48 protein-coding genes and 2 pseudogenes (1 of these 50 running past the window's edge) are annotated in these 57,671 nt (G+C 66.5%); 35 read left to right on the top strand and 15 right to left on the bottom strand.

All coding sequences use genetic code 11. From position 1 onward, the window contains the following. Positions 1-3,081: the 3' end of a polymorphic toxin-type HINT domain-containing protein gene (locus tag LXN57_RS44380; protein ID WP_251804336.1), read on the top strand. The gene continues 3,930 nt to the left of window position 1, outside the view; the window shows 3,081 of its 7,011 coding nt (coding positions 3,931-7,011); its start codon lies off the left edge, out of view; the stop codon is at positions 3,079-3,081. After that, a complete protein-coding gene (locus LXN57_RS44375) occupies positions 3,003-3,932 on the top strand; it encodes a DUF5984 family protein (protein WP_251804335.1) in 930 nt (309 codons plus the stop codon). Before LXN57_RS44380 ends, LXN57_RS44375 begins: the two co-directional genes overlap by 79 nt. A gap of 464 nt (positions 3,933-4,396) precedes the next feature. Here the strand turns inward: LXN57_RS44375 and LXN57_RS44370 are convergent, their stop codons facing one another. Beyond that, positions 4,397-4,960 (bottom strand): winged helix-turn-helix domain-containing protein, encoded by a 564-nt coding sequence (locus LXN57_RS44370; RefSeq protein WP_251804334.1) that lies wholly within the window; start codon positions 4,958-4,960, stop codon positions 4,397-4,399. Positions 4,961-5,118: 158 nt separating this feature from the next. On the opposite strand from LXN57_RS44370, the gene LXN57_RS44365 reads away from it, so the two are divergent. From LXN57_RS44365 to LXN57_RS44350, 4 genes and pseudogenes are all read left to right on the top strand, one after another. Then, positions 5,119-5,442 carry a hypothetical protein gene (locus LXN57_RS44365; protein ID WP_251804333.1) on the top strand — a complete coding sequence of 108 codons (324 nt, stop codon included), beginning with the start codon at positions 5,119-5,121 and terminating at the stop codon, positions 5,440-5,442. Between the two features lie 137 nt (positions 5,443-5,579). Further along, a complete protein-coding gene (locus LXN57_RS44360) occupies positions 5,580-5,918 on the top strand; it encodes an Imm32 family immunity protein (RefSeq protein WP_251804332.1) in 339 nt (112 codons plus the stop codon). A gap of 241 nt (positions 5,919-6,159) precedes the next feature. After that, positions 6,160-6,324 (top strand): annotated as a pseudogene (locus tag LXN57_RS44355) (transposase); the annotation flags it as partial. Positions 6,325-6,459: 135 nt separating this feature from the next. Next, positions 6,460-6,897, top strand: a pseudogene (locus tag LXN57_RS44350) (helix-turn-helix domain-containing protein); the annotation flags it as partial. Between the two features lie 349 nt (positions 6,898-7,246). On the opposite strand, the gene LXN57_RS44345 reads toward LXN57_RS44350, so the two are convergent. After that, positions 7,247-13,237 carry a LamG-like jellyroll fold domain-containing protein gene (locus LXN57_RS44345; protein WP_251804331.1) on the bottom strand — a complete coding sequence of 1,997 codons (5,991 nt, stop codon included), beginning with the start codon at positions 13,235-13,237 and terminating at the stop codon, positions 7,247-7,249. Positions 13,238-13,431: 194 nt separating this feature from the next. Between LXN57_RS44345 and LXN57_RS44340 the strand changes: the two genes are divergently transcribed. Beyond that, a complete protein-coding gene (locus LXN57_RS44340) occupies positions 13,432-13,737 on the top strand; it encodes an MmyB family transcriptional regulator (protein WP_251804330.1) in 306 nt (101 codons plus the stop codon). Positions 13,738-13,775: 38 nt separating this feature from the next. Here the strand turns inward: LXN57_RS44340 and LXN57_RS44335 are convergent, their stop codons facing one another. From LXN57_RS44335 to LXN57_RS44320, 4 genes are all read right to left on the bottom strand, one after another. Next, positions 13,776-14,105, bottom strand: a complete 330-nt coding sequence (locus LXN57_RS44335) for a hypothetical protein (RefSeq protein ID WP_251804329.1) — start codon at positions 14,103-14,105, stop codon at positions 13,776-13,778. 6 nt (positions 14,106-14,111) lie between these two features. Continuing rightward, a complete protein-coding gene (locus tag LXN57_RS44330; RefSeq protein WP_251804328.1) occupies positions 14,112-15,818 on the bottom strand; it encodes a hypothetical protein in 1,707 nt (568 codons plus the stop codon). 30 nt (positions 15,819-15,848) lie between these two features. Next, positions 15,849-16,253, bottom strand: coding sequence for a hypothetical protein (locus LXN57_RS44325; RefSeq protein WP_251804327.1), 405 nt, complete (start codon positions 16,251-16,253; stop codon positions 15,849-15,851). A 300-nt stretch (positions 16,254-16,553) separates the two neighbouring features. Then, complete coding sequence (locus tag LXN57_RS44320) at positions 16,554-17,159, bottom strand: hypothetical protein (RefSeq protein WP_251804326.1); 606 nt, start codon at positions 17,157-17,159, stop codon at positions 16,554-16,556. On the opposite strand from LXN57_RS44320, the gene LXN57_RS48725 reads away from it, so the two are divergent. Further along, positions 17,139-17,279: a VapC50 family PIN domain-containing toxin gene (locus tag LXN57_RS48725; protein WP_507185058.1), complete on the top strand. Its 141-nt coding sequence runs from the start codon at positions 17,139-17,141 to the stop codon at positions 17,277-17,279. The genes LXN57_RS44320 and LXN57_RS48725 overlap by 21 nt on opposite strands. Positions 17,280-17,576: 297 nt before the next feature. Here LXN57_RS48725 and LXN57_RS44315 read toward each other — a convergent pair whose 3' ends face one another. Together LXN57_RS44315 and LXN57_RS44310 are read right to left on the bottom strand one after the other, a co-directional pair. Further along, positions 17,577-20,087, bottom strand: coding sequence for a hypothetical protein (locus LXN57_RS44315; protein ID WP_251804325.1), 2,511 nt, complete (start codon positions 20,085-20,087; stop codon positions 17,577-17,579). After that, complete coding sequence (locus LXN57_RS44310) at positions 20,084-20,755, bottom strand: ABC transporter ATP-binding protein (protein ID WP_251804324.1); 672 nt, start codon at positions 20,753-20,755, stop codon at positions 20,084-20,086. Before LXN57_RS44310 ends, LXN57_RS44315 begins: the two co-directional genes overlap by 4 nt. Before the next feature lie 113 nt (positions 20,756-20,868). Here LXN57_RS44310 and LXN57_RS44305 point away from each other — a divergent pair, with 113 nt between their 5' ends. From LXN57_RS44305 to LXN57_RS44290, 4 genes are all read left to right on the top strand, one after another. Beyond that, complete coding sequence (locus LXN57_RS44305; RefSeq protein WP_251804323.1) at positions 20,869-22,170, top strand: IS256 family transposase; 1,302 nt, start codon at positions 20,869-20,871, stop codon at positions 22,168-22,170. 576 nt (positions 22,171-22,746) lie between these two features. Beyond that, complete coding sequence (locus LXN57_RS44300) at positions 22,747-24,210, top strand: AAA family ATPase (protein WP_251804322.1); 1,464 nt, start codon at positions 22,747-22,749, stop codon at positions 24,208-24,210. A 347-nt stretch (positions 24,211-24,557) separates the two neighbouring features. Beyond that, positions 24,558-25,100 carry a hypothetical protein gene (locus tag LXN57_RS44295; RefSeq protein ID WP_251804321.1) on the top strand — a complete coding sequence of 181 codons (543 nt, stop codon included), beginning with the start codon at positions 24,558-24,560 and terminating at the stop codon, positions 25,098-25,100. 148 nt (positions 25,101-25,248) lie between these two features. Next, positions 25,249-25,851 carry an AAA family ATPase gene (locus LXN57_RS44290; protein WP_251804320.1) on the top strand — a complete coding sequence of 201 codons (603 nt, stop codon included), beginning with the start codon at positions 25,249-25,251 and terminating at the stop codon, positions 25,849-25,851. A 214-nt stretch (positions 25,852-26,065) separates the two neighbouring features. Here LXN57_RS44290 and LXN57_RS44285 read toward each other — a convergent pair whose 3' ends face one another. Beyond that, on the bottom strand, positions 26,066-26,710 hold the full coding sequence (locus LXN57_RS44285) for a DUF7711 family protein (protein ID WP_251804319.1): 645 nt from the start codon (positions 26,708-26,710) through the stop codon (positions 26,066-26,068). Between the two features lie 176 nt (positions 26,711-26,886). Between LXN57_RS44285 and LXN57_RS44280 the strand changes: the two genes are divergently transcribed. The 5 genes from LXN57_RS44280 to LXN57_RS44260 all read left to right on the top strand — a co-directional run bounded on the left by LXN57_RS44280 (position 26,887) and on the right by LXN57_RS44260 (position 33,329). Next, complete coding sequence (locus LXN57_RS44280) at positions 26,887-28,530, top strand: plasmid pRiA4b ORF-3 family protein (RefSeq protein ID WP_251804318.1); 1,644 nt, start codon at positions 26,887-26,889, stop codon at positions 28,528-28,530. Positions 28,531-28,682: 152 nt separating this feature from the next. Then, the gene (locus LXN57_RS44275) at positions 28,683-29,939 is read left to right on the top strand and encodes an ATP-binding protein (RefSeq protein WP_251804317.1); all 1,257 of its coding nucleotides are present in this window, start codon (positions 28,683-28,685) and stop codon (positions 29,937-29,939) included. A 687-nt stretch (positions 29,940-30,626) separates the two neighbouring features. Beyond that, entirely contained in the window at positions 30,627-31,511 is an 885-nt protein-coding gene (locus tag LXN57_RS44270; protein WP_251804316.1) for a replication-relaxation family protein, read from the top strand. Positions 31,512-31,912: 401 nt separating this feature from the next. Further along, positions 31,913-32,668, top strand: a complete 756-nt coding sequence (locus LXN57_RS44265; protein WP_251804315.1) for a DUF2637 domain-containing protein — start codon at positions 31,913-31,915, stop codon at positions 32,666-32,668. Positions 32,669-32,885: 217 nt separating this feature from the next. Further along, the gene (locus tag LXN57_RS44260; RefSeq protein ID WP_251804314.1) at positions 32,886-33,329 is read left to right on the top strand and encodes a hypothetical protein; all 444 of its coding nucleotides are present in this window, start codon (positions 32,886-32,888) and stop codon (positions 33,327-33,329) included. Here LXN57_RS44260 and LXN57_RS44255 read toward each other — a convergent pair. Then, entirely contained in the window at positions 33,316-34,035 is a 720-nt protein-coding gene (locus LXN57_RS44255) for an AfsR/SARP family transcriptional regulator (RefSeq protein ID WP_251804313.1), read from the bottom strand. The two genes, LXN57_RS44260 and LXN57_RS44255, sit on opposite strands and share 14 nt — an antisense overlap. An 82-nt stretch (positions 34,036-34,117) precedes the next feature. On the opposite strand from LXN57_RS44255, the gene LXN57_RS44250 reads away from it, so the two are divergent. Then, a complete protein-coding gene (locus LXN57_RS44250) occupies positions 34,118-34,405 on the top strand; it encodes a helix-turn-helix domain-containing protein (protein WP_251804312.1) in 288 nt (95 codons plus the stop codon). Between the two features lie 107 nt (positions 34,406-34,512). Further along, positions 34,513-35,982 carry a tyrosine-type recombinase/integrase gene (locus tag LXN57_RS44245; protein ID WP_251804311.1) on the top strand — a complete coding sequence of 490 codons (1,470 nt, stop codon included), beginning with the start codon at positions 34,513-34,515 and terminating at the stop codon, positions 35,980-35,982. 768 nt (positions 35,983-36,750) lie between these two features. Here the strand turns inward: LXN57_RS44245 and LXN57_RS44240 are convergent. Genes LXN57_RS44240 through LXN57_RS44220 form a run of 5 tightly spaced genes read right to left on the bottom strand, consistent with a single transcriptional unit; the run spans position 36,751 to position 40,974 of the window. Further along, a complete protein-coding gene (locus LXN57_RS44240) occupies positions 36,751-37,221 on the bottom strand; it encodes a PPC domain-containing DNA-binding protein (RefSeq protein ID WP_251804310.1) in 471 nt (156 codons plus the stop codon). Further along, positions 37,214-38,281: an asparaginase gene (locus LXN57_RS44235; RefSeq protein ID WP_251804309.1), complete on the bottom strand. Its 1,068-nt coding sequence runs from the start codon at positions 38,279-38,281 to the stop codon at positions 37,214-37,216. Before LXN57_RS44235 ends, LXN57_RS44240 begins: the two co-directional genes overlap by 8 nt. Positions 38,282-38,332: 51 nt before the next feature. Beyond that, positions 38,333-39,841, bottom strand: coding sequence for an XRE family transcriptional regulator (locus LXN57_RS44230; protein ID WP_251804308.1), 1,509 nt, complete (start codon positions 39,839-39,841; stop codon positions 38,333-38,335). A 54-nt stretch (positions 39,842-39,895) separates the two neighbouring features. After that, positions 39,896-40,096 carry a DUF397 domain-containing protein gene (locus LXN57_RS44225; protein ID WP_203819967.1) on the bottom strand — a complete coding sequence of 67 codons (201 nt, stop codon included), beginning with the start codon at positions 40,094-40,096 and terminating at the stop codon, positions 39,896-39,898. Beyond that, complete coding sequence (locus LXN57_RS44220; RefSeq protein WP_251804307.1) at positions 40,093-40,974, bottom strand: helix-turn-helix domain-containing protein; 882 nt, start codon at positions 40,972-40,974, stop codon at positions 40,093-40,095. The genes LXN57_RS44225 and LXN57_RS44220 overlap by 4 nt, the downstream gene beginning before the upstream one ends. 634 nt (positions 40,975-41,608) lie before the next feature. Here LXN57_RS44220 and LXN57_RS44215 point away from each other — a divergent pair. The 16 genes from LXN57_RS44215 (at position 41,609) to LXN57_RS44140 (ending at position 57,605) form a co-directional block, all read left to right on the top strand. Next, entirely contained in the window at positions 41,609-41,941 is a 333-nt protein-coding gene (locus LXN57_RS44215) for a hypothetical protein (protein ID WP_251804306.1), read from the top strand. A gap of 153 nt (positions 41,942-42,094) precedes the next feature. After that, positions 42,095-43,507 carry an APC family permease gene (locus LXN57_RS44210; protein WP_251804305.1) on the top strand — a complete coding sequence of 471 codons (1,413 nt, stop codon included), beginning with the start codon at positions 42,095-42,097 and terminating at the stop codon, positions 43,505-43,507. Beyond that, positions 43,504-44,532, top strand: a complete 1,029-nt coding sequence (locus LXN57_RS44205; RefSeq protein WP_438872984.1) for an acetamidase/formamidase family protein — start codon at positions 43,504-43,506, stop codon at positions 44,530-44,532. Before LXN57_RS44210 ends, LXN57_RS44205 begins: the two co-directional genes overlap by 4 nt. 32 nt (positions 44,533-44,564) lie before the next feature. After that, complete coding sequence (locus LXN57_RS44200; protein ID WP_251804303.1) at positions 44,565-45,317, top strand: GOLPH3/VPS74 family protein; 753 nt, start codon at positions 44,565-44,567, stop codon at positions 45,315-45,317. Positions 45,318-45,409: 92 nt separating this feature from the next. Continuing rightward, positions 45,410-46,258 (top strand): SAM-dependent methyltransferase, encoded by an 849-nt coding sequence (locus LXN57_RS44195; protein WP_251804302.1) that lies wholly within the window; start codon positions 45,410-45,412, stop codon positions 46,256-46,258. 166 nt (positions 46,259-46,424) lie between these two features. Next, complete coding sequence (locus LXN57_RS44190) at positions 46,425-47,549, top strand: hypothetical protein (RefSeq protein WP_251804301.1); 1,125 nt, start codon at positions 46,425-46,427, stop codon at positions 47,547-47,549. After that, positions 47,546-49,594: a phosphoketolase family protein gene (locus tag LXN57_RS44185; protein ID WP_251804300.1), complete on the top strand. Its 2,049-nt coding sequence runs from the start codon at positions 47,546-47,548 to the stop codon at positions 49,592-49,594. The genes LXN57_RS44190 and LXN57_RS44185 overlap by 4 nt, the downstream gene beginning before the upstream one ends. After that, entirely contained in the window at positions 49,591-50,637 is a 1,047-nt protein-coding gene (locus LXN57_RS44180) for an enolase C-terminal domain-like protein (RefSeq protein WP_251804299.1), read from the top strand. The genes LXN57_RS44185 and LXN57_RS44180 overlap by 4 nt, the downstream gene beginning before the upstream one ends. Continuing rightward, on the top strand, positions 50,637-51,773 hold the full coding sequence (locus LXN57_RS44175) for an HAD family hydrolase (protein WP_251804298.1): 1,137 nt from the start codon (positions 50,637-50,639) through the stop codon (positions 51,771-51,773). Before LXN57_RS44180 ends, LXN57_RS44175 begins: the two co-directional genes overlap by 1 nt. Beyond that, entirely contained in the window at positions 51,770-52,561 is a 792-nt protein-coding gene (locus LXN57_RS44170; RefSeq protein ID WP_251804297.1) for a class I SAM-dependent methyltransferase, read from the top strand. Before LXN57_RS44175 ends, LXN57_RS44170 begins: the two co-directional genes overlap by 4 nt. After that, positions 52,558-53,343, top strand: coding sequence for a creatininase family protein (locus tag LXN57_RS44165; RefSeq protein WP_251804296.1), 786 nt, complete (start codon positions 52,558-52,560; stop codon positions 53,341-53,343). The genes LXN57_RS44170 and LXN57_RS44165 overlap by 4 nt, the downstream gene beginning before the upstream one ends. Before the next feature lie 21 nt (positions 53,344-53,364). Then, positions 53,365-54,120, top strand: coding sequence for a phytanoyl-CoA dioxygenase family protein (locus LXN57_RS44160; protein ID WP_251804295.1), 756 nt, complete (start codon positions 53,365-53,367; stop codon positions 54,118-54,120). Between the two features lie 7 nt (positions 54,121-54,127). Then, the gene (locus tag LXN57_RS44155) at positions 54,128-55,369 is read left to right on the top strand and encodes a hypothetical protein (RefSeq protein ID WP_251804294.1); all 1,242 of its coding nucleotides are present in this window, start codon (positions 54,128-54,130) and stop codon (positions 55,367-55,369) included. Further along, positions 55,369-56,025, top strand: coding sequence for an L-threonylcarbamoyladenylate synthase (locus LXN57_RS44150; RefSeq protein WP_251804293.1), 657 nt, complete (start codon positions 55,369-55,371; stop codon positions 56,023-56,025). The genes LXN57_RS44155 and LXN57_RS44150 overlap by 1 nt, the downstream gene beginning before the upstream one ends. 279 nt (positions 56,026-56,304) lie before the next feature. Further along, a complete protein-coding gene (locus tag LXN57_RS44145) occupies positions 56,305-56,904 on the top strand; it encodes a hypothetical protein (RefSeq protein WP_203819982.1) in 600 nt (199 codons plus the stop codon). Continuing rightward, positions 56,901-57,605 (top strand): hypothetical protein, encoded by a 705-nt coding sequence (locus LXN57_RS44140; RefSeq protein WP_251804292.1) that lies wholly within the window; start codon positions 56,901-56,903, stop codon positions 57,603-57,605. Before LXN57_RS44145 ends, LXN57_RS44140 begins: the two co-directional genes overlap by 4 nt. Positions 57,606-57,671 lie beyond the last annotated feature (66 nt).

The raw sequence follows: 57,671 nt of genomic DNA, 5'->3' as shown, positions 1-57,671 counted from the left end.
GCGTCCGGCGGCGCCTCGAACAGCGTGAAGTACGAGTACACCGACGCCGGGCTCCCGACCAAGACCATCGGACCCGACCAGTCGACCTGGGTCGACACGTACGATCTGCTCGGCCGCAAGACCAAGCACGTCGACCCGGACACCGGCACCAGCCTCACCCAGTACGACGACGCCGGCAACGCGACCCTCAGCAGGGACGGCCGCGGGGTACAGCTGAGCTACACGTACGACCTGCTCGGCCGTCGGCTCACCGGCACCAAGGTCAGCACCAAGTTCCAATTCGCCTCGTGGACGTACGACACGCTTCGGATCGGATCACCGACCTCGTCGACACGCAAGGTCTCCGGCGTCGAGGGCGGCTACACCGTCGAAGTCGCCGGCTACTCCAAGCTGGGCCGGCCGATGGGGCAGAAGATCTCACTGCCGTCGGCCGAGGCTCCGCTGCCGGTGTCGTACGAGACGTCGTTCGCGTACACCCCGAACAACGAGTTGCTCGCCCGCCAGACCGACCCGGCTGTCGCCGGCCTGCCCGAAGAGACGATCACCTACGGGCGCGGGCTGCTCGGCGCGGCGACCAGCACCAAGGGCATCGAGGCGTACGTCTCCGACACGATCTACACCGAGTTCGGTCAGCCCAGCAAGGTCACTCTGGGCCCGTCGACCAAGCAGGCCGAGGTCATGTACGGGTACGACGAGTACACCCTTCGGCGAAGCAGCCGTACAGTCTCGCGGGCCGAAGGCATCGGGCCGGTGGTCGACGAGGCGAACTACACGTACGACGACGCCGGCAACCCGCTGTCGGTGACCAACAAGCAGACCGAGAACGGCAACCCGGTCACCGACACGCAGTGCTACCGCTACGACTCGCTGGCCCGGCTGGCCGACGCGTGGACGGCGTCGGGGGCCTGCCCGGCCGCGAACGTCCTGAAGCCGGCGGCCGGTGGGGTGGCGACCGGGACCGGCGCGTACTGGCAGTCGCTCACCTACGACGCTATCGGAGGCCGCAAGCAGCTGGTGGACCACTCCACCAGCGGCGGCCCGGACGTCACCACGGCGTACACGCTCGGCTGCTCCACGGCCTGCAACGGCACCGGGGCCCAGCCGCACACGCTCACCGAGACCAAGGGCAACGCCGACCCGACGAAGTTCGTCTACGACGTCGGTGGCAACCTGCTCACCCGCACCGCCACCAGTGGCAAGAACCAGACGCTCAAGTGGGACGACGAGGGTCGCCTGGCCGAGGTCGCCACGAGCAACGGCACCACCAAGTTCGTCTACGACGCCGACGGCAACCAGCTGATCCGGCGGGACCCCAAGCGCACCAGCCTGTTCGCCGGCGACACCGAGGTCGTCATCGATACCTCGGTGCCGGCCAAGCCGGTGACCCTGGGCGCGGTCCGCACGTACAGCCACGGCGGCGCAGGACCGGTGGCGATCCGCTCCACACTGCCCGGTGGCGGCGCCCACTACCTGATCAGCGACTCGCACAACAACGCCACCCTGACCATGGACACGACCACTCAGGCCGTGGCCCGCCAGCAGTTCAAGCCGTACGGCGAGGATCGGGCCAACGCGAACCCCACTGCCTGGCCCGACATGACACGTGGCTACCTGGGCGCAGCGAAGAACATCGACACCGGCTACACCGACGTCGGAGCCCGTAAGTACGACCCGGTTCTGGGCCGCTTCATCAGCCCCGACCCGATCCTGGAGGTCACCGACCCGAGCCAGCTGGGCGGCTACACGTACGCCGGCGACAACCCCATCACCCACTCCGACCCGTCCGGTCTCCGCATCGACCCGACCGAGACCGGCTGTGCGGAGGGCAACGGCGGCGCCTGCGGTGGCCAGGAGTCATCCAAGAGAATCGACGTGGTCGAGGACGGCAACGGCGGCGGCACAGTTGGCGGCGTCAGGGTGACCAACGCCCAAGTCAAGGGCAACGTCTACCACTTCGCCAAGGAACTCGACTACGCGTACGACCAGTACCAGCGCGCTTGGGGAAGCAGCTGGGACGCCATGGACGACGACAAAAAGATGCTGTACATGATGAACTCCGCCTGTGATGGGGCGGCGGGATACGGCTCGGCTTGCTCGGCCATCTACACCAAGGATGTCGACACCGCGCTCAACGCGCGCACGATCGGCACCGTTTTCCCCAGCCTCGACTCCGAGGGGCTCAAGGCCGCAGTCGAGGCGGAAATGGGCGGCGGCGGCGCATCGCGTTTGCTCTCCGAAGGCAAGGTCATCAGGCCAAAATCGAAGATCATGGCTGACGAGGCCCTGGCGGACCTGGAGGCCATGAGTATGGGTGGACGCCTGGCCAAGCTATGCGACAGTTTCGCCCCGGACACCGAAGTCCTCATGGCCGACGGTTCGACAAAGCCAATCTCCGAGATCCGGGTGGGCGACGAAGTCGTCGCCACCGACCCGACGACAGGAGAGACGGCCGCGCGGGAGGTGACCAGGCTTCATGTCAACACTGATGTCGAGTTGGCCGACCTCACGGTTGAACTTGCGGACGGTCGGCAGGCGACTCTCAGTACGACTCAGCATCATCCATTCTGGAGCCCTGACCGCAATGAATGGATCGATGCGGGCGAGCTGAGGCGCACCGATGAATTGCGGACCCTCGCTCCTCTGGCACAGCCGGATGTTCAGGCAGTGCGCCTCTTCGTCGGTCGCCGGACCATGTACAACCTCACCGTTGCTGACATCCACACGTACTATGTGCTCGCCGGCACCACCCCGGTCCTGGTTCATAACACCAATTGCGATGTTCCCTTCGGTCCTCGCATGAATTACGAGGCAAACCCAAAGCATGCTGGCGGAAGAGCCGGCGGCTATGTTTCTGGGGAGCCCACGAATGCTCAGGCGATGCTCGACCGTTCTCGCTTGGTTAATTCCACCAGCGGGCGGCGTGTCGCATATGATCGGGATGCGAACGAAATCGTAATGTTTGCGCGACACAATGGTGCCAACTATCATGGCTATGTCTCGACGTGGAGAGATTTGCCGAGAGAGGCGCAGAACGTGCTGATCAAAGAGAAGATCTTCAAGCCCAATGGGAAGCTTCGGTAGCGGGAGCTTCGGTGCAGGTTTGCGCGTGCCGCGGCGGTAGTTCTGATGAGATTGCCGATCGTATATACGTTTCTGAATGGGTGCGCACAATGAAGATACGCACGCTTCGATTCCGGTTTGAGCTCACTGGTCTTGACGGGGTTGAGCCGTGGGGCAAGTCGCAGCGATTGCACTGGTTTGGCCTGACTGAAGGAAGGTACTGGATCGAGTTCGATGAAGGCGGAGGTTCGGATCGCTTGTCGGCGGCGGCGCGGAGTCAAGAAGCCGAGCTTGCCTGCAGGGCTGGCAAGGGCGTTGATTATTATGTTGGCCGGTTCTGGGAAGACCTTATTCAACTGACGGCAGGTGTCCTTGAACCCGTACCTGGCGCGTTGAGTCAGTTCATCGCGAGTTTTCCCGAAGATTGGCGTCCTGTTGAGAGCGAAGAGGCTTGGGAAGCTGTGGTCTGGCATGGCAGACACGTTCTGGATTTGAGTTATCTCGCTCAACCAGCATATGTATGCGCTTGGCGTACAATCACCGGCGATGTGGATGAGGTTACTCTGACATGGCGCCACTCGTTGGATGGAAATATGCGAATTATTGAGGGGGCCCGCGGCTGTGTGAAGATGCCAACAACCTGCTTCGTTGATGCGGTGCGGCAGATGGATGCCGAGTTTATGGATTCGATGAACGGGCGCTTAGCGGAAGTTGGTTCGTCTGTGGTTGGCTATTCAGGGGGCGGAGTTGATATGCGCGAGTTGCGCCAAGAACAACTATCCCGGTCTGCATGGCTCACGCAACGGCTTGAAGCTGAACCGGGCACAGATTGGAATACAGTAACACTCGGGGCCAGGCAACTCCTACGGTAAATAGACTCTTGTGTAATTTAAGGTAGAATTTCACCGCATCGAAATATAGCGTCAGTCCGTGGTTGTGTGCCTCTGGATGCGGGAATCCGCTCTCGTTGCTGTCGCGGCTGATGTCAGATGACCATGTAGATCGATGCACTTAGATGTCCGATTCTGGAGGCATCGTCCCGCATAGCGCGAATCGTGAGTCTTTTGCCAGTAGGCGCGTTGATGGCGTCGGTTACGCGATGCGACGTCGATCGTGTGTTGCGGTCGTCGACGGAGGCGCAACCATCCTCGGGACGCTGGGATCATCTGATGTCGGCATAGACAGCGGCTCGGTGTTGGTCGGCGTGCGCGTGGGGCCGTAGGCCATAGCGCGTGCGCGCGGCCCGGCTTCGGCCGGGCCGCTTCTTGATCCTGTATAGCTTTTCTTAGCCAGTCGGCCGTTGCGGGCGTCCCTGATGGCGCTCTGGCTCCTGCGGCTACTTGGCCGGCTTGCGGGCGCGGCGCGGCTTCGCCGGCTCGGGCACTGCTGGTGCGGCGTCGACGGGGTCGATGCCGGCGTTGGCCTTGTACTTCGCGATGTCCTCGGCGAGGTCTTGGTGTGCCGTGTTGAGGTCGGCGAGTTCCTGAGCGGCGACGTTCATGCCGTGGACGTCTTTGGCCATCATGGCGTCGACGACGCGGCCGGCGATCTCGTTCTGTTTCAGCAGGAACTGGGCCACGCGCCGGTTGAGGTCCGGGTCGTCGGCCATGGTGGCGGTACCGCTGCGCGCCGGGTCGGGTTGTCCGTCGGTGCCGATGCGCTGGGTGGCGAGTGGGTGGACGAAGGTGCCTTTGCCGACGACGGCGTAGGTGAGTCCGAGGTTTTGCAGCTCGCGCAGCGCGCGTTGGGCGGTCATCGACGCGACTCCGTAACTCTCGGCCATCTTTCGCGCGGTGGGCAGCGCGTCCCCGCAGTGCAGGGCGCCGGTGCGGATCTGGTCGACGATGTCGTCGACGACTCGCTGAAACAGGGAGCGTTTGTCGTCGGCAGGGTGCGTCATGGCCTGATCGTAACCATCTTGTCCTGGTTGGGCTACACGTGCATCCCAAGATTCTTCACCATAAGCTCTTGACTTGATCACGATTGTCACGTGAAGCTTAGGCAACTTAGGAACCATGCCGTTGGGGTGTGGTTCCGCCGAGTCAAGGAGTTTCAACCATGTTGGTGCTGCCGATCGATGGCAGTCGGGCGATGCTGGTGTTGGCGACGCCCGTACCGCAGTACAAGGACAGGTCCGCCGGGATTGTGGCGACGGACCGGGTCACTGGTGCCCCGTTGGTGGAGGTGCCGGTGGCGCTCACCGTGGATGGTGGGCAACCGCAGGTGTTGCGGATCTCGCTGCCCGAGCCGGGTGTGCCCAAGGGCCTGGCGGTGGGGCAGGTGGTCCGCGCGTCGGAGTTGGTGTTCGTGTCGGGGGAGAAGAACGGCCGGACGTGGCAGATCTTTAGGGCCGCGTCGTTGACGGCGGTGAAGCCCGGATGACCACTGTTCCCGATCCCCGTCTGACCATGCTGGTCCCCCAGACGCGAGGGCGGGCCGGACCGGCAACCGTCCCGACGCGCCAGGCCGATAGGAGAAGAGTGCACGTTCACCGACAAGACGCCACCCGGGAAACGGAATTGAGCGGCACCATCGCAGAGTTGGAGGTGCTGGCAAGGCTGTTGACCCTCGGCGGGGGTTCCGTGACCCTCGACCGTTCGGCAGACCCCTCGCCGTATGACCGATCCCTGTCACGGATTGACATCGTCGGCGGGTCCGGCCCGATCGTCGCACGGTGCCTTCCGGAATCGGATGTTCTATGGATCCAGGGCGGACGCGCTCAACTCGGGCTGCTGGCCGAGATCTTGCGGGACTTCGCGGTGGCAGGTGACGTCACGAGCCACTTGCACATCGAGTATTTCCCCGGCCACGACTACCTGGACGAATCCGCAGACCCACTGGTCGTTGCGCTCAGGTAGCCGGCAGGCTCGAGGTCTGAGGACCAGATGAGTCCGACCTGGCGACTCACCGACTCCGGGATCGAGACAACGTTGCTGACCGCACAGCGTCAGATCTTACGGCTGAACGCGGGCCCGATCCTGATGGGTCTTCTATTGATACCGGAAGGTTTTTTCGCCGGATTCGGAAACGATTCCGAAGCGGGTGTAGACAGCGGCGCCGCGTTTGATGCGGCTGTCGCGCAGTTGATGCTGAAGCGGAACGGCTGCGATCGCGTTAACCGCTTGGTCACACCACGGCCGAGTCCGCAGCGAAGCCGCTTTCGCCGCGCTCGCCGGCGTCAGCCCCATCCCGGCCAGTTCTGGACGAACCAGCCGCCACCGACTCAATCGCGGCGGCGACCGGACCCTCATCGCCGCCATCCACACCCATCGCCAGATCCCGCCAGCGATGCCATTGTCGGTGTGCGGTCCCAGGACATGCTTGACGGTTCGTTATCGGGACATGCTTGACGGTCATGCCTGACGGTTGATCTTCTACTCGGCGTCCATTTCGGTTAGCTCAGATCGGTCGAGGCGTCCGCGGAACAGTCCGAGCCGATTGCTGCCGGCGGTTGAGTCGTTGATCTGCGAGCTGCGTCAGCAGCATCCGCGGTGGGGCGCGCGGCGCATCGTCTACGAGATCGCCACCCAGCAGCTGCTCGAGGCGGTGCCGGCCCGGGCGACGGTGCACCGGGTGCTGGTGCGCAACGGGCTGGTCGCCGCGGAGGAGCAGCAACACCCGCGTAAATACCGGCGCTGGCAGCGCGAGGCGCCGATGCACCTATGGCAGCTCGATCTGGTCGGCGGGATTCCGCTTGCGGACGACCGGGAATGCAAGATGGTCACCGGAATCGATGACCACTCCCGGTTCGTCGCGGTCGTCGCGGTCCCGTCCGGCCGGGCGGTTTGCACCGCCTTCACCGCGGCCATGCACCGATACGGCGTGCCGTTCGAGGTGCAACCGGCGATGCTGATGGCGTCGGGTTCCCGAGGTGGCGCGCGAGTACATCGAGCAAGTGACGTTCGCGACGGCAGATGACACCGTAGCGATGTTGCGGGAGGTCACGACTCGGAGACGCCGTACGGCGCGTTCGAAGCATGCACCCCCCTTCGCGTGTGAGCCGGGGCACCCGTCTTTCCGAATGCCGGACTTCTGTACCGACCCTGTTCATCGGTGACGAAGTGAGGTCCGTGCTCGGTGAGGCCGGCGTGGTCGGGCCGGAGCACCGGCCCATCCTCGTGGTCGACTGACCGCTGTTCGGTAAGCATCTGGTGGTGGCCGGGGTGCCGGCCACCACCAGATCGGGTTACGGTTCCTGGCTCAGTTCGGTGATCAGTTCGGGTGCGGCCACGCCCTGGTAGGCGCGGACGCTGTCGACGTCACCGGGGAACCAGCCGGAAGGCTGGCCCGCGGAGCGGGTGCGGCCGGCCACGAAGGTACCGGTCGCGTTCCACGGGGTGGCCGTGAGCGGCGCGGTCGCCGCCTCGGCGCCGTTGATGTAGAGCCTCAGCACGTTCGCCCCAGCGTCGTACACGCCGGCCAGGTGGGTCCAGACGCCGGCCTCGACCCCGGCCGGGCCGTTGACCCTGGTGGCTGCCGGGGTCGCCGTGTCGGTGTCGTTGATGGCGAAGCTCCAGCACGTGCAGGATTGCGCGTACTGGAGCCTGAAACGGCCCGCCTGCGTGCCGTCCTGGCCGACCACGGTGTAGTCGCCGCCCGCAGTTGTCAGCCGGGCCCACGCCGCCACCGTGAAGGACTGGTCGGTTCGTAGTAATGCCGGGGAGGTGACCTCGCCGTCGGTGCCGTTCAGGTTGGCGCTCACCATGTTCCAGTCGCTGCGGCCGGGGGCCGAGATGACTCCGGCCGACATGGTGCCGTTGTGGCCCAGGCCGGTGCTGTCCACGGCCACCCCGGGGGTGGACTCGTCCTCGAACTCCCAGTCGACCAGCGGCACCGCGTCGGCCGCCTCGTCGATCTCGTCGGGGTTGACCGGTCGGGCCCACACCTTGAGGTCGGCGATGTCGCCCTGGAAGAACGTGCTGCCGCTGCGGCCGATCCAGGTCGCCCCGTCCGCGTCGTTGAACGGCTTGACCTCCTCGACGGACGTCTCGGCGACCCCGTTCACGTACAGCGTCAGGGAGTTGAGCTCCGAGTCGTAGACGGCGGCCAGGTGTGTCCAGACGTCCTCCTGGGCCGGTTCGACCGACAGGGCGTCGTTCCAGACGACCGTGTCTCCCGCGGGGGCGGACGGGATCTGGGCCAGCCAGCGGTCGGTCGATTTCTGGTAGAACAGCACGAGCGGCGCGTAGCCGGCCGCGTTGCGGGTGAACACCGCGCGGTCGGCCGACTTGTCGGTGAGCCGTACCCAGGCCGAGACCGAGAAACTCTTCGTGGTGTTCGGCTTCAGGTCGGTCTGGCCGTAGCTGCTGGTGCCGTTGAACGTGCCCGCGACCTGCCCCACCATGCGGCCGGAGCCCCAGTTCACCTGGTTCAGCCAGGCGTCGTGGGTCTCCCGGTCGGGACCAGTGCCGTAGCCGACATCCTTGGCGTTGTCGCCGGTCCCGTCGTCGAGTCGCCACACCGCGATCGCCGCCGCGCTGGGGTCGGTGCCGCCGGTCTGCGAGTCGTCGGCCCGGTCACCGAACGGCGAATCGTCTAGGTATTGCTGCGCCAGAGCCTGGTAGTACAGGTCGTTCGGTGCCGAGTCGGTCAGATAGTCGGCCAGCACGGTGTCCGAGGTCGCCGAGCTCTCGGTGGAAACCGCGGACGCGAAGTCGATCGCCTCGTCCGCGTAGCCGCTCAGGACCGTGCTGTCGTCGGTGCCCAGGATGAAGGCGTTGACGGCTTCCCGCGCGGCTTCCTGGGCTGCGGTGTGGGTCGCTGTGAACGGCGGCAATGTCGCCACGTACACCTTCGGCGCGCCCACCTTGGCCGGCAGCACCACCGTGTCGTCGGCCCGGTACTCCTGCACCTGAGTGGCCAGTGCGACCAGCTTGTCCTGCACCTGGGTGGCGCAGGCGTCGGCGGTGCCGGTGCAGGCGAGCAGGTCGCCCGTCCCGGTGGAGATCAGCACCGTACGCAGGTCGGTCTGGCTCAGAATCTGCCGATCCACCTGCCCGCCCGCGTTCCCGGCGATGCGATCGGCCGCTGCCGGTAGCGGAGCTCGTCCGGTTCCCTGGTTGAGTACGCCGAACGGAACCACGCGGTCGCCGTCGGGCGCCGCGGCCAGCGCTGTCGCCAGGCGGCTGTCGAGCTGGCTGGCCCCGTCGGCGGTGGCGGTGTCCGCGTTGACCGTCTGGTCCCCGAAGAGCACGAGCGCCCCGGCCGGCTTGGTGGCCGAGGTGGTGACGTCGACGCCGGAGACGAACGGCAGGCCGGCGATGGTGGACTTGGTGAAGCCCGTCGCGGCCTGTTCCTTGGTGTGGTCGGCGCCGTCGGTGGCGCTCGTGTAGATCGGCGTGCGGCCGTCGCGGTGCCCGGCCAGAGCCGTGAGGGTTCCCTGGACCTTGAGGCTGACCAGGACCGTGGTCAGTTCCGGCACGGTCAGGGCAACCGGGTCGCTGACGACGTCGGCCCCGGCCGGCACGGTGACGCTCGACGCGCCGCCGAAGGTCAGCGCCACCGGGGTGGCCGCCGCGGCCGCACCACCCGCGCTGTCCTGAATCGCGAACGAAGCCGCCCCGAACGTGACCGGTGTTTTGCCGGTGGCGTTGGACAGGTGGACCCGTACCTTGTGGGCGTCGCCGCCGGTGGCCAGGGTCAGCCGGACCGGGATGCGGACGGTCTGCCCGTTGAGGCCGGCCGCCGTGCCGGCGGTGGTGAGCACGGCCGCGGTGTCGGGGGCGGTCGACCAGCTGCCGGCCCAGTGCGCTGAGCCGGTGATCGAGGTCGGGCGGATGCCCAGACCGAAGAAGTGCAGGGTGGCTGCTCCGGCCTGGGCCACGGTCGACACCACGGGCAGCGTGATGCTCTCCACGACGGCGCCGGGGCATTGCAACGGAACGCTGACGGCGAAGACGCCGACCGGCGCGGTCACCTGCGTGGCGTTGCTCTTGTTGTAGCGCGGGAACCCGAGCACGGCATCGCCGGCCGGGATCCTGGTCCAGTCGGCGGTCGAGTCCAGCGTGTAGGCCTGGCTCTTGATGCCGCAGCTCTCCTGCGCGTACGTGATGGTGCCGGTCGCTCCAAGCACGGGCCCGTGGGTGGCGAAGCCGGCGAAGACCACCGCGTTGCCCGTGTTGACAACGCCGCTCGTCGGCACAGTGACGATCTGGCCGGAAGCGAGCATATTGTCGTTCGCCCCGGCGCCATACGCCGCCGGAAGCTTGATGGCGGCTCCGTTGACGGTGACCGTGCTGCCCGGGTTCCAACCGGCCGCCTTGAGGTCGGCGGCCTCGAAGCTGGCCCCCGCGCCGTCGGCGTCGGCGGTCGTGACGGCGGGCTTGGTCCCGGCCGTGAAGGTGCTGACCGCGGTGTTGTTGAGGCAAGCCGTCGTGTTGTTGATCGGGCAGGTCAACGTCGGCGCCAGCCGCACCAGATCGATGCCCGACTGGTAGCCGGCCGAATCCGTGTGCTTGCCCGTCATGGTGAACGTGATGGTGTGCATGCCCTGGGCGAGCGATATCGCCTTGCCCGAGCTGTCCTTCAGAACACCGAAATTGACGAACCGGGTCTCGCCCGTGGTGGCGTAGGTGTCGTAGCCGGTCAGTAGGGTCTTGGCGGTCGACTTGCCCTTGTCGAAGACGAGGTCGTAGACGCCGTTGGCAGTGCCGGTCGTCAGATGGACGCCGACTTCCCACAACCCGGTTGCGGGCACGTTGAACGAGTACGTCACCGTGTCGTTCTTCGCCACCTTGGCCGTGCCGTTGTTGGCCAGCACCGCCTGGAAGCCGTCGCCGTAGTAGGCACCGGCCGGCGCGGCCTGGGTTACGACCTTGCCGGTGGTGGTGGCCGAGGCCGGCGGGACCGTCGTGGTCGTACCGTCGGTGTTGGTTGCGGTGCCGCCGTTGACCAGCTTGGTCGCGGTGGCGTAGGTCGGCGTGCTGCGGCCGGCGTAGAAGACGTACGCGGTCTGCGGTGAGGTCGAGCCGGCCTGGTCGACCGCCTTGACGGTCAGCTTGTGCGCGCCCGACGTGCCGGGCGTGAACTGTGGGCCGGCGGCGCCGTTGAGGACGGCGGTGCCGGTGCCGGCCGCGTTGTCCGCGCTCGCGTAGTAGATCTTGCCTGGAACCGGGGTGGTGATGCTGGTCGACCAGGTGATCCGCTGGTTGGCCGGCAGCGCCTTGTAGGTGACGTTGGTCAGGTCACCGTCGAGCGAGAACAAGTAGCCGGTGATGTTGTCCTTGTGGCCGCCGGTCTTGTCCGGGGTGATCTGGAAGGTGCCCTTGTCGGAGAACGCGCCGCCCAGTTGCTTGGACGGGAACTGCGTGGACTTCACCTTGGGCGCCCACGGCGCGACCGTGTCGATGGTCAGGTTCTGCCAGGCGGTCCACTTCTTGCCCCACAGCTTGGACTGGTTCTGTGGCATGGCGCGCCACCGGTAGTCACCGTCCTGCAACCGGGGAATCGTCCAGGACTGGCCGTACTGGCTGTAGCCGGTGTTCTTGCTGACGATCAGCTGGCTGCCGCGGTAGAACTCGTACCGCATCAGGACGTTCTCCTGGCTGCCGTTGTGCACCCCGTTGGTGCCCTTGGCGGTCAGCGTCGGCGTGCTCGTCGTGGTGAGGTAACGGCCCATGTCGTAGATCGAGGGGTTGACCGTCGGCAGGCCGGTGTTCTTGTACAGGTACGGGCGGTAGCTGTACTCGATCGAGAGGCGGGCGCCACCTCCGTAGCCGAGCTGCTTCCAATGGTATTTGTCGTTCATGTTCGCCGCTTCGACCAGGAAGGTCGCCCGGGGCGCCCCGCTCAGAGCATTCGGTTTGATGTAGCTGAGCACGTTGAACTCGAACGAGGCCGGCGTGACCCGGACGTCCTTGGTGCCGCAGTCGGTCTCGCGGCCGTTCAACGTCGACAGGATTCCGGTCTTCTTCTTGGGTTCGTGCCCCCAGGAGAGCCCAGCGGCGTTCCACGAGCTCGGTGAGGCCGTCCCGTACACCACCGCGGCGGTGTTGTAGCAGGACGCGGCCCACCGTTGCACGACGTACAGCGTGGCCTTCGAGACCTCAGCCCCGGCGACCCCGGACATATCCATCTGGTAGTACGTCCGGGCGCGCTCACCGGCGCCGCCGTCCCAGTCGTCGAGGCCGATGCGCGCGCTGACGGCGCCGGTCTTCGCCGTGGAGTTGTAGACGTTCCACCCGTTGCTGGAGATGCGGGCCCAGTTCTGCTGGCTCTTCCTCCCGGTCCAGGCGGGGTCGATGAAGACCGGGAACTTCGTCGTCTTCGCGGTCAGCAGGGCCCGGTCGGGGGTCAGCGTCTGCTTGCCGCCGCCGACGGCGAGTTTCACCTGGGCGCGACGGCCCCCGAGCTTGCCGGGACCGGGTCGCTCGTCCCGGAGGAGGCCGGAGCGCCCGGTCTCCTTCTTGGTGGTGGCCGCCGCGTCCTCGGCCGGGCTGCTGTCCCACATCAGGGCGGTGTTCGTGTGGAAGACGGTCTCGCCGGTTCGCGTGTCGGCGGCCTCCGCGCCGCCGTCGCGCGTTCCGGAGATCTTGACGCCGGTGCCGGAGAGTCCGAAATCGATCTTCCGGAGGGCCGGGTTGGTCGCGGCTTTCGCGTTCTTCACCACCAGCATCGACGAGTAGCCGCTGGCGTCCGCCGTGACCTGCAGATCCACGTCGGGCAGGACGTTCGCGTAGGTCGCCGTGTCACCCGAGATGATCGGGGCGGGCAGCTTGCTCGGCCAGCTGAAGCGCAGCGAGGAGCGGCCGTCCTTGAGCGCGACGAGGGCGGTGCTGCCCCCGGCGCCGAAGGACACGTCGGTGGTCGCCGCCTTCGGCGCGTAACTACCGTCGGCCTGCTTGACTAGCGTGGTGTCGATAGGCACCCACTCGCCGTCGCGCCGTACGCGTTCCGGGCTTGACGAGTATGTGGTGGTGAGCTTGCCGTCGGGCGCGGCTGACGTCGTCGACGACTCGCTGGTCAACGACGGGACGGGGGCGGATTCCCCGGTTCGGCGGGCCCGCGCGACGGCGGCGGCCACGGAGTCGGAATCCTCGGCGGTGGCGGGGGACGGGTTGGGAGCTGCGGGGGTTTGCGCCTGGGCTGTCCCGGGCACCCCCATCGCGCCGACGGTGAGCAGCGCTGCGACTGTCGAGGTCACCGACAGTCGGCGCCGCAGCGACGAGCGTGACGACATGGAGCGTGACTACCCTTCTCTGGGGATGCACGATCTTGGTCGTGCCCCGCCATTGTGGACGGGTAGCCGTCAATTCATCGACCCTGACCACTCTGTGTCGGCTGAATGTGACGCGTCCGGCATCGATTTACTGACATGCGCAAGATTTGACTGCACGGCGCCGAGTGGTGATAAGCGGGGTGTTGCGGGCTCAGATGTTCGCCTCGGGACTGCGCAAGATCGCCACGTTGCGCGGGCCGAACTCGCGTGCCGCCCAGATCAAGCAGCTCCTGCTCGACACGAACGAGGAGTTCCGGCGGGTGTGGAACGGGCACGAGGTCGGCGTCCGCTACCACGAGACCAAGTGGTTCGTGCACCGCGAACTGGGCGACCTCGACCTGACCTGCCAGGTCATGGTCGACCCCGAACAGGGGCACTCGATCCTGGTCTACACGGCCATCCCCGGAACGGAGAGCTACGAGAAGCTGCAACTGCTGAACGTCATCGCCGCTCCGGTCTAGGTCCCGAGCACCGACCCGGTCGTGTTGGCTCCGCGCGGCTAGTCCTCGTCGCGACGCCACTCGCTCGAGCCAGGCTCGTCCACGTCCGACTCGAGCGAGGCGTCGGACATGATGGTGTCGCCGTCCACCTCGTACGTCGTCTCGTCAGCATCCGGCTCGTCGTCGGGAGCATCGTCCATCGTCGTCACCTCTCGTCGGGTCAGGCCCTGCTTGATCGCATAGCTTGCCGCCTGGATGCCGCCCCCGCTCAATATCGCCGAACGCGTTGCCGATGTGTGTCCCGCCCGCGGCCCGGCTACGAAGAGGGCGGCCGCGATCTCACCGTTGGTGCGTCCCCAGGTGATCTGGCCCAGCACCTCGGCGTTCATCAATGTCTATTTCCGAGCCGGGCAGACCACGAGTTCCTTCGGGGCCGGGATGCGCGCGGGCAGGGAACAGTCGAACCGGTCGTTCAGTACCGTGCGGACCTCGGCGCTCGACTTCGTCTGGGAGAACCACTTGGGCTGCCACACGAGATACTGCGCCTGCTGGTCATCGGTAAGGCAACGGAAGTTGTCGGCATAACTTCGGGTCGAGCGCACCGGCCGTACGTAGGTGCCGCGTTGCAGCCATTGGGGTGAGGGATAGCGGCACTGTGTCGGGTTGCCGAGCAGGTAGTTGATCGAGCCGAAGGACAGGTAGATCACGGGAGTGTCGGGTCCGATGCGCTCACGGAGTGCGGTGTAGCCGGTGCCGTCCGGGCGCTCGTTGCCGAGGGCGTAGTTGTAGCCGCTGAAGGCCAGTGGGGCATGCGGGAGAACGGCCAGCACCGTCGCCGCCACCAAAGCGAGAGCACCGGCGGCGGTCGGGGCCGGGCGGGCCGCCCGCCCATGGTTCCGCCACGTCACGATGGCCGTGACGACAGCCAACGCGGCGAAGGTGAGAGTTACCGCTGTGACGTTGTCGTGCCGCCATTCCGGCGGGCGGCGGAGCAGGACGAAGCTGGCTGCCGCGACCACCACCGTGCTCACCAGCAGTGGTGTCCGGGCCGCCGGGCCGAGCGCGAACGCGGCGGCCCACACGCCGGCCGCGAGCACAGGTACGGCGGCGAAGTGGTACATGAAGAACTCGCCCTGACCGTATGCGGAGGCCAGGACCAGGCCTGCCGCCACCACCGCGATCGCCGTGGCGATCCACCGCGGACGGCCCGGTGCGACCCGGCGGACGAGTGCCGCCGCAGCGGCCGGGGCGACGGCCACGATGGGACTCAGCAGGGTGACGTCGCCCAGGCCGACGAGCAGCCGGTGAATGTCGTGCCAGCGGATGCCGTGGTGGATCGGCGAGTTCGCGACCAGGTTGGCCTGGTCGGCCAGCCAGAGGGTCTCCCAGGGCAGAAAGTGCTTGGTCGCGGCGTACCAGATCACGGTCAGGCCGAGCATCGCGGCCCCGGCCCAGGCGGCCCGGCGGCGGTCGAGTACGCCTACCAGCAGCAGCGCCAGCACGGCGAGGGGAAAGGTGGCCAGCTTCACGGCGATGGCCAGGAACGCGGCGAAGCCACCGAGAACTGCGCCGAGCCAGAGTCGGCGCGGAGCGAGCGCGGCCCCGACGGCGAGTACGGCGAGCAGAGCGGCGACCCAGTCCGGCTCGAGGAAGTGCCAAGGCGGCGACACGATCAGGGCCAGGCCGGTGGCCGCGGCCACCAGGGCACCCGCCCGCGCGTTCAGGCTGCGCCGCAGGCCGAGGAACAAAACGACGGCGACCCCGGCGACCAGCAGATCGCCGCCGAGGTGGGTGATCAGGTGAGCCGTGGAAAGGGACGCGCCGTCGGGTACCAGCGCGCCGAGCAGGGCCATCAGCAACCGGTAGGCGACCGGGCGGGCGATGAAGACGTCCCACACGCTCACCCCGCCCCGGCCGGCCGTTTCGATGCCGCCCAACGCGTACGTTACGTCGTTGTTGAGGGCGGGCCACAGGCTCATGCCGACAGCGACGATTGCGGCCAGGGCGGCGGCGATCAGGCCGGACAGCCGCAGCCGGGAGCGGCTCGGGCCGGACCCCGGACGAGTAGTTACGTGATCAAGAACGTGAATCTGGGTAGTCATCGATCGCGCATTATGTCACCCGCGTCGATGTCATTGGGATCGGCGTTGGAGACCGCAGACCGGCCGATCTGGACGAACCCGTTCTGCCTGCCCTATGTGCGTGCCCAGAACAACTCGTAACTCCGTCAGGCAACCGTCATGCGGTTGCGGGCGAGCCTGAGGGGAGTGTGGCGTGGACGTGGAGAAGGTCTTGCCGCTGTCCGGCGACATCTGCGCGGTCAGCTTGCTCAGCTTCGGATCGGTGCCGCGCTTGGCGTCCGGGTCGACAGTGGTGCGAAGCAGCTTGATCGCGACCTTGGTCTTGGTGCCCGGCTTGGCCTTGTTGGTCAGGCTGAGGCCGGCCGGCGACAGGTGCACCGAATAGACGCCGGGCAGGGTGCTGGCGTTCGGCTTGGTCTTGAACCGGTAGGTCACCCGGCTGGTCGTCGAGAGCATCCCCGACGGGAAGGTGATCTCCGGGTACCACCGGGTGGCGGTGTTGGTGAGCGTGTACCAGCCGGCCTTTCTTCACGGTGTAGTACATGTAGGTCGACTCGGGTTCCCAGCCCTTGTCCTGCTTCATGGCCACGGCCTTGCCGCCGAAGTACAGGGCGGCCGAGGCCTTGTCGCCGCCCTCGACCGAACCGGCGCCGGGGAAGGCCGGGTCGGCGAACATGTCGTTGAGCCCGAACTGTACGACGCCCCGGATGGTGACCGGCAGGTGCGAGCTGGGCCCCTAGGCCGAGTTGAAGAAGCTCAGGTTGTCCGACTTGCCGGCGCTGACCTTCCGCTTCGCGAAGTAGCTGCCGATGTTCCAGTTCTCGTTGTTCTTCGTGATCGCCGACGAGCTGACCCGGAAGCTACGTCGGGGGTCCGATGCAGAACCGCGTAGCTGTCGGTGGTACCGGAGTTGTCGCTCCACGTGCCGAGCGCGGTGAAGCCGAGGTGCTTCGAGGAGCTCGGGACGACGTACAGCTTTGGGGCGGTGAAGTTGGACGCTTCGATCTCTTCGCTCGCGCTGTTCCGGGCGCAGATGCGCATGGTGAGCGAGTACTGGCGACCCGCAGAAACGGGACTGAGCCCGAGCCCGAGGGGCTTGCCGTGCCGGGCGTCGATCGTCAGCTTGGACGACCCCGACACCTTCACGGTCTTCCCGGCCAGCGTGATCGTGCCGTTGGTGGTCACGAGGTCAGCACGGCGTACGTCCCCTTGGCCAACTTTCTTGGCCGTGCCCGACCGCATCACGATGGTCGAGCTGGTCGCCACGTCAACGAGCCGGAGCCCCGCACTGACCCCGACGATTTCCTCCTCGACCAACTCGATCTCTACCCAGGCTTGACCATGGATGTGTTCGGTCAGCAAGCCGCGTCCTACCGACGAGTGCCGAACACCGTGCCGGAGGTCCTCGTCCTTCTGCAACGCACCGGCGTACTTAGATTCGCGGCTGAAGTGCGACGCCATCTTGGTCCCCCGGCCCGGTAGCGCAGCCCTCCGAGGTGGCTGAGGGTGGGTCTGGATCAGGCTATTGGGCTGGTCGAATACCCCTTGAAATGGCCAAACGTCCGGGCAGTGGGTCGCCGGTGACGATGATCGGGTGGTTCGCATGGTGCAACGTCCGGCCCACCACGAGCATGCAAAACCCCCGCCAACCTGCGCGAGCGCAAGTCGTCGGGGGCACCCGGCAACGCATCGTGATTCTTACTCGGTCTCGCCGAAGACCAGTTGATCTTGGTCGCCGCGACCCTGGTGCGGCCACCGACCGCGAACTGCCGACCGCCCTCATGTCGTATACGCGGTACGGTCACGGGCGCGTAGCCGCCGGGCGGTCAGGAGCGTCATCGCGAGGGTGGCGGCGTAGAATGCGCCGGTTACCAGGGCCAGCCAATCCCACGGGATGCTGAGCACGTATCCCGGTAGCCGCCAGGCGGCAACGATCACCGGTGGGATGGCGATCAGGGCCGCTAGCAGCGTGCTGAGGGCGACGGTCACCGCCTGTTGGTAGATCAGGACATGGCGGGCCCATGCGGTGGGCACGCCGACCGCGATGAGGGTGCCGAGGTAGGCCCGCAGCGCGCTGACCTGCCCGCGGGCCACGGCCATTGCCACCAGCAGGATCAGGGCGAACAGTCCGATGGCCGAGGCGTAGAGGGCAACCGGCGGCACCGGGGGCGGTGGGGCTTCGTCCAGCAGGACATCGCGTGTATTCAGACCGGCGGCCAGCGCGGCTTGGCGGGCGGCGGTCGCCTCTTCGTCGGATACGCCGGTGAAGAACACTGCACCGGTCGACAACGGCAGTTTCAGCCGCTGCACGGTGGTAGTCAGCATGATGCCGTATGCGCCGCGGTTCCAATCGGCTTTGGCCAACCGGAGCTGTCGGGCGGGCAGTGGCGGCGTTTCGCGTGCGTTCGACGGACTCGTGCCGGAGACGAGAACGTATTCGTCGGGTGCCGGGTCGTCCCAGCTGAGGATTCCGCCGGCCTGCAAGGTGCCCGTCTGCTCGCCGGTGAGCGGTCGGCCCGCGAGCGCGGCGACCTCTTGCGGGGTGTCGACGGCCAGGAAATAACCGACATCTGTTCCTCGGGGCACCACGAAGCCGGCCTTCTCCGAGTAGACGGATCTCAACTGGACCTGCGTACGGCCGGGAAGTGCGGTGCGGACGGTGTTCACCAGTGCGGGCAGGGGCGGCTGGAGAAACCCGCCACTGCCGCTCACTGCGACCTGGCCGGGACCGGTGTCGGGCACGTTGCTGGCATCAACCGAGACGATCATCGTGTGCAACAGGGTGAGGAAACCCAGTGGCCCGCCCAGCGCAGTGGCGAGCACGGCTACGGCGATAACGGCGCGTCGGTGGTCTCCGGTGAGCTGGCGGCCGGCGAGGCGCGACCGCGGGCCACGCTCGGGCAACCGCCGCAACACATATCGGACGATGTCCGGTGTGACGAGCAGTACGGCTACGCCGACCATGGCCGCGAACACCATGGCCTTGCGGGGCACGTTCATGCCGGGAACCTGCAGGGCAGCCGCCACGACCATCAGGGTGGCTGCGGCAAGACGGATTGCGTGCATTCGGGATTTCGCGGCCGGCGTGATGCGGCGAGCGGCGGCGGGCTTGGCGGGGCGCCGACGCTGCCGCAGACCGGTGCCCATCAGGAGAAGGGACGCCGCCATGCAGCCCGCCAGCGTCAGGGCGACCAGCCGCAGGATCGGTTCGCCTAGGCCGCCCAGAGGAGGTAGGGGTGCATCGATGAAACGGGCCAAGACGAGACGGGCTGCGGCGCCCAGACCCACTCCCGCGGCCGCGCCGGCGAGTGTTGCTGCCAGCGTCCACGCGGCGCTGGACACGGCCACACTGGCAACCGCGACTCGAGGCGGCACACCCACGGAGCGCAGGATGCGGGTGCTGCGGCGGAGTCGTCGGTCGTTGAGACCGAAAACCAGCAGGACAGCCAATACCGGCAACACCCAAGAAGGTGCCTGATAGGCGGCCGGGGCGCGCCCCACCCAGGTCTGCCGTCGTTGTTGATCCGCTTTCGCAGCTTCCACAGTCCGGAGAGCGGGGGCCAACTCCCTGACGGCCGCCTTCTCCGTCGTGCGGTAATAGCGAGCCGCGACCCGGCTTACCGCCGCGATGACCGGCTCTGCGGGAGCCGCACCCCAGTAGAGGTTGGGGGAGGCCTGCACCGAGGCGAACGCTGTTGCGATGTCCTTGTCCAGACCGGCCCAAGTGCCCGGCGCCGCCAGCACAGCGGGATTGCCGTAGTAGCGGTCGGCGGCGACACCGACAACGCGGAAACGAGCTCGGCCCGACAACGTGGACACCTCTGCGCCCGGGACGATGCGCAAAGTTTCGGCATTGGTCACCACGACCTCGCCGGGACGGGTGGGCCACCGCCCGCCGGTCAGCACGAACCTGCGGGGAAACGGATCCGCCGCCCAAACCGTTTCCCGGTAGGTCAGGCGGGTGTTGGTACCGGTGTGCCGTAAGTCCAGCGACAGCAACTCCGCTGCCAGGTCGGCTGCGCCGGCCGCACGCCCCGCCGCGACGACGTCTCGGACGAGCTGGTCGTCTCCAGGGCGTATGCCTCCGAGATTGCCGACAGACAGACTATGGCCAAACCGTCCGAGATCCCGCTCGACGACCTGGTCGCCGCTAGGGCTGAACGCCGCCAGCGTGATGACCATCGTGATCAGGAACGCGGACGACACAAACGCGATCAGCGCGAACTGCGCCTGCGCGCGGTCCCGCAGAAAACGGCGACCCAGCACCAGCACCAGGCGAACATGAATCACGGCATGGTCCGCTCCGCCGAGCCGCACGCAACCAGGCCGCCATCGACCATCTCGTATGCGGTGTCAGCGAATTCCCTGCACATGACGTCGTGCGAACAGACCACAGCGAGGACTCCTTGGTCGCACAGCGACCTGATCAATCGGAACAACTCCCGGGAATTCTTGGAATCGAGAGCGCCGGTTGGTTCGTCCGCGAGAAGGACCCGGCGGTCACCGATCACGGCTCGGGCCAAACCGACGCGTTGCCGTTGCCCACCGGACAACTGCCGGGGCAACCGGCGGTCCAGGCCCGCCAGGCCGACCCGGGACAACTCCTCACCCGCTCGTTGCAGAGCTTGCCGGCTGTCCGTCCCCAGCACTTCCAGCGGCAATGCGACGTTCTCGGCTGCGGTGAACTCCTCGATCAAGTTGTGGTCCTGGAACACCACACCGACGGTTTCCAGTCGCATCCGGGCCCGCTCGGTCTCGCTCAGCGTGTCAACCCTGGCGCCGGCGACAGTGATCTCACCATGGTCGGCGCCGTCCAGACCCGCGAGCAGGTTCAGCAACGTCGACTTGCCTGAACCACTTGCCCCGGAAATGCACACGAATTCACCAGGACGGGCCGTCAGGGAAACATCCCTGACGGCCCAAACCGTTTCCGCGTGCGACAAGTACGACCGACTCACATTCGCAATACTCAGCACGACGCAGCTTTCCCTCAACGATCTCGATCGAAGTCTTCCCTGAGCCTGGGACTGTAAAAAGAACGGTGTAACTCCTGATCAAGGAGACGCATCTGATGACCATGACGACGGACGCCGTGGATACTGCCGCGGTGGCGAAGAAGAAGCAGGAGCCTGGCCTGCCGGCCGGGGTGAACGGCGAGTTGATCGGTCAGCTCGTTGAGCAGGCCCGGTCCTCGGGCCTGCAGCTGACCGGTGAGGGTGGTCTGCTGCAGCAGCTGACCAAGCGGGTGATCGAGGCTGCAATGGACGGCGAGATCACCGACCACCTCGGCTATGAGAAGCATGATTTCGCTGGTAAGGACGGCGGGAACTCCCGCAACGGGTCGAGGGCGAAGACGGTGCTGACCGACGTCGGCCCGGTCGAGATCGTCGTGCCGCGGGACCGGGACGGCTCGTTCGAGCCGCAGATCGTCAAGAACCGACAGCGCCGGCTGACCGGGGTCGAGGACATGGTCCTGTCGCTGTCAGCTAAAGGCCTGACCACCGGTGAGATCAGCGCTCACCTGGCCGAAGTCTATGGCGCCGACGTGTCGCGGCAGACGATCTCCACGATCACCGACAAGGTCATGGACGGCATGGCCGAGTGGCAGAACCGGCCCCTGGACCGCGTCTACCCGGTCGTGTTCCTGGACGCGATCAACGTGAAGATCCGCGATGGAAAGGTCGCCAACCGGCCGATCTACGTCGCCCTGGCGGTCACCGCCGAAGGCACTCGCGACATCCTCGGGCTGTGGGCCGGCGACGGCGGTGAGGGCGCGAAGTTCTGGTTCCAGGTGTGCACCGAGCTTAAGAATCGCGGCGTCGAGGACGTGCTGATGGCCGTCTGCGACGGCCTGACCGGGCTGCCCGATGCCATCAACACCGTCTGGCCCAAGACGGTGGTCCAGACGTGTGTGGTGCACCTTTTGCGCAACTCGTTCAAGTACGCGTCCCGCCAGCACTGGGACGCGATCGCCAAAGCACTGAAACCGGTCTACACCGCACCGACCGAGGCCACCGCCGAGCAGCGGTTCCTCGAGTTCGCCGAGACCTGGGGCGACAAATACCCGGCGATCGTCCGGCTCTGGGAGAACGCCTGGGCCGAGTTCGTGCCATTCCTGGCCTTCGACGCCGAGATCCGCAAGGTCGTCTGCTCGACGAACGCGATCGAGAGCGTGAACGCCCGGATCCGCCGGGCCGTGCGGGCCCGCGGACACTTCCCGAACGAGCAGGCCGCACTGAAATGCGTCTACCTCGCCGTGATGGCCCTGGACCCGACCGGCACCGGCCGCCGCCGCTGGATCACCCGCTGGAAACCCGCCCTCAACGCCTTCGACCTCGCCTTCGAAGGACGCCTCACCGCAGGCCGTAACTGACCTTCAGCAAGATCGAGTTACACCGTTTTCTTGACACTCCCCTCGGACGAGCGCTGGGTCAGGCAACGCACGACGCGGCTCGGCGTGCCCGGCGGTGAATACAGGCGCCCCTCGCCGAAGCCCGCGGTAGCCGAGTGCTGGGCCGGTACGTTCAACGCTGGGAGCCTCCGACCGGTGGTGGGAGCGCCCTGGCGGGGCGGCCCGTCGACGCCGCGATCTTCGTGAACCCCCTGACACGTGTCCAGCGGACCGTCTTGGGCGACATCCTCGGCTGCCTCGTACTCAGCGTCGACGACCTCGCCCTCCAGCAGGACCCGGTGGCAGCGAGCGCCGAAGGATAGGCCAGCGAACCCAACGCTATCGACGAACGCCAGCGGGTTGTGCTCGCTGCGGTGGCCTCGGAGAACGCCGCAGCGACCGCCGTCTGGAGATCTATCCGCGTGACCGCCGAGGCCGGGTCGAGCTGATTTGGAACCGTGACCTTTGCACTGCCCCGGCACGGACAAGTGGCCCGATCCAGCCGCATCAAGCTCATGTAAGTATAGTTATAGTAACTACGCTTACATGGGGAGGGTCGTGGAAAAGCCGAGCGAGATCTTCGACCGGGACGACGAGTGGAACGAGTTGGTCCGCTTCGCTCGCCTGCCGCAGGGCGGGGCGACCCTGGGTGTCGTTTCCGGTCGTCGGCGTCAGGGCAAGACGTTCCTGCTCGACGCATTGGTCCAGGCGGCTGGCGGGTTCGTGTTCACCGCCACCGAGTCGTCCGAGGCCGATGCGCTGCGGCAGTACGGGCAGGCGCTCGGCGACCACCTCGGTGAGGCGACACCGCTGCGGTTCGTCAACTGGGACGAAGCGATCACGAGGACGATGTCGATGGCCTCGCGCGGACCGATGCCGGTGGTGATCGATGAGTTTCCGTTCCTGGCCCGCGCCAGCCCAGCGCTGCCCTCGATCATTCAGCGTGCGCTCGATCCGGCCGGACAGCGCTCGAACACGCAGGTACGGCTGCTGTTGTGTGGTTCGGCGTTGTCGTTGATGGGTGGGTTGTTGTCCGGGGCCGCGCCGCTGCGGGGACGAGCCGGTCTGGAATTGGTGGTCCGGACGCTGGACTACCGGGCAGCCGCCCGGTTCTGGTACATCGACGACCCACGCACCGCCCTGCTCGTCAACGCGATCGTCGGCGGCACGCCTGCGTATCGGCACGAGTTCACCCAGGACGATTCTCCGGCCGGGCCGGGGGACTTCGACGACTGGGTCGTCCGTGCCGTGCTGAACCCGGCCCGCCCGTTGTTCCGGGAGGCCCGCTATCTGCTCGCGGAGGAACCCGACATCCGCGATCCCGCCCTGTATCACTCGGTCCTGGCCGCGATCGCCGATGGCCGTACCCGCCGCGGCGAGATCGCCACCTTCCTGGGCCGGCAACCGTCCGACCTGGCCCATGCGTTGGGGGTGCTGGAGGATGCGGGACTGGTCGTGCGCGAGGAGGACGCGTTCAAGAGCAACAGGGGCGTCTACCGGGCTGCTGAGCCGCTCCTGACCTTCTACCACGCCGTTATGCGCCCAGCGTGGGGTGACCTCGAACGAACCGGTCGCGCCCGGCAGGTCTGGCCCCGCCTGCAGCGCACCTTCCTGAGTAAGGTCGTCGGCCCGCATTTCGAGACGATCTGCCGGAACTGGGCCCGATGGGAGGCCGACCCGGACCTGCTCGGCGGCTATCCGACCAGGGTCGCGGCCGGCATCGTCAACGACCCCGCCGCCCGAACCCAGCACGAAGTGGACGTGGCCGTCTTCGGCCGCGACGACCAGGACCGCGAGGACCTTCTCGCGATCGGCGAGGCCAAGTGGAACGAGACCGTCGGAACAGGCCACCTGCAGCGGCTGGCCCACATCCGCACCCTGCTCAACGGCCGGAACGACATCCGCGCGGACCGGTGCCAGCTGTTGCTGTTCAGCGGCGGAGGCTTCACCGACGACCTTCTCGCGATGGCTGCTGCCGATCCCGGCATCCAACTCATCGACCTTGCCCGCCTGTACACGTGAACTGATTCCTTACCTGCTCGGCGAACCGAGCGCCGAGTCTTCCGCCGCGTGCCGACCTCGGCTAGGACTGGAGCGTTCGTCGCACTATTGGTACGAACGCTCCGTGTTGAGATCCACTGCGCCGCCGGACGCAGCGGACGAGCGTGAGGTGAACCAATCCGTCCAACGGGGTGCGTACGGCTGACCCGCTGGCTCCGTCGGGTTCCTACCCCGTCGGAGAACTCGCTCATAGGTCCAGCGTAGTGGGCCTTCCCGCACACCCCGGCCGTAACCGGGCCCGTCCCTTAGTGGACAGGCTTCGATATGGTCGCGGATCGGGCAAGACTGCCCGCGCGAGGAGGTTGGGGATGACCAGCCCGATCGACCCGTCCGGCCTGGGCGGCACGCTTGCCGACGTAGTGGCCGCGCTCGGCCGGGCCCAGGCGCCCTCCGGCGACCAGGACGAGCAGGAACTGCCCATCGGTACGGGCGATGCCGCCGACGGCCGAGTCCGGGTTCGGGCGGTGTTGCCCGGACGAATCCTGCTGGGTCAGTGGCTGACCGCTGACCTCGACAGGTTCTTTCTGGCCACCCTGGACGCGCTGGCGATGGCCGATGACGTGGCTCGCGGCGAGCCGCCGTTCGAGGAATGGAGCAGCGAGAACTACGCCGTGTCATTCACACCGTCGGCACTGCTCATCACCAACTTGTGGGTGCCCGGCGCCGAGGGCGAGTTCCCGGCCGACGTTGCCCAAGCGGCGATCGAGGACTACTGGCGTTTCCTGGTCGCCCAGCCGGAGCGGCCCGCCGTCCGGGAGCACCGCCCCGACCTCCCGGAATGGCAGGCCGACCTGCTGCGGTGGGAGGAGAAGTGGGGCCGCACCCACCCGTACCGGGGAAGACTCTTCTGACCCAGGCGGCCTCGGCGACGGACGCGGGGCAAAACTCCTGACGTCAAGGTTTGGCCGCCTCAATTGCGGCACCGATCCGCGACCGCCTCGATCGAGAATAGGCTCGAGGGGAGCCGACCGGATTGATCGGCGACGACTGGGAATAGCGATGAACGCATCCTCTACCGCTTCCGGCACGAGCCGGCTGGCCATCATCCGAGGAAACTCAGGCAGCGGGAAGAGTTCGGTGGCGCGGGAGGTGCGGCGCCGGTACGGGCGGGGATGTGCCCTGGTCGAACAGGACTATCTGCGGCGGATCGTCTGCCGCGAGCACGACATCAGCGGGATCGATCCGGTGGCGCCTGCCTTCATCGCTTCCACTGTGGCCAGCCTGCTGGGACTGGGATACCACGTCGTCCTCGAGGGGATCCTGCACCGCGAACGGTACGGCGAGGTCCTTCGCCGGCTGATCGGCGAGCATCGCGGGCCGAGCGCCGTGTACTACCTCGATGTGCCGTTCGAGGAAACGGTCCGTCGACATCAGACACGCGCGGCGAGCGTCGACTTCACCGTGGACGATATGGCGCAGTGGTACGCCGAGCGGGATCTGCTCGGTGTGTCCGGCGAGCATGTCATCGGAGCGAATTCGACGCTGTCGGACACCGCGGAGACGATCCTGCGGGCTAGCGGACTCGTGACGGCTGCCCCGCTCACGCCGTGCCCCACTCGCTGCGCACGATGCGAGGAGAAGACGGCGCCGGCACACCAGTGAACGAGGTTGCGGAACTGGCGCACCGCTCGGACGGACCGGTGACCCTGCAGTCCCAATCTTTGTCGGCCACGATGGTGAGATCAGGGCGCCGGGACGATCGGGCGGCACCGCGGTTGCATGGGCGTCGGCTTCCAGAACTCATCGCGCCAGCCTGCACCGATGCCCGAATCGCACTTCGTTCGCCCGCCGACCGACTACCCCGACTGAGATCGCGTCACGCAGTTCGCGACGCGGGTGGACTGGATCGAGTGGTGAGTCCCGGCCGTTGCTGGCCGGTCGTGGCGAGCAGGTCCAGGTAGCCGTGGACGGCGTTCCACAGGTGGTTCTCGGGATGAATTCCGGATCCTTTATGGGCCGAACGCCAGTCGCGCTCCCAGAACTCCGCCTCGACGCCGCGCAGGTGGAAGAGGCTGGCGGCCACCTCGACGCTCAACTGTTCCCGCTGTTGCTCGGCCGTTGGTGCCGGCATACGCAAATGCTCGGCTTGGCCACGTTCCATCGCGTCGAGCGCATTCTCGTCGGGTCCATCCAGCGACCACACCCGCAGTGGACGATGAATCAGATGGTTGGCGACCGGCCATACCGATGGACGCCAATACCACCGCACCGGCGCTTTGTCGATCTCCAGCAGGCTCGGCAAGCCGACCAGGGACTGCGGCTCCGCGAACCACGGCAGCTCTTCGGCGGGCAGGTTGAGCACGAACGCCAGATCGACCACGTCCACGTCGGCGACAGATTCCAACACCGAGCCGAACGCGTACGCGGCAAGCAGGAACGGCTCGTCGTCCCACAGGCCGCTGGCCTGCTGACAGCGTTCGGCGACCGTTCGAAGGCGGCGAACCGCGGTCTGATGACGCACCTGCCGATTTTGTCATATCGGCGAGCGCGGCCGAGGAAAGAGGACAGCGAGGAAACACCTTCAGCGGGTGACTTGATGTTCGCAAGGGGTCCACGCGATCGTTCGTGCACCGGTACCGCGGGGTGCGCCTCCTGCGGCAGCGTCGCCGGGCGCCTCGCGCATGAGGTGCCTGGCGCGTGGCCTTCCGAGGGACGCCGGTCGCTGCTTTCGTATGCTCTCTCGTCGTGACGTCCGAACTTCGTCAATTGGCCGATGGCTGTCTGCTTGTTACTCGCGCGCGGCGGCTGGTGGACTGGGTAGGCGAGGGCAAGCCGGTGACCCCGAAGGGCGTGTTACGTCCGGTAGACGTCGCCGCCGCGGGGACCGCCCTGGGTGTGACGGTTCCCGCCTGGGTTCGTACGGCCGCGGATGTCGAGGTTGTTCATCGGCCCTGGGTGGCGGCCGAGGCGATCGGGTGGCTGCGTGTGTCGGCGAACCGGGCGGTTGCCGATTCCGCCACCGAAGACGACCCGGTGCAGCGTTGGTGGGCGGCGGTCCGGGCGGTGCTGCGTACCGAGTCGCACGACGACCGTGGCCGGGGAGCTCCGATACTGCTGCGGACGCTCCTGACGGTGATGACGGCTCAGTCGCCGCCGGAGATGAAGGACATTCCCGAGGCCGTTCACGAACTGCTCCACTATTTCGATCTCGGGGACGCCAGCGCGGTCTACTCGGCGTTCCGGCGAAGCGTCATGCCGGTGGATGCCGGGCTCGAACTGCTCGGCGAGGTCGGCGCGGTGGACGGCGACCGACGCGTGACCGAGCTGGGTCGTTGGATGTGGCAGCGGCTGCTCGACGAATGGCCGCCGCCGTTGTCTCCCGATGCGCCTGCCTCGGCGGTTCTCGAACGGCTGGCGACGCTGCCCGGAGACGGGGTGTGGCGGCAAGCGGGGCCTTGGCTGGCCGAGCGGGAGATGAGCAAGGCGGCGGCCGAGTTGCTCGACGCGGCGGCTACGGCTCCACCGGCGCAGCGGATCGTGGCAGTCGACGTGGTGGCCGGCTTGGGCGAGGCCGCGCTGCCTGCGTGGCAGCAAGCCGCCGAGGTCCCGACGCTGGCTGCGCACGCCCGGCTCGTACTCGCCGAGTTCGAGGACGAGGACGAGGACGAGGACGAACCGGCGGAGCCAGACCCGGCCGATCTTCGGTGGCTCGCCGTGGAATATGCGGCGGCGGCGCTGGCTGTCGACGGTCCGCGCGAGGCCTTTCTGGTCCTTCGCGAGCGGGGCGGCCTCGATGCGCCGGGCAGCGGGCACCCCGACGAGGCAGTCCTGCGAGATGGCCTGGCCGAGCTCATCGCGGCGGGCGGGCCGCCGATCCCGACCTATCAATTGAAGATCACTCTTACCCGGGTACGGCCACCGGTCTGGCGGCGGGTACGGCTGCCGGCCACCGCGACCTTGGACGAACTGCATCGAGTGATTCAGATCGTCTTCGACTGGGACGACGATCATCTGCACGTGTTCACGGTGGACGGGCGCCGCTATGCCGATCCGTTCTTCGGTCTGGAGGAAACCGCGGACGAGTTCCGGGCCAGACTGGGAAGGCTGGCGCCGAACGCCGGATCCGCTCTGACATATGTCTACGACCTTGGAGACCGTTGGGAGCATCGCATCCTGGTCGAGCGCATCATCGAGACCGAGCAGCCGGAGACTTCCGCGGTCTGTGTCGGCGGGCAGGGCGACGCACCCGAGGAAGACTGGTTCCCGGGCTGCGGCAGAGACGCAACACCGTTCGACCTTGCCGCGATCAACGAACGGTTGTCCGGAACTGCACCGCGGTGAACACCTTCCGGAGAGTCAGGTCGGTGCTGTGCTGACCGCGTACGATCTCCCGCAAACCGAACGTTGAGGCACCCGCATATCGAACATCAAGGGTGCCGCATATCGAAAGTGAGTAGCCCCGCAGATCGAAACCCGGCAGCTATCATGAGGTGGTGCCCACACCGCACCTGGTCCCACGTCGCGTCGCCGTGCAGGTGAACGCCGCCCTAGCTGACACCCGTGTCGTATTGATCAGCGGGGCTCGCCAGGCCGGTAAGAGCACGCTGGTCCGCATCGTCGCCGGCGATCGGCTTGCCGAGCGCCGCGACCTCGACCGTGCTCAGGACCGAGCCGCCGCGACCGCCGACCCGGTCGGGTTCGTCGACTCCGAGGAACTACTGGTCATCGACGAGATCCAGCGCGCTCCGGAGCTGCTGCTCGCGATCAAGGCCGCCGTCGACGAGGATCCCCGCCCCGGCCGCTACCTGCTCACCGGCTCGTCACGGCTGTTCGGCATGGTCGCCGCCCCCGACGCGTTGCCCGGCCGGATGGAAACCGTCGAACTCTGGCCGTTCTCCCAGGGCGAGATCGACACTGAGCCGGACGGGTTCGTCGATGCCATCTTCGCGCTCGGTCCCGACCTGCGACACGAATCGACGGTGAGCCGGGCCGACTACGCGGCCAGAATCGTGCGCGGCGGCCTGCCCGAAGCGACCACCCGCGACGACCCGCGACGCCGCCAGCGGTTTCTCGACGCGTACGTCCAAGCGCTCATCGACCGCGACGCCCGGCAGCTGTCCGACATCCAGCACAAAGGCGAACTACGCAAACTGGTACGCCTGCTCGCCGCCAGATCCGCGACCATCATCGCCGCCAACTCCTTGGAGTCCGCGCTCGGACTGAGCCGGCCGACGGTTGCGCGTTACCTCCAGGCGCTGGAGGAGATTTTCCTGGTCAAGCGCGTCCCCGGCTGGTCCCGCAATCTCGGCACCCGAGCGACCGCAGCAGCAAAACTGATCTTCGTCGACTCTGGCATCGCTGCCAACGAACTCGCCACTGATGCCCGCGCTCTGCTCAGGCCGGGGGCGCCGTTCGGCCCGCTGCTCGAATCGTTCGTCCTGTCCGAGCTCTCCCGCCAGCTCACCTGGTCCGAGCAGCAAGCCGACCTCTCCCACTACCGCGACCAAAGCAGGTACGAGGTCGACGCCGTACTCGAGAACAGATCCGGCCACGTCGTCGGCATCGAAGTCAAAGCCGCCACCACCGTCGGTCTCGACGACTTCCGCGGGCTACGCCGACTGGCCGACCGCCTCGGAGACGACTTCATCGCCGGCATCGTCCTCTACACCGGCACCTCCACCCTGCCGTTCGGAGACAAGCTCCGCGCCATACCGGTCAGCGCCCTGTGGCAGGTTCCCGCCTCGGCCTGATCCGGACATCTGGTCGGCTGTCCACGTTCCTCGAGATTGAAGGACCAGGTGGGGGCGCTGTGCGTGTCTCGGCCGACGACGGGCCTCCTTTCGCGGCATCGTCGAGCCCGACGGTCCGTGAAATCTGACAATCGCGTTGTGATTGCTCAAGGCACACCAACCGAAATGCGTACTAGATAACTTTTGGTATCGGCCGTTCGGCTGACTCTCAAATCGGGGTGTTCGCGAGAGCTGACAAAGGTCGGTTTGAGGGTGTGAGGGAAGTGGGCGGCGGCATCGGAGGCTGCCTCCCGCCAGCGGCCGACGCCGTCGATGATCACGGCGCGCCGTTGCCGCGACTATCCGCGCTCACGGCCGCTCGCGAGCGCAACCCGACGTCGTTCCGCTCGGGCGATGCCCGGGAAGGTGTGCGATGCATCGACCAGCCCTCACGACACCCCATCGAACAACACTCTGGAGCCTTGGTGTCTACGAACCCATCCACATCGGGCATTTCGCCCCGTTCACTCCTCAACTGCCATCCCGGCTTGCCGTCCGCTCGGATCCGGCGCTTGTCCTCCCTGTTGACCTCCGTTGGGAAACGGACCCGTGAACAGCTCTCACAGCGCAGCACAGCGCGTCTTTCCTCTACCGCGATCGTCCTGCGACAGACCCTCCGGTCTGGGTCTCTCCCCCGGGGGAGACGCCATGGTTAGGTCGCCGCGGTACGTCGATCCCGTCCTGCGCGTGCAGTCCCAGATCACCGACCGGGACTGCGTCCTGCTCGACTGGCTCGCCGAGCACGGCGCGCTGACCTCGATGCAGATCGCGCAGGCGCTGTTCCCGTCGCTGGACTACGCGCAGGAACGGCTGCGCACCCTGGTCGGTCTTCGGGTCCTGGAACGGTTCCGGCCGAACCGGGCCGGCGGCGGCTCGTTCCCGTACCACTATGTCCTCGCCCAGTTGGGTTTGGAGGTCACCGCAGCGCAGCGCGGCGAGCGCCTTGAGCGCGGCTACCGCGACCGGGCCCGGCGGCGACGCTGGCAGTTGACCAACCGCGCGAACCTGGCCCACCTGGTCGGCGTCAACGGCTTCTTCACCGCCCTGGCCGGTCACGCCCGCACCCGGCCCGGCTGCGAACTGGCGCGGTGGTGGTCGGCCCGGCAATGCCAGCAGATGGGCGCCTTCGCAGGCGAGGGCGCTGACGTCACCGAACGTACATACATTCCGAGTTCGCGGCCCGACGGACACGGAATCTGGATCGAGGACGGCTCGGAGATTCCATTCCTGCTGGAGTACGACACCGGCACCGAACGGCCGCTCTCCCGCCTGGTCGACAAGATCGACGGATACGAGGAGCTCGCCCGCGTCACCGGGCGAGTGTGGCCGGTGCTGTTCTGGCTGCCCGGCCCGCTCCGGGAGCGCCACCTGCACGAGGAACTGACCGATGCCGGTGTGCGCTACCCCGTCGTCACCGCGACCCACGGCGCGGGCAACCCCGCCGATGCGGAGTGGTGGTTACACCGCCGATCGGGACGGCGCCTGCGCCTTGCCGAACTGCACGGCCACAACCTGATAGCCGTGGCGCGGTGATCGCCTGACCGGCTTTCCCGTAGTGACAGCCACCGCCGAGACCTTTCCGTGCCGGGTGACAGACGGCGCCTTCTGTCACCGCGCGTACGGCCGCGGTGGTGACAGATGCGGACGCTATCGTCGCGCCCCCGTCGCATCGTCGCCGGCACGCCTGAGGGCTGTGCCCGTACGGGCTCCGCTTTCATCCATATCGACCGGAGGATCCACACCATGAAGTCCCGCCAGAACTTGCACACTCCCGCCTTCGCGTCCCGCCACGTCCCCGACGAGAACCGTCGTGAACGCCCTCCGGCGCGTACGGCACGGACCGGTCCGCGGGAGGTGGTCCCGTAGCAGCGCGTCGTTCGCCGGACCGGACCGTCCGCGGCAGCCGCGCCGAGAGCCTGGCCCAGATCCTGATCATGCTCACGATCGGTACAGCTGCCGGAGCCGCGAGCTTCACCCACGTCCACAACGTCGCGGCGAGCCACGGGCAGCCGGGCTGGCTCGCTTGGGCCGACGCCATCGTCCTCGAGTTGATGTCGATCGCCTCCGGCCTGGAACTACGCCGCCGGCGACGCGAGCACGCCTCACCCCGGTTCCCCGCCGTGGTGCTGGGCTGCGCGGTCGTGCTGTCACTGGCGGCGCAGGTCGTCGAAGCCGAACCGTCGCTGATCGGCTGGACGGCCGCCGCCATCCCAGCACTGGGTTTCCTGGTCATGGTCAAGGTCGCGCTCAGCCACACCGGTGGACCGTCCGCCTCGACACTCGACGATTCCCCGGTCCGCGCAGAGCCCGCCGACGCACCCGCGGTCCGCAGGGCAGCAAACCCGGATCAGCGGTCCACACCGGACCGGCGCCGGTCCCGTGGACCGTCCGCCGAGGTGGAAGACCTGCGGACCGTGCTGCCCGCCGCCCGGGCGATCAGAGACCGCCTGGCCGTCAGCGGCGAACCGCTGACCCGTGGCGCGCTCGCTCTCCACCTGCGAGCCGGTGGCACCAGCGTCTCCAACTCCAAGGCCTCCGCGCTGCTCAAAACGCTCAGGTCCGAGCGGGAGCCGCCACCGACCCGCCAGTACCGCGGCTCCGGTCCGGACTGGCAGGCCGAAAGCCCACGTCAGCGGCGTGATCACGGCGCTGACGTGAATTCCCGACAGGAGGGAGGTGATACATCATGACAAAGCTTTCAGAACGCTTCCCGGAGATCTTCCCGCCGGAACGTCCGGTCGTGGACCACGACGCCGAGCAGTTCGCCCGAATATGGCTGCACGAGTCCCGCCGCCGCATCGCACGTACCGTGCCGGTGATCGCGGTGGTCCGCGAACTGGCGGCGACGATCAGATCCCGGCATCGCAAGCTCTTCTTGCCCTGCGGCGCGCGGTCAGTCTGCTCACCGTGCTCGCCGACGTGGACCACGTCAACCAGCAGGTGGCCGATTATGGCGGCTCCGAATTCGAGGACAAAGTCGAAAGGAACCGGCTCCTCGGTCGCGAGGCCATCTCGCGGCCGGGGGAATCGACGCGGTTCGCCAAGGCGTGGCTGCTCGCCAGCCCCGCCGAGGCCATCCGTACCGAACCGGTGATCGCCCTCGTCGAGCAGCTGCTCGACAGCCTGATCGTGCGGATGCCGGCCGTCGCCTACGACTGCCTGCAGCAGGCTGTCCAGGTGCTCAACGTCTTCGCCCGCGAGGACGACACCACCGTCGGCATCGCGGGACGGCAGATTCCACCGCCGAGTAACCCATCCACACCTCACCGCCGAACGGGGCTGTCCCGCCGCCACAGGCAGGACGGCCCCGTCCCGGCCGCGGACAAACAGCCGCTCACTATGTCGCCGTGAAACCCTTCAGTACGGCGGTGAGCCGCTCGTCGTGCGGATGGTGCCGCCGGCCCTCTTCCAGCACCGCCCGTGCCGGGCCGGCCAGGTTGTCGGCGAGAGCGACCACCGCGTCGACGTACTCCCGGCGGATGAGGTACCGATAGCCGGCCAGCCACAAGTACCCGGCGCCGTCGGCGAACGGCCCGGTATGGGCGTCCACCGCCCGGCGCAACGCCGCGACCCGCGACTGCTGCTCGGGTGCGGCAACAGCGTCCGCGACAGCGTCGAGCATCGTCCACAAGTCGACGTCGAACCCGGCCCGGTCCAACACGTACTGATGCTGCCGCACCTTCAGGTAGCTGCCGTCACCGCCTAGCCGAGCGAAGACCTGCCGCAAGTTGTACGTGTAGGTGTGCAACCGCTCCACGGCCTTGCCCCGGGACGGCTCAGGCAGCAGGTCCTCGAGGATGAAGTCCTGATGCACGCTGCCGCCGCACGCGATCAGGTACGTCAAGAACTCCAGGGAACGCTTCCGGACATGCACATCCGCGGGAACATCCACAATCTCCGGCTTCCCGAGCACCCGCATCCTGATCACCGCACGAGAACCACCACCGGCGTCGATCCCATCGGGCAGCCGCTCCGGACGGCCAAGCACCGGGAGGGTACGGGCGTCCGGCCAGAAATCCACGTCACCGCCATCGCGACCGCCGGCCCGATCATGCATGAGCAGGACGGTAACGCATTAACCATCCAAGCATGGACGTCAATACGTACGCGCCAAACCGCCATCCTGACTGGGAGACACCTTGACCGATCGTCGCCGCACCCGCACACCTGCCGGCCCTGAACCACCCACCGATTCGCCGCCGACCATCGAGGACCTGAAGGCACTCGGCGCCACCACCGACGTGGTCACCGCCGGACAGTTCCTCGGCATCTCCCGCAACACCGCCTACCGGCTGGCCCACCGCGGAGCGTTCCCACTGCCGCTCATACGCGTCGGCGCTCAGTACCGCGTTCCGACGGCTGCCCTAATCGCCGCTCTTCACCCGCAACCAGGAGAGCCACGCACTGTCAGCAGCGAAGCGCCGTAGCCACCCACCAAGACGACTTGATCAATGTTAGGAGCAGAGCGTGAATGACCACCGAACGCCGTAAAACCGTTGCACACCAACCCTCACACGCTGGGAGCGTCCACCTCGTGGCCACCGACACCCCGTTCAAAGTCTGCCGTTGCAAGGACCCTGACACCGACCGACCACTGCGCAACAAATGCCCGAAACTACGCCGCGCCAACCGATCCTGGAGCCTCACCCACGGTCAATGGGCATACCAGCTCGAACTCCCGGCGACCGCCGACGGGAAACGACGCCAACTGCGGCCCAGCACCGGCTTCGAGAACCGCGACGCCGCACAGGACGAAATCGACCAAGTCCGTCGACTGCTCGACCTCGCCGGCAAAGACCCGAAACGGCTGACCGAGGTCGCCGACCTCATCCAGGCCTCCCGCCGCGCCACTGGCGACCTGCCCGACCTCGAGACCGTCCGGTTCCGCCTGAAGACCGACAGCGCACTCGGCGGCATCCCCACCCTCGCCCAATACCTGACCGGCTGGGTCAACGACATCGAGCTCGACGAGAACACCCGCCGCAGCTACGCCAACCACATCACCACCCACCTGATCCCTCACCTCGGCGACGTCGTCCTCGACCAACTCCGCCCCCACCACATCCACACCCTCATCCGCGAAATCAAAGAACGAAACGAGGAGATCCTCGCCAAACGAAACGACCCCGACCCCGCCGTACGGAAAAGCGTCGCCGGTAGACGGCCCACCGGGGAGGCGACCCGCTCCCGCATCCGCGCCACCTTGCGCAAGGCGTTCAACGACGCCCTCCGGGAAGGCATCATCGCCGGTGTAGCCAACCCCGCCGCCCTGGTGAAGACCCGCAACAAACGGTCCAGGCCCATCGTCTGGGAACCCGAACGCGTCGAACGCTGGCAAGCCACCGGCGAAGTCCCCAGCCCCGTCATGGTCTGGACCGACGAACTACTCGCCGACTTCCTCGACTACGCCGCCGCCGAAGCGCCCGACATCCACCCGATGCTGCACCTCATGGCCTATCGCGGCACCCGCCGCGGCGAAACCTGCGGCCTGCTCGACGCCGAAGTCCGCCTCCGCAAAGCCGAAATCGGCATCATCAACCAGATCACCACATACGGCGGCGGACGTATCCGTCACAAGAAGCCCAAGAGTGAAGCCGGCAACCGCGACGTCATCCTCGATCCGGACACTGTCGCACTCTTCACCACCTACAAAGCTCAGCGAGCGAAGTGGCAACTGGCCGCCGGCTCCAACTGGCCCGACACCGGCCTGTTCTTCGTACGCCCCGACGGCAGGGCCTGGCACCCCGCCTCGGTATCCCAGCGCTTCCGCCGACTCATCCAACGCGGCGGCTTCCCGCCCATCCGGCTGCACGACCTACGCCACTGCGCCGCCACCATCGCCCTCGAAGCCGGCATCGACATCAAAGTCGTCTCCGAACAACTCGGCCACTCCACCACGACCCTGACGCGCGACACGTACCAGAGCGTCGCCAAGGAACTGCACCACGAGGCTGCCGGAGCGGTCGCGGAACGAATCAAAGCCAAGCGAAGAAGCGCGGCGTGAGTCCTGCCGCGGAGGTCCTGTGCCTCAACGACGTTATCGGCATGGAGACGATCTCGCTGGCGCTCGCCTGCACGCAGCTACTCGGTCTCGCGAGCAGCGAATTTGGAGCTCCTCGGTCTGGGCAACCATCCGAAGCTCTACGTCGGTTCACAGGTCGCTTACATCACCGTGCGCCGACGACGTAGCTGGCGGCACCGGTCAGATCGGGGAAGGCCTTCGTCGGCCAGTCACCGGGCCGGTCGCCACCCCGGATCGATCAGGAGGGCCTGACCGACACCGGCGTGAAGGCTGGCCTCGATGTCGAAGGTTGATGAGCGCCTGATGTAGAAGCCGATCTTATGGTCGGCTGCCACTTGCAGGACCGCGCGGAATGCTTCCCGGCGTCGTCTGCCGGGCCAGCGATTCTCCGCGCTCCAGTCGGTCGATGTCTGTCTCGTCCCACTGGTGGACGATCTGGTGGTGTTGCAGAGGTAGAGGTGATGGCCTCGGCGAGTTCCTGCCGCGACATCGGCCGTCCTGACCCGGACGGAGACGACCGCCGGCGTCGAGCCTGCATCAGTAGCGAATTGGGCTCCGGCTTGCCTTGGTTCACCGTGGCACCGTCCTCCGGACGTCGGAAAGCAGCCGATGGGATCTTCGGGTTGCTCTGGCGTGGCGCAGGGTGGCGCCTTATGCGGCCACCCCACGATGGCCTATCTTCCGGCGGTCGATTGGTGCGCAGGTCTCGGGTCCGTGGCTGCTTGAGCCGACCCACGAGATTGTCGCTCCTCAATTTTCGGCAGTGTCGAAGCGCAGGAGCGGGACGTCGTAGAGGTTGGGATCACGTTCGCGGTGCAGGGTCGGCTGGGAGACTTCGACGAGGTACATCTCGGTGAGGAACTGGACGGTGGCCGAGAGCAGGTGGCTGGTGTGCGCGGTGGCGCTGTGCTCCTTGAGCCCGACGGACACGTGGATGTGCGGCAGGATCCGCTGCTCGGTTTCGTCGTAGGCGATGGTGCCGCCGCCGAGGGCCTCGACGTTGTTCAGGTGGACGGCGGACCAGACCGGGGCCTGCGGGTTGTCGAGTTTCGCGCAGGTGCCGACGACCTCGACTTGCGAGAATCCGGCGATGAAGGTGGGGATGATCCCGTGCCGGACGTTGTTTGCGCGGCAGAAATCGGCGAGGGCGGTGAAGAAGTCGTCGCCGTGGTCGAACACCACGACGAAGCTACGGCCGATGTCGACCTGCTGACTACGCATCCTGAACCTCCGGCTTTGCTGGTGCGTTGTCGGCGCCGGTCGCCCACGGCCATGCCTCGGGGTCGCCGCAGCCGCCGGCTGCGGTGATCGCCGCGGTGACCGTCTTCTGGTCGGCTCCAGCGGCTTGCACCGCGTTCAGCAGGATGCGGGCCTTGTAGGCGTCGAGGAATCCGGCTGGGATGAGCCCTCGGCTCAGCAGATCCCGTTCCGAACCGGGGAAGCCGTAGGTCGTGGTCAGCACCGGTCCGGCTCCGGTCCGGCTGGCTAGTACAACCGGAATCCGCTCGGCCAGATCTGCCAGCGCGGGCACGAGATCCTGTGGGACGTGGCCCACGCCGAACCCGGCGATCACTACACCGTCGGCCCGGTCAGCGAGGCCGTCCAGCAGGACACCGTCGTCGCCGAGGCTGATCGTCAGCAGCACCACGCGGGGGCGCGGCCCGTCGCCGGGCAGCGGGACGACGTGGCGAGCGCCGAGCCGGTTGAGGAGCCGAGGTTGGCCTTCGACTAGGTAGCCGAGCGGTCCACCGTTGGGTGATTGGAACGCGAACCCGGCTGTCGAGTGGGTCTTGCGGACGCGCCGGGCAGCGTGGAGCTCGTCGGCGAACACGACCAGACAGCCCAGGCCGCGGACGGTCTGGCTGGCGGCGGTCTGGACGGCGGCGAGCATGTTCGCCGGTCCGTCGGCCCCGGCCAGGGTCGGGTTGCGCATCGCGCCGGTGACCACGACCGGTTGCGGCCCTGCGTGGTGCAGGTCGAGCAGGTAGGCGGTCTCCTCGATGGTGTCGGTGCCCTGCACCACGACCACGCCGTCGACACCATCGTCGAGGTGCTGGCGCACCAACAGGGACAGCGCCGTGACGTCCGCTAGGGTCAGCGACGCCCCGGGCAGTCGCCGGAAGTCGACCGTCTCGACAGCGACGTCGAGGTCCGCGAGTCCCGGAACTGCCGCCAGCAGGTCCTGTGCGGCCAGAGCGGGTACGACACCGCCACTCGCTGCGGCGGTCATCGTGATCGTGCCGCCCAGGCTGACCACCAGGACTCGGCGTGGCTTGGGCATCTCAATACCCACAGTGGCTGTCCTCCACCTCAAGGAACGGATAATCGGAGCCTATCGGCTGATCATGCCGACTTCGCCCACGTACTGGCAGGCGCGGTCAACACCTGCAACGGAAAGTAGTCGGCTTCGGGGCGCGGCGAATCCGCTACATCCGTGCTCGCCCAACTGCCGACAGCGCTCGACGAGCCACACCCAGTCCAGTTCCAGGTAGTCGGCCAGCATCCGGAGTCGACGGCCGGCGGACGGGCCCGTGATGGCGGAGTGCGCCCCGGTGTAAGCGGCGATCTCGCCGTAGTCGCGTACGGAAGGGCGATCGGTGGTCACACCGACCTGCCAGATCCCGTCGGCACCGACCCAGTTCGCCACGATGGCCTCGCGGCCCCGGTCGAGAACGAAGCCCTCGACCGCCGCGTACTCAGTCTCAGTACAGACGTTGACCTGGATGCCGAACGACTCCATCAGGGCGGCACTGAGAAGGAGCAGGATGCGTTCACCGTGCGGCGAGGCGACGACCGCGTCCGGCGGGATGCAGAACGCGCGGGTCATCGGTTCACCGGCGAACCGCTCGGCTATCGCCTGTAGATAGTCGTACTTGTGCCGGAACAGAAGCCAGGTACTGGCCTCTTCGCCGCGCTGCTCGCGTGTCCAGAACTCCGGGATGCCGGCGAGGCCGTCGAGGTGGCGAAGGATGTGGTGAGCGCAGAAGTAGCTGCCTATCCACATCTGGGACACCGCGGTCAACTCCGAGGCGAGATCTCGCCCAAGCGACGAGCTCGGCATTGACTCGTAGGGCAGGAGATCCTGCTGAAGATCATGAAGCAGGGAGTCGTCATTGAGTAGTGGCTCGTCCAGGTTGACCACTGCCCAGAGAATCCCGACTGTCACGTCATCCAGAACATATGCGGGCGGGATCAGCAGGCGTGATCCAGGACCGGCCTTCGCCAGGCGTCGACGAGCCTGCCGGGTGTCAAGGCCGTAGCCCGTAGCGCCGCCGTCATCCGCAATGGCTCCGACCACCAGGCCCCGTCGGGCTCGGGTGAGAAATCGGCTCGCCGCGAAGTCGGCCGGGACCGCCGCCAGAATCCGTCCGTCATCGACGGCGGGGTAGGTTCGGGTGTCTATCGACTCGCCGTCGAAGAACTGCCCACCGGCGGACCGCAGCACATTCTCCATGGCCGGGGGTGATCCAGGCCCACGCAGGGTCAGCACTGTGCTGGTCATCAAGGGCGGCGGCAATGGAACTTGGGCCACCGATACGGCCGCATCCAAAGAGCGGTTGCGTCTGGCTCGGAAGAAACCCAGTTCTGCGTCGGTCGTCGCGCCGAGGACGGCTCGGAAGCCTTCCCTGCGGGTCCGGCCAGGCCAGCGAATCTCACCGCGTTCGAGCTTGCCGATGTCGGTTTCGTCCAGCCGATCGTCGCGTTCGTATCGGGACCACTGCCAGGCGTTGACTGCCTCCGCCAGCTCCTGCCGCGACATGGGACGGCCGGAGCCAGTTGGGGACTTCGTACGGCCCCGAGCATCGATCAGTTTGGTGTTGGGGCTACTTCCGTCGTCCACAACGTCTCACCTTTCGACGAGATGACGCATCAACTCTCCGGCCTGCGGGGACCGTCAGCGCTCGAACTCTCCGGATTGGACTCCCTCTATAAATGCGGCCCACTCGCCCCGGTTGAACTCGAGGACGGGGCCCTTGCGGTTCTTGCTATCGCGCAGGCCGACTGTCCCGTCATCGGCGAAGGCCACCTCGACGCAGTTGCTGGCGCCATCGCTGTAGCTGCTCTTGAACCAGTTCGCGAACTTGCTGAGACTCATGGTCTGCTCCCTGCATGGTCGGACAAATCCTCGGCCGCTGCGGCGAGGAGATCAAGGCTGCTGGTGGGGTCCAGCGCCGCCTGTTGAAGGCGCTGATACAGGTCGACGTAGTGGCCGGTCTGGGCCGGTGTCGTGAGGACCAGATCCTCGCCGTCGGTGTCGACGGCGACAACGGTCGGATCCTTCGGGTCCGGGAAGCGATATGTGAAGAAGGCCGACTTGGGCACAACGTACCCAGGCAAGGCGGCCGGCAGCGGCAGGACTCGGATGGTGACCTTCCGCCGCTCACGTCCCATCCGAGCGAGGTGAAGAAGCTGGGCTCTGGTCACACCAGGCGGTGCCGCAGGTCGGCGTATCGCAAGCTCATCGATGATGACCTCGTAGCTGGGCCCGTCCGCTCGATCGAGGATGCGTTGCCGGACAGCGCGGGCTTCCAACGCGCGGGTCGGATCGAACGCCTCGGGCCGGATGCCGCGATTGGCGCGAGCGCGAACCTCGGTGAACTCCGGAATCTGGAGTAGGCCGGGCAGCAGCGTCAGGTGGTACTCGGCGATCGAGCGGGCGCCAGCTTCCAAGTCGGCGTACAGAGCCTGCTGCGGTCCCATCTCGTCGCGGAACTTCTCCCACCAGCCACGTTCCCGGGCGTCCCTGGCTATGGACATGATTTGTTCCCGGCGGCGTTCGCCGACTCGGAGGACGTCAAGGATGCGGGCGATCTCGTCGTCAGCCGGACGGACGTGCCCGTTCTGGAGCTGGCTGATCCGTTGCCGAGACATTCGGACGGTTGTCGCTAGCCGGACTGTCGAGTAGCCGTGTTCCTCACGTAGCTGGATCAGTTCAGCTGCGAGGCGACGCCGTCGAACGTAGGGGCTGACCATCGAGGATTCCTCCGGCGCGGACTGAGCAACGTGAACAACACCGCGACTGTCGGGGCCGTGCGGCATCGTCCGGTGTGGCCAGAGCGTAACCCCGGATTCGCGCACAGGAGCGCTAACCGAGTCCTACCCTTCCCGCAAAAGAGCAGCTCAGGGAGCGTTCTCCCGGTAACTCTCCTACTAAAACTCCCGGTAATTCGGGGTTCCGACTCTGCCGACTGTCGGTGATCGTAGGCACACCACACGCGACATATCGATGGCCTGCTCAGCGGGCGCTCGCCGGACTGTCGCGGCGTAGCAACCCAAGGATCCGCTTGCCAGCGAGGAGGACGTGATGACTGCCAGTGGGTCACCGACCGCATGTCGCAACGGCGCTGCGGTACCCGACGTCGACCCTGCTGGCGATGACATGCCCCAGTGCTCCGGCACCGATGGCCCGCACGTTGCGGTAGTCGGCCGGTGCGCAACGGCAGGGGTCGCGTTCTCCACTCCTGTCCGGTCACAGCCTTCCCCCGAGCGCGATGGCCGGACCCGGCCGCGCGGTTGGTCCGCCTTCTCCCGGCGCGACCAGCCTCGCGGCCGTGAACCCCAGGTGCCTCATCGGTACGCACTGGCGCCAGCAGTGAAGGAGCCGAGAGTGCGCGCGACCAATGACGAGATCATGCGGCGAGCCGAGTCGACCGGATCGTATCCGCTGTGCGGCCTGCTCTTCTGCCGCTGCGGTGCCCGGTTTTGTCGCTCGAGTTCGCCGGCGTCGAAGCGTGAGTACCTGTCGGTATGCGGATGCCGCCTCCGGCCGCTCGACGCGGACAACATCGAACGGCTCGTGCGTGCGGAGGCGGTTTCTCGCGCTCCGCGCACGGCCACGCCGGGCGGGTCGATGAAACCGCCCGAGGCGCTGTCCCACCTGTATTCCCGGATCGAGGTCGGCGGGACGGTCGACGACGTGCGATTCGTCCGCCGCATGTAGGCCGCGCCCGCCGTCGCTGCCAGCGGAGCGCGGCGGCGGGTAGCGCGGCCCACCTGGTGCGACTCGCCCCATACCCCTGGAACTTGCGTTCGCCATCTTTCCCGAGGGCGGACTCGAACCCCCCCATACAGAGTCAATGAAGGGACATCCCCGGTGTCGTATCCGGTCGAGGAGTTACAGCGGTTCGGCTATCAGCAGGAGTTGCGGCGCGCGCTGCGGTTCCGTGACCTGCTTGCCTACGGCCTCATCTTCATGGTCCCGATCGCGCCGATGGCGATCTTCGGCGCGGTGTTCTCCGCCTCCGGCGGCATGGTGGTCGGAGCCTATGCGATCGGCGTGGTCGCGCTGGTTTTCACCGCATTCTCGTACGCGCAGATGGTGAAGGCGTTCCCGCTGTCCGGGTCGGTCTACAACTACGTCGGCCGGGGCATCGGTGCCCCGGTCGGGTTCGTGGCCGGATGGGCGATCATGCTCGACTACATCCTGGTGCCCTCGCTGCTGTACCTGGTCGCCGCGGTCGCGATGAATGCCACCCTGCCCGCTATCCCGGTGTGGCTGTGGTTGATCGGGTTCGTCGCGGCGAACACCATCGTGAACTCGATGGGGATCCGGATGACCGCCCGGTTCACCTGGATCATGCTCATCGGCGAACTGGTCGTCCTGTTCATCTTCCTCGGCTTCGGCGTGTGGGCGATCCTCACCGGGGCCGGCCGGTGGACCTGGGAGCCGCTGTACAACCCGAACACGTTCGGCTGGTCGCTGCTGCTCGGGGCGACCTCGGTAGCGGTGCTGTCCTTCCTGGGGTTCGACGGCATCGCGATGCTCGCGGAGGAGGCCAAGGGCGGCTCGAAGGCGATCGGCCGGGCAATGGCCGGGGCCTTGTTCGTCGCCGGTCTGCTGTTCATCGCCCAAACGTGGGTGGCGGCGATCCTGACTCCCGACACGCAGGCGTTGATCACCAACGGCGATCCGGCGGGGACGGCGTTCTACACGGCCGCTGAGGTGGCTTCCGGACCATGGCTGGCCACCGTGTGCGCGGTCGCGACCGCCATCGCCTGGGGTCTGCCGGACTCGATGGTGGCGCAGGTCGCGATCTCCCGGCTGCTGTACGCGATGGCCCGCGACAAGCAACTCCCGGCGTTTCTGGCGAAGGTGTCCCGCAAGCGCAACGTGCCGCGCAACGCGATCTGGCTCGTCGCCGCGGTCTCGCTCGCGCTCGGCCTCTACATGAACCAGCGCGGCGACGGGATCGCCCTGCTGTCGAGTCTGATCAACTTCGGGGCGTTAACCGCGTTCCTGCTGCTGCACCTGTCGGTGATCGTCTACCACGTCATCCGGAAGCGCAGCCGCAACCTGGTCGCCCACCTGCTGATGCCGCTGGTCGGCGCGACGATCCTCGGGTTCGTGGTCTGGAACGCGAACGTCGCCGCCCAGCGCCTCGGGTTTGTGTGGATCGGCCTCGGCGTCCTGGTGCTCATCGGTCTGTACCTGGCCGGGCGTCGACCGGAGCTATCCGGCTTCGCGCCCGTGTCACAGCCGGCGACCCCGGCACGTCAGGAGGTGTGACGCTCATGGGAGAACACACGTACACCCCGACGGCAAAGGACCTGTCCTACACGTTCGGCGGGGTCCCGCCGGTGGCGAGCCTACGCTCCGGCGACGTGCTGACGATGTTCACCGAGGACTGCTTCGGCGGCGCCGTCACCACCGTCGACGACCTTCCGAGCCAGGTCTGCACGTTTCCATACCTGAACCCGGTCACCGGGCCGTTCTTCATCGAGGACACGGAGCCCGGGGATACCCTCGCCGTCCATTTCCTGTCGATCGTGCCTGCCCGCAAGACCGGGGTCTCCAGCACGTTCCCGCATTTCGGGGCGCTCACGTCCACCTCCCACACGGCCACCCTGCAACCACCGTTGGAGGAGCGTGTCTGGCTCTACGACATCGACGCCGAGGCCGGACTGGTGCGCTACCGCGCCCGCAACTCAGACTTCACAGCGGACCTGCCGCTGGACGCGATGCACGGCACTGTCGGTGTCGCCCCGGCCGCCTTCGAAGCCCGCAGCACCATTACCTGCGACGCCCACGGCGGGAACATGGACACCCCGGAGCTACGCGCCGGCACCACCCTTTACCTCGGCGTCAACATGCACGGAGCGATGCTCGGCCTCGGCGACGGACACGCTCGCCAGGGCCAAGGAGAGTCCAGCGGCGTCGCGGTCGAGGTCGCTATGACGACCACCATCGCCATCGAAGTGATCAAAGGCGTGCCGACGCTGTGGCCGCGGATCGAGTCCGATAACGCGATCATGTCCGTCGGCTGTGCCCGCCCTCTCGAAGACGCGTTCCGGATCAGCCAACACGATCTGGTCGGCTGGACCGCCCAACTGACTGGCCTCGACACCCTCGACGCCTACCAGATCGTCGCGCAGGCCGGCACCGCACCGGTCGGCAACGTCGTAGATCCGAACTACACCATGCTCGCCAGCCTTCCCAAACACCTTCTCCGAGGCGCTGACCTCTACGGCGGCACCCACGAGCGGCTACGCGCCACGCCGCACCCCGATGCCACCGGGACCGGCGCGCCATGACCATGTTCGCGACTGCTGACAAGGCCAACCCCGTGCCTACCAACTTCCGACTCGACCCACGCGGCGTCCTGCCCCTGCACGCTGAGCTGTATCTACTCGCCCACGACGATGACACTGGCAACCTGCTGATCAACCAGCAGTCCCTCGAACTCGGTCTGGCCGGCGCCCTCCTGCTCGAACTTGCGTTCAAGGAGTACGTCGCGGTCGGCTATCACTACGACGACTTCCGCCGTCAATGGCAACGCCAGCCCGGCCGGTTGACACTCTGCCAGTCCGGCCCCACCGCCAACACCCTGTGGGATGCCGCGCTGACCACCGTCGAGCAGGTCATCCGCACCCATCGGGACGCCGATCAGCTACGCGCTGTCCTCCGCTCCTTCGCCGCCGCTGACCTGTACGAGCGGGTCCGGGCCGCACTGGTCACCGTGGGACTGCTTCAACGAACCACGCGGCGCCGACTGGCCGGACTGGTCAAGACCGAAACCCATCTACCCGTGCACTACGGCTTCGCCGTACGGGCGCGCGCTCACATCCGTGACGCTGTCGCCCATTACGCCGAGACCGCCCGCTACCGGCCCACCCCACCCGGCGATGAATGCGCCGCCCTGTGCGGCCTGGTCGCAGCACTGGAGCTGGCCGACTTCCTGTACGACGCCATGCCCGTCCGCGATCTGAACCCGTGGCTCGAACACGTTGCCGACAACCATGACAACCAGGCCGTCAGCGCCGTAGTACGCGCCGTCGACGCAGGCCGCGGTGACCTGGCCGTGGCCGCCATGCACTGACGTCCACACGCCGCAGCCCGTAACACCCGTTGCTCAGAACCGCTGGATATCTCCACCGGAAACGGCACCAACGAGATCGTAGGAAGAACCAGATGACGATGCGAGAGTCCGGCGCTCTGGCCAACGGCGGCACGCCGCAGACGGCGATAGACACCTCGCGACCTCATCCTGCCAGAAGGTACGACCACTGGCTCGGAGGAAAAGACAACTTCGCCGCCGACCGCGAATCCGCCGATCGGATCGCCAAGGCATTTCCGCAGATCCGCACAGCGGCGCAGGAGAACCACAGATTTCTGCGCCGAGCCGTCGCCTTTCTGTCCGCCGAAGCCGGAGTAAAACAGTTTCTTGACATCGGCACTGGTCTTCCTACGTCGCCCAACGTTCACGAAGTAACCCAGAAGATAATTCCAGCGTCTCGGGTTGTCTACGTGGACAACGACCCCATGGTAGTAAGCCACGCCCGAGGGTTGATGACCAGCTCACCGCAGGGCACCACCACCTGCATACAAGCGGATCTGCGCACACCCGACACGATCCTCGCCGACCCCGCCGTTCGAGCAACCATCGACCTGACCGAACCGGTAGGGCTGCTACTCATCGCCATTCTGCACTTCCTCGACGACAACGAGAACCCATACGACCTAGTAGCTCGGCTCGTTGCTGCTCTGCCCAGCGGCAGCTACATCGCCTTGTCACACGCCACCTTGGACCCACTTCCCGAAGACGTCATCGAGCAACTGACCGCGCTCACCGGCACCGGCGGCGACCAAGGCACTTTCCGGCCACGTACGCGAGCTGACGTTGCGCGCTTCGTTGACGGACTGGACCTGATAGATCCCGGCGTAGTTCCAATCGTGCGATGGCGCCCCGATAGATCACCACAAGCCGCTGCTTCGGTGGCGGACACCGCAATGTACGGAGCGATAGCTCGGATTATTTGACCACGCAGTCAACTCAGGGAGGGGAATGGTGCCACGAAAAGCGAAAATGAATTGTCCTGCAAGCATCGCGTCGCCTGGACCAAGGATCGTCCTCCCGGCGCCAGAAAACATGCCCGCTCGGATCTACGAAGAAATCGGCCGGTTCGCGACTAGATGAGGAGCAGCGATGGTGCCCGTAACACGCAACTTCCGACCGCTCGGCAACCCGGTAGCTGACATCCGAAACATCGAACGGCTCGCCATGGAGCAACGGGTGCCCCTTGAGGACGTGCTACTGATCGCCATCAACCTGTACGGAATCTCATCAGATCAGGATCGGCACCGGGCGAGGGTCGCGGTGCGCCTCGTCAGCGAGCCCAGCGTCGCCTGGCAGGTCATCGTGCCGCTCAACGCTCACGAGTCACCGTTCGAGTTGTCCGGCGAAGACCTGGTCATCCAGGGCCGGCTGATCGGGCACGTCGAGCGCATCGATGCCGACGAGGCGGTGGGAGGCTATTTCCGCGACGGTGGGCGGGCGGCCACGCTCAACCCGAACGCACGCAGTCGTTGCACAGGTTGCGCTTTCTGCCCCAACACGCTCGAAGCCGCAGCTGATCCGCGCCTGGCCGAGGACAGAGCCCTTGACGAACTGCTCTCGGCGCTCGTTGAACAGCATCCCCGACGAAGCCTCGCCGAACTGGCCGAGGTGACGGTATCCACCGGCTGCTTCGAGAGGGAGCAGGCCGCTGTCGAGCACCTGGTCGCGCTGCGGGCAGCCTGCTCTCGCCATCGGATCACGGCCCGGATCGGATTCCTCACCTCGGTCATCCGCAGCGGCGAGGCATTCGAGCAGATCGCCGCAGATGTTGCGCCGTTCGTCCTACGGCTGACCGCCGAGTGCTTCACCCGACGCGACCTGATGCTGAAGGCGAGCAAAGCCACCCTGCTCGTGGAGCAGATGCCGGATCTGTTGGCGCTGGCCCGCCGCGCCGGCCTTGATACTTCCTACACCTACATCGTCGGACTGGATTCGCTGCCGACAATGACGGAGGGCATCGACGCTCTTGCGCCGCACATCACCGAGTTCCCGAACTTCCAGGTGTACCAGGCCCACAACTCGATCATGGCGGGCCTGCGGGCACCGGCCGCCGATGACCTCGCCTTCTACCTGGAGGCTCGCCGAGCCATCGAGACGAGTGTCGGACCGACCGGCCTGCGCCCCGTAGCTTGGGAGTGCTACCGGCCCTTGTGGTATTTCACGTTCGGCGACGAGCCGCTGATCACCAACACCGCCGCTGGTAGCGCGAGATGAGGGATGCTGCCCGGTTCGCGGACGCCCTGTGGCGCGCCGTCACCTACGTGAGCGTTGCTCAGCTTCATCTGAACTCCAACCCGTTGTCGCCGGACCTCCTGGTACCTGAGCAGGTCAAGCCCCATCCTGCTGGCCACTGGGGAACGGTCCCCGGGACCGCCTTCGCGCTGAGCCATGCCGCCATCGGCTCACTCGGCGGTTCCGTCGAGATCATGCCCATTCTCGGTGCAGGCCACGCGGGTGTCGTCCAGATCGCGATGGCCTGGCTAACCGGAGAACTGGCCGCCATCCGGCCCCAGTTCTCACCGGACGCCGATGGCCTCAGCCGGTTGGTGCGCTCCTTCCCCGACGTCGGCGGACTCGGCGCCGAGGTGTCGCCGCTGTTGCCGGCCGGGTCCTATCTCGGCGGACAGCTTGGAGGCGCACTCGCGTTCGCGCAGGGCATGGCGCTCGACATTCCCGACCGGGTGGTGATGCCGATTCTGGGCGACGGCGAATGCGAGACGCCGACGACCGCAGCCTCCTGGCTGGCCGCGCAGGCATTGCCCGGACCATGCCCCGTCCTGCCCTTGGTGCACGTCAACGGCTATCGGATGGGCGGGAGGTCGCAACTCGGCCGCATGGACGATGCCGGTCTGTGCGCATACGCGGACGCGCTCGGATGGAAACCTGCCGTGGTGAGAGTCGACGCGGCCGGCCACGACGAGCACCAAGAGTTTCATCGCGCACTCCAGGCCGCCGCGGCAGCCACCGCCGCGGGTACACGCACGGTGATCTTCCTGCGATGCGTCAAGGGATGGAGCGGGCCGTCAGAAGTATCCGGACGTCCTGTCCTGAACTCACCGAATGCCCACAAGACGCCCATCACCGACCCGCGACACCGGCCCGAGCAGTTCGCTGCGCTTACCGCTTGGCTGTCCTCGTACCGGCCCGCTGAACTGTTCAACACGGACGGCACGCCAAGGGAAATGCTGGCCGACGCCCTCAACCTGATCCGGCGTGACACCCCACCTCGCGTCGTTCGCCCCCGGGTATCGAGAGCCAGGTCGGTAAGCCTTCAGGACGGCCGCAGCTTCTCCGAGGCGGTGACCACGGTCCTGCGGCGGCATGCTGCCACCGGCGATCTCCGCGTATTCAGTCCCGACGAGATGGGATCCAACCGGCTCGGTGAACTCGTTGACGAACCATGGGTCAGCGAAATCCTCGCCGAAGAGGTTCTCCTGGGCTGGCTGGCCGGCTGGACCGCCACGGGCCGACGCGGTCTACTCATCTCCTACGAAGCGTTCGCGCCCCTGCTGACGACCGGGCTCGTCCAACTACTCAAACAGCGCCGCCTCATCAACGGATCATCGCCCAGCCGACCGAGCCTGAACCTGCTGTTGACCTCGTACGGCTGGAACAACGTCTACACCCACGGCGACCCCTCCTTGATCACCGCACTGCTCGCAACCGGCGAACCGGCGGTGCGGGTGCTGACGCCCGCCGACCCCGGCAGGCTGGCCGCAGCCGTCGACGACGCACTCTGCTCGACCGGAAAGCTGAATGTCATCCTCGCGGGTAAACACACCGTTACGAATCGACCGATGGAGACGATCGACGAAGAACTCGAACGTGGCCTCGCCGTCTGGCCACACCTGAGCGACCTCGACGAACCCGATCTGACCCTGGTGATAGTCGGCGATCTACCAGCCGCCGTGATCAGCAAGGCTGTTCCGGAGATACGCCGCCGTAACGGGACACGCGTTCGCGTCGTGGCCGTGCACGACCTGACGGTCCTCGGCCAACCCAGCAGATGGCCGGCGGGCCTGTCGACCGAGGAGAGCGATCGCTACTTCGGCTCCGCTACGCCGCTACTGATCGTCACGCTCGGCCACCCGGCCGCCGTCTGGGGGCTGATCGAGAATCGGCTCCGCCGACCGGTCGAGGTCATCGGATGGCACGAGCCTGAGCGGCCGATGAGCCAGCGAGAGATGGCCGAGACGATGGGGATGGACGTCGCCGGTGTGTGCGCTGCGGCAGAACGCCTCCAGGCGGTGCGGACATGAACGACTTGAACATCGACAACGTCGAGATCATCGACTGCACAGATCTGGTGGGGCCCGGAGACGACGGCTACCTCGTCGCTGTTCACGCTGCCGGTCAGATCGGCTGGTACGGACCGGTCAGCGTAGCCGCCGCCACCGCGCTCGACGGCAGCCTGGCGGCCTCGGCTATCGGCACGGACGTCACCGATCACTCGGGCCTGTTGTCCGCGCTCCACGGAGCTTCCGCGAAGTCGGGCGATGCCGTCACGTCCTGGGCCATCGGCGCCCTCGACTGCGCGGTATGGGACGCACATGCACGGATCGAGCAGAGACCCGTCGCAGCCCTGCTTTCCACCGCGGCTCGGAGCCACGTCCCGGCGTACGCGTCCTGGCTCACCTTGGACGTGCAACTTGCTGACGCAGAAACGATCCGGCGGGTGGCCGGCCAGGACTGGCAGTTCACCAAGTGGAGCCTGCGCCGTAGCCGTGGCCTTCCCGTCGCAGACGACGCGAAGCGCATGGCCGGCGTCGTCCACCAAGTCGCCGAGGCAACGGGATCACCTGCCGCTTTCGACGCTCTCTGGACCTGGGACCCGACACTCGCGCTCGGATTCAGCGAACAAGTCGACCACGCGAAGATGATCTGGCTGGAAGAACCTCTCGCGACCTGTGACAGCGCCGGATACAGCGATATCGCGTCAGCATTCCCGTCCCTGGCACTCGGCGAGCGACTTCATCTCGGCGACGACCCGAAAGAGCTGCTGGCGCTGCCCAACCTCGGCGCGCTCACCATCGATGTCGTCGGCTGCGGCGGTCTCACCGTTGCGGCCGGCCTGGTGGCCGAGGCAGCAGCGGCCAATGTGCCGGTGTACCCGCACGGTCGGTCGCTACTTCCGGCGGTGCACCTCGCGGCGGCGTTCCCCGAGGCGATTGCCGCCGTCGAGTACCAGCTGCAATGGGAACCCCACCGACAGCTCCTGTTCACCGACCCGCTCGAATGCGGGGGCGGGCAAGTAGTAGTGCCGAGCGCACCTGGGCTTGGCCCGACCCCACGGAGGCGCTGATGCCCGCAACCGCCCACAGCCTGCCGATCCAGGGATCCATCAGCGACGGCGACGGGACCCCGCAGGTCGTACTCACCGAACGACTCGTCGGATACAACACCTTTCTTACCGGCGTTCTGGACATCGGTCAGCAGCGAATCCCCGTACGAATCATCACCCTCGACGACGTGACCGTCTTGCGCCCTGTGGAGGCAACAGCCCTGGCCGGCGCCGCGGACATGTACTCCGGGGTTCTGCACCTGTCGCATGGGTCACGGCGCCGCACGATTCCTGAAGACCTCGCCTTGGAGGTCTCCCGGCGGCACCGCACGCTCGACCTACTCGACGAGGCAGAGTTGCGCTACGCCCTGACGTTCCTGGAAGAAGCCACCACCGCAACGATCCGCCAAGCCCGCATTGCCGTCATCGCGGACGCCGTCGCGTCAGTGGACAGCCCTGCCTCCGAAGAACCTGAAAGCAACGACGGCGATCATTCGGCCAATGCACCAGCGCTCGTCACGGTGGACGTCGGCGGCACGATCGGCACCACGGATAGTCCCGGAATCACGGCCGCCCTGGTCGCCGCGTCGCCGCTGGCACGCCGCGACGCCGTGCGGCTGCTGCGCGAACGACTGCACACGGCACCCGCCATCACCGATCGGGTAGTCGAAGAGGTGTGCCGGACACTACGGATCCCGGTCACGGCGTTTCCGCGCCACGCGACCGCCACGCCGCTACGTCTGTTCACGTTCGCGGCTGCCGCACTCGAACAGATCAGCGTCCTGCTGCCGGTAGTGACGCTGTCGAACGTCACGTGTGTGGAGGCGGACCTGCCGCAGTTGAGACAGCTCCTGGCGCCGTGGGTGGACGACCACTTCCCGTCCTGCAGAATCGGGTACGCCAAGCCCGACCCTCGCGCGTTCGAGGCTGTCGCGGCCCAGCGGCGCATCGATACTACGCAGATGGTGCATATCGGGGATGATTGGGAGTGCGACATCCTCGGCGCTACTCGGGTCGGGGCACGCGCCATCTGGATCTCCGGGGGCCGTCCCCTGCCCGAAGCGAGCGAGGCCGTCAAATCCAATGTTCTGGTGGCAACCGATCTTGCCGCTGCCACCGGACACGTCAGGGAAATCTGCGCAGGGAGACACCGATGAGCACCTTTGCTGGAACCGTCGAGCACTACCGCAAGTACCGCCCCGGGATCCCACAGGAGGTGGCCGACATCCTCGCCGCCGCCGTGCCCGACCGGCACCCCCGGCGTCTGCTGGACATCGGCACCGGGACCGGGTTAGTCGTCGAGGCGCTGCTGACCCAGTTCGACGACATCATCGCGATCGACAACGACGCCGACATGCTGGCGTCCGCCGAGACGGCCATGCGCCCCATGGTTCCGGAAGGAGCGCGGATGGTTCTGCAGCGCTTCTCCGCGGAGGAGTTCACTCCGCCGCAGGACTGGCACGCCGACCTGGTCACCATCTGCCGCGCGTTCCACTGGCTCGACCAGGCCGCGGTCCTGCAGCGACTGTCCTCCCAGGTGGCCGATGACGGTGCGGTGGCGATCTTCGGCGACAACAGCTTCTGGGTGGCCTCCAGCCCCTGGAAAACCGCGGTCCGCTCCGTCATCCAGGACTTCCTGGGCGAACAACGCCGGGCCGGCGCGGGCGTCTTCAACCACCACAACCGCCCCTACAGCGAAATCATGGAAGAGTCCGCATTCAACCAGGTCGACGAATTCCGCGTACCCGTCCACCGGGTGTGGTCCACCGAGAGCATCCTCGGCTACCTCTACTCCACCTCGTTCGCCGCTCCCCACCTGTTCGGGGACCGGCTCGCCGACTTCGAGGCGACCGTCACCCGCACGCTGACCGAATTCAGCAGCGACGACACCTTCGACGAGGACAACGAGTTCCTCATCCGCATCGGCCGCCGGAGCCAAGCGTGAGCCACGTCCTCGCCCGGCAGATCGGCCGGCTCACCACCGACGAGATCACCAACGCGCTGACTTCCGCATCGGTTCTCTGCCTGCCGATCGGCTCGTACGAGCAGCATGGACCCCACCTGCCCCTGCACACCGACACGGTGATCGCCGAGCAATTCACCACCAGACTCGTCCACCAGTACGGCGACAGCCACGACCTGTGGATGATGCCCACCATCCCGTACGGCCTGTCTCCCGAGCACGACTGGGCCCCTGGCACCATCACGCTGCCTATCAGGGTGCTCACGGACCTCATCGACGCCACCTGTGGCGAATACGTCCGATCCACGCCCGCCCGAAACCTGCTCATCGTCAACGGGCACGGCGGCAACCGCGGCATCCTCGAAGCCGTCATCTATGACCTGCACCGACGGCACGACGTCAACGTCTGCGTGATCCACCCCAGCTCGCTGGCCACCGTACGCGCAGACAGCGAACTACCCGAAGTCCACGCCGGCCTCCGCGAGACATCGGTGATGCTGGCCCTCGCCCCCGACGACGTCCACCTGGAACGTCTGCCGGACAGCTACGAGCCGGACCCTGACCACGCCGAGGGCACCCGCCGGCTGGTGCTCGATCGAGGCACCACGTGGCCATGGAACTCCGACAACCCCGCCATGTCCCAGCTCGGCATCATCGGCGGCAACGCGAGGAGAGCGACCGCCGAACTCGGCGAACAGATCATCGCCAGCGCCCTCGACCGGTGCCCCGACATCCTGGCTCGCCTGAACAAGCCTGATCCGTAATCCGCGCCCCCGGGAGGACCCATGCAGACCGCACTGACCCCGCAGGAGACGGCCGCCTTCGTCCGAGACGGCGCCGTCGTTCGCCGTGCCTTCGTCCCCGGCCACCTCGTCGACCGCGTCCGATCGAGTGTTGACGGCTGGTATCGCACCGAGATGGATCCCGCCCTCATCAGCTCGTACACCCAGCGCACATTCGCCCCCGACCTCGGCAATGACCACGACGTCCTCGCCCTGTTCCACGAATCCGGCGTCGCGGATCTGGTGACCTCGCTCGTACCCGAGATCGAGCCGGTCGTCACGGCGCAGATCCAGATCCGCGTCCCCGAGTCAGACACCGGCGTCACCCAGCCCGAGAAGGCAATGCACGTCGACGGCGTAGCCTGCCCGCATCTCGATGCCAGCGAACTGCGGACCTTCACGCTTCTGGTCGGCGTCGTGCTCTCCGAGATCGCCGATTCCGATGGCGGCGCGTTGCGGTACGTACCCGGTGGCCATGTGGACATGGCGGAATGGTTCCGGACCGAATGGTCGATCGGTATGACGGACCAGGTGCCCCCGCGCATCGACGCCGAACATGGCACCCCGCTGCTCGGCTCGCCCGGGGACGTGCTGCTCATGCACCACCTCGTGCCCCACGCCGTCGGCCGTAACACCTCACCGGCGCCACGCATCATGGCCTACTTCCGGGTCAGCCACTCCCAGCACGCACGCCAACGATTGGAGGCCCTCCGAGACCCATGGCTGGAATACCCGGCCATCCGCCCCGTCACGGCCTGATCACCCCATGGACCAGGCGAGTCGTGCTGTGCGAATCGCGGCGCTGGAGATGGCGCGGCCCCTGGTCTCCGGTCACGTCGTACTCCTCACGGGCAACGCCGCCACCAGCCGGGGGATGAAGGACTTCTTCGCCGACGCCGACGCCGGCGCTGCTGCCATACACCGCGTCGAACTTCCTGAGGCTGCAGGGACGCTCGCGTCACGCCTGGCCGCAGCGGAACAACTACTGGCGGATCCGTCCGAAGCCCTCGTCCGGAAGGTCGATGAACTCGACCATGACGGCCGAGGACTGGTGTACGCCGGCTCCTACACGGCCGTCCGCAGCTTCTGCGGACGGCGGGTGCTCGGCTCCCGACTTGAGTCACAATTCGCCGCCGAGCGAAAGCACGTCCAATACCGACTACTCGGACTCGCCACCTCAGACCGTCGACTGCTCAGGATCGAGGACCATACCGACATTCGTGAGGCGATCATCGCGCAGGTAACGCGCGGCCCAACTGTTGTCCAAGGGGTACCGCGCGGGCTACTCGCAATCGGCGCTAGCCACACATACCTCCTCCCGGAGGATGCGTCACCCATCAGGATCGGCCAACTGCTTGCCAGCATCGCGGAGGATTGCGCCGATCTCATCGTGGGACCCCTTCACGCCGGGCTTCCGTGTACCTACTACGGATTCCTCACGTCGGATCACGTGGTCGACTTCGGCCCTTTCGAAGCCCTTGTCTACTGGGACCGCCGAAGCTGGCGTCTTCACGCGCCCGGCGTCATCCGTCCAGTACGCCTAGGTGGCCAGGAGGCGGCCTGCCGCTCAGCCGTCCGCGCAGCCGCACGACAGGTGCAGCAACGAATCGACTATGTCGGTGCATTCGGCGCCGACGGCGCCGTCTCAACCACTGCATATTCCGTCCACGAAATAAACCCGCGAATATGTGCGGGATTCGCACTTCTGGACAGCATTTGCGAGAACCTTATCCCCCTCGCTGCGGTCGACCTCGTGGTTCGAGAGAAGCGGCCATCCAAAAGCCACCCTCTCATGGTCCGACTCGAGCAACTCGCTACCGCACTGCGTCGCATTCAAACACCGTTGATCCGCCTGTGGGACGGGAGGCATAGCAGCATTCAAGAAACGCTGACCGCGTCGGCCGTCCGTGCGTCTGATCCAGCAGCCTGGCTGAGCATCGCTCGTTCATGCCTCGCCGACAAGAACTTCGTATCGATCACGCAATTCAACCCAGTCGGAGGCTATTAATGCAAATAGTGACGCCAAATGACCTTGCTCTCGCGGCGCACGCCATTGAAGCTGGCGGACTCGTGGTCGTTCCAACACAGCGCTGGTACATGCTCTGCTGCGACGCGTCGAACCCCGATGCCTGCGCCCGCATTTTCACCACCAAGAGAAGGCCGCCGGACAAGTCTCTCCTGTTCGTCGCGCCATCCCCGGAAGCCGTGCGTCAGCGTTTCCGCGTGAGCAAGGATGCGGAGCTCCTCGCCGCGGCATTTTGGCCAGGCGACCTCGCCCTGCTCCTACCCTGGCGTGACCAAGCCGAAGGGGAACGCCACCAAGCGGTAGGCGCGCCGGAAGCGCTCGTCACCGTCGCGCCGGGCATCCTTGGTGAGTTGGCAACCCTCACCGCCGCCCCAATCGCAGCCACGTCCGCGAATGTTTCCGGAACAGAAGGTACTGCGCCGTCGATCACCCTTGAGGAGGTACTCAACTTCGTCGCCAGCACGGAGGCCGACCTCCCGATCGTGGTCGACGGCGGCGTCTGCCCCATCGCCAACCACCTCACCATCGTTCGCTGCACCGCAGGCGACACCGAGGTAGTCCGCGAAGGGGTCGTGCACCCGCGAGCCGTCGCCGCTGTCCTCGGATGGGCCGGACGGGATCAGACAGCAACAGGATAATTGCGATTGGCTGATCCCCGGTCGGGCCAATCGATGTCTCGCAACCCAGTAGCGGTAGGACTCGGACGGTGGCGGATCATCGATGGTTACCGGTGTTCTCAGCCTACCGTCCACAGTTGACCCACCCGTTCACCCGCCCGCAGCCCGGTGCTCCGCGTCGCCGGCATCACCAACATCGCCGCCGCCAACCGCCGCTACGCCCGCTACCCGAACCGGCCGCTTTGCAGTGGCCCTACACCGTGGCTGTGGTTGCATCCTGTCGCACGGTAACCTCCCTCCATGCCCGGCGAAGCGATGCACAAGAAGGGTGCTGACGGGGCGCAGCGCGCCAAGCGCTGGCTCGACGCGACCACTCGGACTCGTGCATCATGGACTAACGAGGACGAAATAGCCGGCGGCCGACTCGAATTTAATTGGCCGCATGCTGGCCAGGAGCCCTACTCCTTCGACGTTGGAGGATTTCTTTACGGAAAGCCGTTTGACAATCATTCATTCATGGCCGAAGTTAAGAACTATTCCGGCGATAGCCTCGGAAATGATTATGACGACTTCCTTGCAAAGTGCTACCTGACCTGGCGGGAGAATGCTCGTTGGGCCAATCAGTTTATGTTCCTAACGTGGCACCCGTTTCGCATCAAGAGCTGGACTCAGTTGCGCGACCCGGATGCGATCGCCAAGGGGTGCATCGCCAATCGTCGCCGGCTCTTCGGCATCGAGGATGAGGTGGAAGCACAAGCACATATCGACACTTCCCTCATCAACGAACTCAAGGATCGCCTTTGGGTTGTCGTTCTCTCCGAGAAACAAGAACAACTCTTGATTTCCGACCAAGATCGCGCTCTGATCGTGTCCTCTCGCATCGAGAAAGGACTAATGTGAGCCAGTTCGGTGACACCATAACCGGCCTGGTGGGCGAGAGTCCATCGGATCGGATCAGTGCTATCAAGGCAGCGGTTGTCGAAAATTTACGTGCCGCCGACAGCCGGATGAAGATCGAGACAACCGATCACTTCAACCACTCCTTTGTGCCGGACCTCGTTCTATCATGGCCGGGTCAAACCGAAAATCGCCGCGTTTTCCTGCGCACGTCATACCGCGTTTGGGACCTGCTTCGTGACGTCGACCTTCTCGCTGGCGATAAACCCATCCTCATGCCGCTCGTGCCAATGCGGGAGCAGGATGACGAAGGCGCCTCTGCACTGCATGAACGTACCAAAGAAAGCCGTGTTCTCGTCACCAATCCATATGGATTGGAGGCCTTCACCGATAGACGCGACACCGCGCCGGTCGTAGCGCTATTTACTCACGCGATACTTCAAGGCGGACGTGGGGTTATCACGACAAGCCGGGCCCGCGAGATTAGTGGTCAAGTTGCCGCTGGCTTCTCTGGCGCACGCAATGCCTCCTACCAAGCGACCAGCGCAGCCTTGACAGTTAATGAAACAAATCTTGACCCGCGCAGGGCGTCCCAGATGAACCGCCTCCTTCACGCGCTGTGGATCGGTTCAGGCGCTTCTCCCAGTGAATTTCCAGGCGTAACCGACGGGACGGCAACCCTCGATGAGGATGCACTGAACTGATCTCAGCAAGGAATGACAGCCGATTCGGGATGACACGGGTGAATCGGTGGTTTCGGGCGGTCCTCG

This window comes from Paractinoplanes hotanensis (genome assembly GCF_023717965.1).
In the GTDB taxonomy this organism is placed as follows: Bacteria; Actinomycetota; Actinomycetes; order Mycobacteriales; family Micromonosporaceae; genus Actinoplanes; species Actinoplanes polyasparticus.
The sequence above is the reverse complement of the archived record's forward strand: the minus strand, read 5'-3'. Positions and strand labels throughout refer to the sequence as shown.

Coding starts and splice junctions, on each gene's coding strand:
- LXN57_RS44175 (WP_251804298.1), top strand. CDS start 50,637: ATGCCCGCAACCGCCCACAGCCTGCCGATCCAGGGATCCATCAGCGAC.
- LXN57_RS44340 (WP_251804330.1), top strand. CDS start 13,432: ATGTTCGCCTCGGGACTGCGCAAGATCGCCACGTTGCGCGGGCCGAAC.
- LXN57_RS44145 (WP_203819982.1), top strand. CDS start 56,305: ATGCCCGGCGAAGCGATGCACAAGAAGGGTGCTGACGGGGCGCAGCGC.
- LXN57_RS44225 (WP_203819967.1), bottom strand. CDS start 40,096: ATGAGTCTCAGCAAGTTCGCGAACTGGTTCAAGAGCAGCTACAGCGAT.
- LXN57_RS44325 (WP_251804327.1), bottom strand. CDS start 16,253: ATGCTCTCGACGACCAGCCGGGTGACCTACCGGTTCAAGACCAAGCCG.
- LXN57_RS44370 (WP_251804334.1), bottom strand. CDS start 4,960: ATGACGCACCCTGCCGACGACAAACGCTCCCTGTTTCAGCGAGTCGTC.
- LXN57_RS44185 (WP_251804300.1), top strand. CDS start 47,546: ATGAGGGATGCTGCCCGGTTCGCGGACGCCCTGTGGCGCGCCGTCACC.
- LXN57_RS44265 (WP_251804315.1), top strand. CDS start 31,913: ATGCTCACGATCGGTACAGCTGCCGGAGCCGCGAGCTTCACCCACGTC.
- LXN57_RS44235 (WP_251804309.1), bottom strand. CDS start 38,281: ATGCCCAAGCCACGCCGAGTCCTGGTGGTCAGCCTGGGCGGCACGATC.
- LXN57_RS48725 (WP_507185058.1), top strand. CDS start 17,139: ATGGATGTGTTCGGTCAGCAAGCCGCGTCCTACCGACGAGTGCCGAAC.
- LXN57_RS44150 (WP_251804293.1), top strand. CDS start 55,369: ATGCAAATAGTGACGCCAAATGACCTTGCTCTCGCGGCGCACGCCATT.
- LXN57_RS44160 (WP_251804295.1), top strand. CDS start 53,365: ATGCAGACCGCACTGACCCCGCAGGAGACGGCCGCCTTCGTCCGAGAC.
- LXN57_RS44255 (WP_251804313.1), bottom strand. CDS start 34,035: ATGCATGATCGGGCCGGCGGTCGCGATGGCGGTGACGTGGATTTCTGG.
- LXN57_RS44155 (WP_251804294.1), top strand. CDS start 54,128: ATGGACCAGGCGAGTCGTGCTGTGCGAATCGCGGCGCTGGAGATGGCG.
- LXN57_RS44190 (WP_251804301.1), top strand. CDS start 46,425: ATGGTGCCCGTAACACGCAACTTCCGACCGCTCGGCAACCCGGTAGCT.
- LXN57_RS44270 (WP_251804316.1), top strand. CDS start 30,627: ATGGTTAGGTCGCCGCGGTACGTCGATCCCGTCCTGCGCGTGCAGTCC.
- LXN57_RS44195 (WP_251804302.1), top strand. CDS start 45,410: ATGACGATGCGAGAGTCCGGCGCTCTGGCCAACGGCGGCACGCCGCAG.
- LXN57_RS44345 (WP_251804331.1), bottom strand. CDS start 13,237: ATGTCGTCACGCTCGTCGCTGCGGCGCCGACTGTCGGTGACCTCGACA.
- LXN57_RS44335 (WP_251804329.1), bottom strand. CDS start 14,105: ATGAACGCCGAGGTGCTGGGCCAGATCACCTGGGGACGCACCAACGGT.
- LXN57_RS44330 (WP_251804328.1), bottom strand. CDS start 15,818: ATGACTACCCAGATTCACGTTCTTGATCACGTAACTACTCGTCCGGGG.
- LXN57_RS44240 (WP_251804310.1), bottom strand. CDS start 37,221: ATGCGTAGTCAGCAGGTCGACATCGGCCGTAGCTTCGTCGTGGTGTTC.
- LXN57_RS44220 (WP_251804307.1), bottom strand. CDS start 40,974: ATGGTCAGCCCCTACGTTCGACGGCGTCGCCTCGCAGCTGAACTGATC.
- LXN57_RS44290 (WP_251804320.1), top strand. CDS start 25,249: ATGAACGCATCCTCTACCGCTTCCGGCACGAGCCGGCTGGCCATCATC.
- LXN57_RS44305 (WP_251804323.1), top strand. CDS start 20,869: ATGACCATGACGACGGACGCCGTGGATACTGCCGCGGTGGCGAAGAAG.
- LXN57_RS44295 (WP_251804321.1), top strand. CDS start 24,558: ATGACCAGCCCGATCGACCCGTCCGGCCTGGGCGGCACGCTTGCCGAC.
- LXN57_RS44170 (WP_251804297.1), top strand. CDS start 51,770: ATGAGCACCTTTGCTGGAACCGTCGAGCACTACCGCAAGTACCGCCCC.
- LXN57_RS44180 (WP_251804299.1), top strand. CDS start 49,591: ATGAACGACTTGAACATCGACAACGTCGAGATCATCGACTGCACAGAT.
- LXN57_RS44365 (WP_251804333.1), top strand. CDS start 5,119: ATGTTGGTGCTGCCGATCGATGGCAGTCGGGCGATGCTGGTGTTGGCG.